At 64.9% G+C, this 57,249-nt stretch carries 49 protein-coding genes (2 of these 49 cut by a window edge); 28 read left to right on the top strand and 21 right to left on the bottom strand.

What is annotated here, in order from left to right:
• The 5 genes from murJ to IVA91_RS06110 all read left to right on the top strand — a co-directional run.
• Positions 1–489: the end of a murein biosynthesis integral membrane protein MurJ gene (murJ, locus tag IVA91_RS06135; protein WP_247458462.1), read on the top strand. 1,041 nt of this gene lie to the left of the window's left edge; only the last 489 of its 1,530 coding nucleotides appear in the window; its start codon lies beyond the left edge, outside the window; its stop codon occupies positions 487–489.
• A gap of 832 nt (positions 490–1,321) precedes the next feature.
• The gene (locus tag IVA91_RS06125) at positions 1,322–1,798 is read left to right on the top strand and encodes a GNAT family N-acetyltransferase (protein WP_247458461.1); all 477 of its coding nucleotides are present in this window, start codon (positions 1,322–1,324) and stop codon (positions 1,796–1,798) included.
• Between the two features lie 236 nt (positions 1,799–2,034).
• Positions 2,035–4,344, top strand: a complete 2,310-nt coding sequence (locus IVA91_RS06120) for a xanthine dehydrogenase family protein molybdopterin-binding subunit (protein ID WP_247458460.1) — start codon at positions 2,035–2,037, stop codon at positions 4,342–4,344.
• 87 nt (positions 4,345–4,431) lie between these two features.
• Positions 4,432–4,878 (top strand): cytochrome c, encoded by a 447-nt coding sequence (locus IVA91_RS06115; protein ID WP_247458459.1) that lies wholly within the window; start codon positions 4,432–4,434, stop codon positions 4,876–4,878.
• Positions 4,879–5,134: 256 nt separating this feature from the next.
• Positions 5,135–6,418: a cystathionine gamma-synthase family protein gene (locus tag IVA91_RS06110; RefSeq protein ID WP_247458458.1), complete on the top strand. Its 1,284-nt coding sequence runs from the start codon at positions 5,135–5,137 to the stop codon at positions 6,416–6,418.
• A gap of 72 nt (positions 6,419–6,490) precedes the next feature.
• On the opposite strand, the gene IVA91_RS06105 is transcribed toward IVA91_RS06110, so the two are convergent.
• Complete coding sequence (locus IVA91_RS06105) at positions 6,491–6,907, bottom strand: CHRD domain-containing protein (RefSeq protein ID WP_247278726.1); 417 nt, start codon at positions 6,905–6,907, stop codon at positions 6,491–6,493.
• 154 nt (positions 6,908–7,061) lie between these two features.
• On the opposite strand from IVA91_RS06105, the gene IVA91_RS06100 reads away from it, so the two are divergent.
• Positions 7,062–7,988, top strand: coding sequence for a cytochrome c (locus IVA91_RS06100; protein ID WP_247458457.1), 927 nt, complete (start codon positions 7,062–7,064; stop codon positions 7,986–7,988).
• Between the two features lie 147 nt (positions 7,989–8,135).
• Here IVA91_RS06100 and IVA91_RS06095 read toward each other — a convergent pair whose 3' ends face one another.
• Positions 8,136–8,381, bottom strand: a complete 246-nt coding sequence (locus IVA91_RS06095; protein ID WP_061878884.1) for an Lrp/AsnC family transcriptional regulator — start codon at positions 8,379–8,381, stop codon at positions 8,136–8,138.
• A 447-nt stretch (positions 8,382–8,828) separates the two neighbouring features.
• Here IVA91_RS06095 and thiD point away from each other — a divergent pair, with 447 nt between their 5' ends.
• From thiD to IVA91_RS06075, 4 genes are all read left to right on the top strand, one after another.
• Positions 8,829–9,629, top strand: a complete 801-nt coding sequence (gene thiD / locus IVA91_RS06090) for a bifunctional hydroxymethylpyrimidine kinase/phosphomethylpyrimidine kinase (RefSeq protein ID WP_247458466.1) — start codon at positions 8,829–8,831, stop codon at positions 9,627–9,629.
• A 214-nt stretch (positions 9,630–9,843) separates the two neighbouring features.
• Positions 9,844–10,656, top strand: coding sequence for a UDP-2,3-diacylglucosamine diphosphatase (locus tag IVA91_RS06085; RefSeq protein WP_247458456.1), 813 nt, complete (start codon positions 9,844–9,846; stop codon positions 10,654–10,656).
• A complete protein-coding gene (locus IVA91_RS06080) occupies positions 10,656–11,699 on the top strand; it encodes a glycosyltransferase family 1 protein (protein WP_247458455.1) in 1,044 nt (347 codons plus the stop codon). Before IVA91_RS06085 ends, IVA91_RS06080 begins: the two co-directional genes overlap by 1 nt.
• 64 nt (positions 11,700–11,763) lie before the next feature.
• Positions 11,764–12,747 (top strand): threonine/serine dehydratase, encoded by a 984-nt coding sequence (locus IVA91_RS06075; protein ID WP_247458454.1) that lies wholly within the window; start codon positions 11,764–11,766, stop codon positions 12,745–12,747.
• Positions 12,748–13,026: 279 nt separating this feature from the next.
• Here IVA91_RS06075 and IVA91_RS06070 read toward each other — a convergent pair whose 3' ends face one another.
• On the bottom strand, positions 13,027–14,787 hold the full coding sequence (locus tag IVA91_RS06070; RefSeq protein ID WP_247458453.1) for a caspase family protein: 1,761 nt from the start codon (positions 14,785–14,787) through the stop codon (positions 13,027–13,029).
• 165 nt (positions 14,788–14,952) lie between these two features.
• Between IVA91_RS06070 and IVA91_RS06065 the strand changes: the two genes are divergently transcribed.
• The 4 genes from IVA91_RS06065 (at position 14,953) to IVA91_RS06045 (ending at position 17,772) form a co-directional block, all read left to right on the top strand.
• The gene (locus IVA91_RS06065) at positions 14,953–15,396 is read left to right on the top strand and encodes an RbsD/FucU domain-containing protein (protein ID WP_247458452.1); all 444 of its coding nucleotides are present in this window, start codon (positions 14,953–14,955) and stop codon (positions 15,394–15,396) included.
• A gap of 83 nt (positions 15,397–15,479) precedes the next feature.
• Positions 15,480–15,839, top strand: a complete 360-nt coding sequence (locus IVA91_RS06060) for a hypothetical protein (protein ID WP_247458451.1) — start codon at positions 15,480–15,482, stop codon at positions 15,837–15,839.
• Positions 15,840–16,661: 822 nt separating this feature from the next.
• Positions 16,662–17,129, top strand: a complete 468-nt coding sequence (locus IVA91_RS06055; protein WP_247458450.1) for a phasin family protein — start codon at positions 16,662–16,664, stop codon at positions 17,127–17,129.
• Positions 17,130–17,574: 445 nt separating this feature from the next.
• A complete protein-coding gene (locus IVA91_RS06045) occupies positions 17,575–17,772 on the top strand; it encodes a hypothetical protein (RefSeq protein WP_247278715.1) in 198 nt (65 codons plus the stop codon).
• A 134-nt stretch (positions 17,773–17,906) separates the two neighbouring features.
• On the opposite strand, the gene IVA91_RS06040 is transcribed toward IVA91_RS06045, so the two are convergent.
• Positions 17,907–18,683 carry a Crp/Fnr family transcriptional regulator gene (locus tag IVA91_RS06040; protein WP_247278714.1) on the bottom strand — a complete coding sequence of 259 codons (777 nt, stop codon included), beginning with the start codon at positions 18,681–18,683 and terminating at the stop codon, positions 17,907–17,909.
• Between the two features lie 709 nt (positions 18,684–19,392).
• On the bottom strand, positions 19,393–20,814 hold the full coding sequence (locus tag IVA91_RS06035; RefSeq protein WP_247458449.1) for a hypothetical protein: 1,422 nt from the start codon (positions 20,812–20,814) through the stop codon (positions 19,393–19,395).
• 75 nt (positions 20,815–20,889) lie between these two features.
• Between IVA91_RS06035 and IVA91_RS06030 the strand changes: the two genes are divergently transcribed.
• Positions 20,890–22,086: a major facilitator superfamily domain-containing protein 6 gene (locus tag IVA91_RS06030; protein WP_247458448.1), complete on the top strand. Its 1,197-nt coding sequence runs from the start codon at positions 20,890–20,892 to the stop codon at positions 22,084–22,086.
• Here the strand turns inward: IVA91_RS06030 and dgcA are convergent.
• Positions 22,056–23,051 (bottom strand): N-acetyl-D-Glu racemase DgcA, encoded by a 996-nt coding sequence (gene dgcA, locus IVA91_RS06025; protein WP_247458447.1) that lies wholly within the window; start codon positions 23,049–23,051, stop codon positions 22,056–22,058. The two genes, IVA91_RS06030 and dgcA, sit on opposite strands and share 31 nt — an antisense overlap.
• 134 nt (positions 23,052–23,185) lie before the next feature.
• Here dgcA and IVA91_RS06020 point away from each other — a divergent pair, with 134 nt between their 5' ends.
• The 3 genes from IVA91_RS06020 to IVA91_RS06010 are packed head-to-tail and all read left to right on the top strand — an operon-like array spanning position 23,186 to position 25,975.
• A complete protein-coding gene (locus tag IVA91_RS06020) occupies positions 23,186–24,319 on the top strand; it encodes an ABC transporter permease (protein ID WP_247458446.1) in 1,134 nt (377 codons plus the stop codon).
• Between the two features lie 2 nt (positions 24,320–24,321).
• A complete protein-coding gene (locus tag IVA91_RS06015) occupies positions 24,322–25,092 on the top strand; it encodes an ABC transporter ATP-binding protein (RefSeq protein WP_247421949.1) in 771 nt (256 codons plus the stop codon).
• 16 nt (positions 25,093–25,108) lie between these two features.
• A complete protein-coding gene (locus IVA91_RS06010; RefSeq protein WP_247458445.1) occupies positions 25,109–25,975 on the top strand; it encodes an MlaD family protein in 867 nt (288 codons plus the stop codon).
• 285 nt (positions 25,976–26,260) lie between these two features.
• Here IVA91_RS06010 and IVA91_RS06005 read toward each other — a convergent pair whose 3' ends face one another.
• Positions 26,261–31,969, bottom strand: a complete 5,709-nt coding sequence (locus IVA91_RS06005; protein WP_247458444.1) for an apolipoprotein A1/A4/E family protein — start codon at positions 31,967–31,969, stop codon at positions 26,261–26,263.
• A 415-nt stretch (positions 31,970–32,384) separates the two neighbouring features.
• On the opposite strand from IVA91_RS06005, the gene IVA91_RS06000 reads away from it, so the two are divergent.
• Together IVA91_RS06000 and IVA91_RS05995 are read left to right on the top strand one after the other, a co-directional pair.
• Positions 32,385–32,729 carry an Hpt domain-containing protein gene (locus IVA91_RS06000; protein WP_247458443.1) on the top strand — a complete coding sequence of 115 codons (345 nt, stop codon included), beginning with the start codon at positions 32,385–32,387 and terminating at the stop codon, positions 32,727–32,729.
• Positions 32,730–32,897: 168 nt separating this feature from the next.
• A complete protein-coding gene (locus IVA91_RS05995) occupies positions 32,898–33,218 on the top strand; it encodes a 2Fe-2S iron-sulfur cluster-binding protein (RefSeq protein ID WP_247278705.1) in 321 nt (106 codons plus the stop codon).
• A 17-nt stretch (positions 33,219–33,235) separates the two neighbouring features.
• Here the strand turns inward: IVA91_RS05995 and IVA91_RS05990 are convergent, their stop codons facing one another.
• Positions 33,236–33,703: a thioesterase family protein gene (locus IVA91_RS05990; protein WP_247458442.1), complete on the bottom strand. Its 468-nt coding sequence runs from the start codon at positions 33,701–33,703 to the stop codon at positions 33,236–33,238.
• Positions 33,704–33,888: 185 nt separating this feature from the next.
• Here IVA91_RS05990 and IVA91_RS05985 point away from each other — a divergent pair, with 185 nt between their 5' ends.
• From IVA91_RS05985 to IVA91_RS05975, 3 genes are all read left to right on the top strand, one after another.
• Positions 33,889–34,917 carry an NAD(P)/FAD-dependent oxidoreductase gene (locus IVA91_RS05985; RefSeq protein WP_247421934.1) on the top strand — a complete coding sequence of 343 codons (1,029 nt, stop codon included), beginning with the start codon at positions 33,889–33,891 and terminating at the stop codon, positions 34,915–34,917.
• 119 nt (positions 34,918–35,036) lie between these two features.
• Positions 35,037–35,633, top strand: coding sequence for a DUF2147 domain-containing protein (locus IVA91_RS05980; RefSeq protein WP_247458441.1), 597 nt, complete (start codon positions 35,037–35,039; stop codon positions 35,631–35,633).
• 292 nt (positions 35,634–35,925) lie between these two features.
• Positions 35,926–36,282 carry a hypothetical protein gene (locus tag IVA91_RS05975; RefSeq protein ID WP_247458440.1) on the top strand — a complete coding sequence of 119 codons (357 nt, stop codon included), beginning with the start codon at positions 35,926–35,928 and terminating at the stop codon, positions 36,280–36,282.
• 90 nt (positions 36,283–36,372) lie between these two features.
• Here the strand turns inward: IVA91_RS05975 and garD are convergent, their stop codons facing one another.
• The 8 genes from garD to IVA91_RS05935 form a co-directional block, all read right to left on the bottom strand.
• Entirely contained in the window at positions 36,373–37,914 is a 1,542-nt protein-coding gene (gene garD, locus IVA91_RS05970) for a galactarate dehydratase (RefSeq protein ID WP_247458439.1), read from the bottom strand.
• A gap of 93 nt (positions 37,915–38,007) precedes the next feature.
• Positions 38,008–39,456 carry an aldehyde dehydrogenase family protein gene (locus tag IVA91_RS05965; RefSeq protein WP_247300152.1) on the bottom strand — a complete coding sequence of 483 codons (1,449 nt, stop codon included), beginning with the start codon at positions 39,454–39,456 and terminating at the stop codon, positions 38,008–38,010.
• A gap of 79 nt (positions 39,457–39,535) precedes the next feature.
• Positions 39,536–40,879 (bottom strand): glucarate dehydratase, encoded by a 1,344-nt coding sequence (gudD, locus tag IVA91_RS05960; protein WP_247458438.1) that lies wholly within the window; start codon positions 40,877–40,879, stop codon positions 39,536–39,538.
• A gap of 26 nt (positions 40,880–40,905) precedes the next feature.
• Positions 40,906–41,850 (bottom strand): 5-dehydro-4-deoxyglucarate dehydratase, encoded by a 945-nt coding sequence (gene kdgD, locus IVA91_RS05955; RefSeq protein WP_247458437.1) that lies wholly within the window; start codon positions 41,848–41,850, stop codon positions 40,906–40,908.
• A gap of 123 nt (positions 41,851–41,973) precedes the next feature.
• A complete protein-coding gene (locus IVA91_RS05950) occupies positions 41,974–42,879 on the bottom strand; it encodes a LysR substrate-binding domain-containing protein (RefSeq protein ID WP_247421924.1) in 906 nt (301 codons plus the stop codon).
• 126 nt (positions 42,880–43,005) lie between these two features.
• The gene (locus IVA91_RS05945) at positions 43,006–44,358 is read right to left on the bottom strand and encodes an MFS transporter (protein ID WP_247458436.1); all 1,353 of its coding nucleotides are present in this window, start codon (positions 44,356–44,358) and stop codon (positions 43,006–43,008) included.
• Between the two features lie 448 nt (positions 44,359–44,806).
• Entirely contained in the window at positions 44,807–46,759 is a 1,953-nt protein-coding gene (locus IVA91_RS05940) for a hypothetical protein (protein ID WP_247458435.1), read from the bottom strand.
• 79 nt (positions 46,760–46,838) lie between these two features.
• Positions 46,839–47,921 (bottom strand): YbhN family protein, encoded by a 1,083-nt coding sequence (locus tag IVA91_RS05935; protein WP_247421917.1) that lies wholly within the window; start codon positions 47,919–47,921, stop codon positions 46,839–46,841.
• Positions 47,922–48,349: 428 nt separating this feature from the next.
• Between IVA91_RS05935 and IVA91_RS05930 the strand changes: the two genes are divergently transcribed.
• From IVA91_RS05930 to IVA91_RS05920, 3 genes are all read left to right on the top strand, one after another.
• Positions 48,350–48,856 carry a ferritin-like domain-containing protein gene (locus tag IVA91_RS05930; protein WP_247278692.1) on the top strand — a complete coding sequence of 169 codons (507 nt, stop codon included), beginning with the start codon at positions 48,350–48,352 and terminating at the stop codon, positions 48,854–48,856.
• Positions 48,857–49,067: 211 nt separating this feature from the next.
• Entirely contained in the window at positions 49,068–50,477 is a 1,410-nt protein-coding gene (locus tag IVA91_RS05925; protein WP_247458434.1) for an MFS transporter, read from the top strand.
• 112 nt (positions 50,478–50,589) lie between these two features.
• Positions 50,590–52,989: an EAL domain-containing protein gene (locus IVA91_RS05920; RefSeq protein WP_247458433.1), complete on the top strand. Its 2,400-nt coding sequence runs from the start codon at positions 50,590–50,592 to the stop codon at positions 52,987–52,989.
• Positions 52,990–52,993: 4 nt separating this feature from the next.
• Here the strand turns inward: IVA91_RS05920 and IVA91_RS05915 are convergent, their stop codons facing one another.
• Positions 52,994–53,428 carry a hypothetical protein gene (locus IVA91_RS05915; protein ID WP_247458432.1) on the bottom strand — a complete coding sequence of 145 codons (435 nt, stop codon included), beginning with the start codon at positions 53,426–53,428 and terminating at the stop codon, positions 52,994–52,996.
• 77 nt (positions 53,429–53,505) lie between these two features.
• On the opposite strand from IVA91_RS05915, the gene IVA91_RS05910 reads away from it, so the two are divergent.
• Complete coding sequence (locus IVA91_RS05910; protein ID WP_247458431.1) at positions 53,506–54,087, top strand: hypothetical protein; 582 nt, start codon at positions 53,506–53,508, stop codon at positions 54,085–54,087.
• A gap of 8 nt (positions 54,088–54,095) precedes the next feature.
• Here IVA91_RS05910 and IVA91_RS05905 read toward each other — a convergent pair whose 3' ends face one another.
• Positions 54,096–55,439 (bottom strand): PLP-dependent aminotransferase family protein, encoded by a 1,344-nt coding sequence (locus IVA91_RS05905; RefSeq protein ID WP_247458430.1) that lies wholly within the window; start codon positions 55,437–55,439, stop codon positions 54,096–54,098.
• Between the two features lie 182 nt (positions 55,440–55,621).
• Between IVA91_RS05905 and IVA91_RS05900 the strand changes: the two genes are divergently transcribed.
• The gene (locus tag IVA91_RS05900) at positions 55,622–55,858 is read left to right on the top strand and encodes a DUF1127 domain-containing protein (RefSeq protein WP_247300137.1); all 237 of its coding nucleotides are present in this window, start codon (positions 55,622–55,624) and stop codon (positions 55,856–55,858) included.
• A 482-nt stretch (positions 55,859–56,340) separates the two neighbouring features.
• Here IVA91_RS05900 and IVA91_RS05895 read toward each other — a convergent pair whose 3' ends face one another.
• From IVA91_RS05895 to IVA91_RS05885, 3 genes are all read right to left on the bottom strand, one after another.
• Positions 56,341–56,706: a hypothetical protein gene (locus tag IVA91_RS05895; RefSeq protein WP_247458429.1), complete on the bottom strand. Its 366-nt coding sequence runs from the start codon at positions 56,704–56,706 to the stop codon at positions 56,341–56,343.
• A 15-nt stretch (positions 56,707–56,721) separates the two neighbouring features.
• A complete protein-coding gene (locus IVA91_RS05890) occupies positions 56,722–56,862 on the bottom strand; it encodes a hypothetical protein (protein ID WP_247458428.1) in 141 nt (46 codons plus the stop codon).
• Between the two features lie 90 nt (positions 56,863–56,952).
• Positions 56,953–57,249, bottom strand: the 3' portion of a protein-coding gene (locus tag IVA91_RS05885; RefSeq protein ID WP_247278684.1) for a universal stress protein. Its footprint extends 129 nt past the window's final position; the window shows 297 of its 426 coding nt (coding positions 130–426); its start codon lies off the right edge, out of view; the stop codon is at positions 56,953–56,955.

Raw genomic sequence — 57,249 nt, 5'->3', positions numbered from 1 at the left:
GGTGCAACGCTCGCCGCCTACGCGATCGGCCTGATCCCCTTCGTGCTGATCCGCAGCGCGGTCGCGACTTTCTATGCGCGCAAGGATACGGCAACGCCGGTCCGGGCGTCGCTGACCGGCATCGCGGTCAATGTCGCCCTGAAGGTTGTCCTGATGGGATCGCTCGCCCAGATTGGTCTCGCGCTCGCGACAGCCGTCGGTGTCTGGACCAATTTGCTGCTGGTGCTGTTCTTCGCCGTGCGGCGAGGCTTTCTCGTGCTGGACCGCGCCTGGCTATTGTCGGTCGCCAAATTCCTGCTAACCGGCCTCATCCTGGCCGCTGCCTTCTGGCTGATCGCGCGCTTCAGCGCGACGACTTTTCCCTCCACGCAGGCGTTCCGGGACGAATTGACGCTGGTCTTGTTGGCCGTCGGGGGCACAATCGTCTACGCGGTCGCGATCCTCATCCTGTTCGGTCGCAGTTGGTTGGTCGCGCTGGTGCGAAGCTAGGCGTCTTCCGATAAGTTTGTCCTGTCCGCTCTACCCGCGGATGAGGACCTGCGTTAAACGTGAGCGCATTTCGCGGGCCAAACGGCGACATTCCCTTTTGGGTCTGATACGCTAGTCACCAACGGAGCCATCGATACAAGAACATGAGTGGCATCAAGCAAGGATGGCTGCAACAAGGTTGCGAGCGCGTCGAAGACGAATTCGCTTGAGCGAAGGGCTCGCCTTGAGAGTGCAACCAGCCTTCGCACATCTCTTGATTTTGCGCGATTGCCGTGGTATTGGCACTCCATGATCAAATGCTCGCGCACCATCAACCGCAACCACATGACCCGCTTCGGCTGGGCCGTGGAAGGAGTCGTGCGCTAGGATTTCGACGACGACATCTTCTCCACCAGGCCCCGCCGGTATCGGACGGGGCCTTTTGTTTGGCCACGCTCCCTGCCGGTACAACAGCAGGAGCATGCGATGCCACCACAAGCGACGAACATCACGTCCGAGACGGAGGGCGATGCCGCACGGCTCCCCTTCGACCTCGCCATCGTCCTTCGCCTGCTCAGGCGATATTGGCGTTCACTTCAGGCGTGGCGGCCGCCCTCGCGGGTGGACCTTGCACGACCTGAGCGACAGGGAGCTGATGGATATCGGCCTGACGCGTAGCGAGATCGACTGCATCGCGCCCGAACGCGCCATCGAGAGGTTGAGAGACAGCACGAGAACTCTGTGGGGCCGTGGTGCGATGTGACAGGCCACAAATCCCTGTCGATACCGTCCTTCGCATTCATGAAAGAAAGATGGCGCTGCGAGCGCTCAGCTGAAGGTCGAAATCCGACGATTGACGGTCGATGATCTGAATCTCTTTCGCGAAATTCGCGCGGAGGCACTTCAGAAGCACCCGCAAACGTTTGGATCGCCCGAAGAGGGCGAAGGCGGTGACGCCATGGTGGCGGCTTATCGCAATTGGCTCAGCGGTACTGTCCTCGGTGCTTTTGGATGCGGGAGCTTGATCGGAATCGCGGGCTTTTATGTCTCAGCGGACAAAAGATCACAGCACAGAGGCCACATCTTCACGGTCTACGTGAAGCAAAATAGTCGAGGTAGCGGTGTCGGGGATCGGCTCATCAAAGAGCTTCTTGCCCATGCCGAGGCCCGTGTCGAACAGGTGCATCTTGCCGTGGTGTCGACCGAAATCGCTGCAATCAAGACCTACAAGCGCAACGGGTTCGAGATCTACGGCACAGATCCCCGTGTCGTTCGCATAGGAGACGCCATGTATGACTATTACCTTATGATAAAGAGATTCAGTCATTAACGTCGGTTTTTGGCGCGGCCTATCGGGGTGGATGGGGTCGGGCGCGTTGAGGAGGTCAGCAGAATATCGACCTCCAGGGGAAACGTGCGAGCTCCGGCCTTTGGCGCAGTCCCGCCATGACGGGCAGGCGGTGCCTTTTTCCGTCCTGCGCCAATGTGCGTGGCTAAACCCGTTTGCCTTGCCAGTTTTTCCACGGCAATATGCCGGCAAAACAACCATGAGAACGGGAAGATAAAATGGCGGCTCCCATCAAGTTCGGCGTTGGCCAAAGCGTGCTGCGCAAAGAGGATGACGCACTCATCCGCGGCAAGGGCCGCTACACCGACGATTACGCGCCGCAGGCCGCGCTCCGCTGCTTGATGCTGCGCTCGCCGCATGCGCATGCCAAATACACGATCGACGTGAGCCGCGCCCGCGGCTTGCCGGGCGTCGCGCTCATCCTGACCGCAGATGACGTTGCGGATCTCGGCAATCTGCCCTGCCTGTTCAACCTCGAGACGGATCCCTTCACCGGCCCGCCTTACCCGATCCTGGCCAAGGATGAGGTGCGCCATGTCGGCGATGCCGTCGCCTTCGTCGTCGCCGAGACCATCGACCAGGCCCGCGACGCGATCGAGGCGATCGAGGTCAAATGGAGCCCGCTGCCGGCGGTGACCGGTGTCGTGAACGCCGTGAAGCCCGGAGCCCCGCAGGTTTGGCCGGACAAGCCCGGCAACGTGCTGTTCGACGTCTCGATCGGCGACAAGAAAGCGACCGAAGCCGCCTTCGCCAAGGCGCATGCAGTCGCCGAAATCTCCATCGTCAATCCGCGCGTGGTCGCGAGCTTCATGGAGACGCGCGCGGCCGTGTGCGAATACGACGCCAAGCGCGACCATCTGACGCTCACCGTCGGCAGCCAGGGCAGCCATCGCCTGCGCGACATCCTCTGCCAGAACGTGCTGAATATCCCCACCGACAAGATGCGGGTGATCTGCCCCGACGTCGGCGGCGGCTTCGGCACAAAACTGTTTCCCTATCGGGAATACGCCCTGATGGCAGTCGCCGCGCGACAGCTGAAGAAGGCGGTGAAGTGGGCGGCCGACCGCACCGAGCATTTCATGGGCGACGCGCAGGGCCGCGACAACGTCACCACCGCGAAGATGGCGCTGGCCGAGGACGGCAAGTTCCTCGCGATGGATTGCGACCTGATGGGCGACATGGGCGCGTATCTGTCGACCTTCGGGCCCTACATCCCGCATGGCGGGGCCGGCATGCTGCCTGGCCTCTACGACATCCAGGCCTTCCACTGCCGGGTGCGCACCATCTTCACCCACAGCGTGCCGGTCGATGCCTATCGCGGCGCCGGGCGGCCGGAGGCGGCCTATGTCATCGAACGCCTCGTCGACGCCTGCGCGCGAAAGCTTGACATGACGCCGGACGCCATCCGCCGCAAGAATTTCATCCCGCCGAAAGCGCTGCCCTACAAGACCGCGACCGGCAAGATCTACGATTCCGGCGACTTCGCCGCGCATCTCAAGCGCGCGATGGAGATCGCGGAATGGAAGGAGTTCGGAAAGCGCGCCAAAGCGGCCAAGAAGCAGGGGCTGATCCGCGGCATCGGCCTTGCCAGCTATGTCGAGATCTGTGGCGTGATGGGCGAAGAGACCGCCAATGTCCGTCTCGATCCCAATGGCGACGTCACCGTCCTGATCGGCACGCAATCGAGCGGGCAGGGCCATCAGACGGCCTATGCGCAGATTGTCGCCGAACAGTTCGGCCTGCCGCCGGAGCGTGTGCACATCCGCCAGGGCGACACCGACGAGATCGCGACAGGTCTCGGCACCGGCGGTTCAGCCTCGATACCCACCGGTGGCGTCTGCGTGGAGCGTGCTGCGGGCGAGCTGGGCAAGAAGCTGAAGGAGTTCGCAGCGCAGGCGCTGGAAGCGAGCGCGGGCGATCTCGAGATTACCGACGGCGTGATCCGGATCGCCGGCACCGACCGCTCGATCTCCTTCGCCGACCTCGCCAAGCGGCCCGGCGCCGATCCGTCGAAGCTGAACGGCAGCGCGACCTTCGCCAGCACCGACGGCACCTATCCCAACGGCACGCATCTGGCGGAGGTCGAGATCGATCCGGCCACCGGCATCATCAAAATCGTCAACTATGCGATCGTCGATGATTTCGGCAAGACGCTCAATCCGCTGCTCTTGGCAGGGCAGGTGCATGGCGGCGCCATGCAGGGCATCGGCCAGGCCTTGATGGAGCAGGTGGTCTATGGCGCGGGCGACGGCCAGCTCATCACCGCGACCTTCATGGACTACGCGGTGCCGCGCGCGGCGGACGGGCCGGCCTTCGTGTTCGAGACCAACAACGTCCCCTGCAAGACCAACCCGCTGGGGGTCAAGGGGGCCGGCGAGGCCGGCGCGATCGGCTCTTGTCCCGCCGTCGTCAACGCCATCGTCGATGCGCTCTGGCGCGAATACAAGATCGACCATATCGACATGCCGGCAACGCCCGAGCGGGTGTGGATCGCGATCAACGAGCACCACCGGCGCCACAGCCTGTGATTCACGCGATGGAATGAACCCTGCCGACCGGTGTTGGCCTCAGGAGGGTCGGCACGATCCTGCATCATGGAAAAAGGGACTTTGCGAATGAAGCGAGCGTTGGTTGTCGGGGGCGCGTTCCTGTTCGGTATGGGCGCGGTTTGGGCGCAGCAGGACTCCGCCAAGGAAGTCCAAACCCTCATGAAGGGCAACGGCAAGAACGCCGGCGCGATGTCGGCGATGGTCAAGGGCGAGAAGCCCTATGATCAGGCTACGGTGAACAGCGCGCTGGCGCAGTTCGAGGATACCGCCAAGAAGCTGCCGAACCTGTTTCCGGCCAGCGCCAAGGGTGTGAAGCTCGATGGCGACTACAGCATCTCGCCGAAGGTCTGGGAGGACAAGGCCGGCTTCGACGCGAAGGTCGCGAGCTTTGCCAAGCTCGTCGGCGAGGCCAAGGCCAAGATCAAGGACCTCGACTCGCTCAAGGCGACGATGCCTGCAATCGGCAAGGAATGCGGCGGCTGCCACGAGACCTACCGCGTGAAGAACGGCTGACGCCAACATCATCCGGGGTACCGCGAATCGAAAAAGGGCGGTTGGCAAGCAGCCGCCTTTTTTTGCGTTGGCGCACGGCCCAGCGCGAAATCCCGTCCGCAAGGCCTGACGGATCGCCGTGAGAGCGGTTATCTTTGCTCCAGCCGCGGCGGCATTGATGTGAGCTGTTGCATGCTGGCGCATCTCGCGCCTGACTGCCTCATGACATCAGGGTTCCAACGCCCGGCGAGGAACTGAAGCAACAGCGAGACAAGCCATGGCAAAACCGTTCCCGTCGAAGACGCACATCGGCAACCATATGCTGCATCCGGAAACCTTGATGCTGACCTATGGCTATGATCCGCAACTATCGGAAGGCGCCATCAAGCCGCCGGTGTTCCTGACCTCGACCTTCGTCTTCAAGACGGCCGATGACGGCCAGGACTTCTTCGATTTCGTCGCCGGCCGGCGCGAGCCGCCGGAAGGGATGGGCGCGGGCCTGGTCTATTCGCGCTTCAATCATCCCAACAGCGAGATTGTCGAGGACCGGCTCTCGATCTACGAACGCACCGAGAGCTGCGCCCTGTTCTCATCCGGCATGGCGGCCATCGCGACGACGATCCTTGCCTTCGTCCGCCCAGGCGACGTCATTCTGCACTCGCAGCCGCTCTATGGTGGGACGGAAACCCTGCTGACGAATACGCTTGCGCGTCTGTCGATCGGCGCCGTCGGCTTCGCCGATGGCGTTGACGAAGCTGCGGTCAGCGAGGCCTCGGCGGAGGCCATGCGCAAGGGCCGGGTGTCGATGATTCTGATCGAAACTCCCGCCAATCCGACCAACGGGCTGGTGGACATTGCGATGATGCGCCGTGTCGCTGAGGCCGTCGGGAAGAGCCAGGGGCACACACCGATCATCGCCTGCGACAATACGCTGCTCGGACCGGTGTTTCAGCGGCCGATCGAGCATGGCGCGGACATTTCCTTGTACTCGCTGACGAAATATGTCGGCGGTCATTCCGACCTGATCGCGGGCGCCGCGCTCGGCTCCAAAGCAATCATGAAGGGCATCAAGGCGCTGCGCGGCGCCATCGGCACCCAGCTCGATCCGCATTCCTGCTGGATGATCAACCGGTCGCTGGAGACGCTGAGCCTGCGCATGGAAAAGGCCGACGCGAATGCGCGCCTCGTGGCCGACTTTTTGCGCGATCACGCCAAGGTGGCGAAGGTCCATTATCTCGGTCACCACGAGGATACGTCGCCCGCCGGACGCGTGTTCGCACAGCAGTGCTCGGGGGCCGGCTCCACGTTCTCGTTCGACATCGTGGGCGGCAAGGACGCGGCCGTCAAATTTCTCGACGCGCTCCAGATCTTCAAGCTCGCGGTGAGCCTCGGCGGAACGGAATCGCTTGCCAGCCTGCCCGCGACGATGACCCATTCCGGCGTTCCCGCCGACATCCGCCGGAAAATCGGTGTCCTCGATTCCACGATCCGGCTGTCGATCGGCATCGAACATCCGTCGGACCTGATCGCAGATCTCACGCAGGCACTGAACGCGGCTTGAGCGTGGCGAGAATCGAACAGGCCGGGCGCCCCTCCTGCGCCCGGCCCTTCCGCGACGACGCAGCGTTTGCGCTTACTTCGTCACTTGGCCGCGGATCTCGCCGCCGGGGTTCGCCGCCGTGTGGATGTTGATGTAGTACTTGCCGCCGAGCAGATCGGCGGCCTGCGCCTCGGTGAGCGTCGCTTCGCCTTTGACCGGGCTCGATGTCGCATTCGGGATCGCGACCGCAACGCCGGCGTTCTTGCCCGCTTCGGCCGGGCCATGAAAATGAGCGGCTGTGGCAGGGCCAGAGAGCCCGGAATAGGTGACAGTCCAGGACAATTTCTTGCTGGCGGCATCGTAGTCCAGATCGGCCGTTCCGGTGCCGCTGCTGGTCGTTGCCGGCACCTCGGACTTGGCATCGAGCGTTGCTTTCAGCTTTTCGGCGCTGGCCGGCCCTGCGAAAGCAGCGGCCGCGAGCACTGACACGGCGATGACGGTCTTGTTCATAACATTCTCCCTGCTGAACCCGTTTGGGCTGCTAAACTTCCAACAGCCGATGTTTCAGTTTATTCCCGTCTCCAGCCGGGGCAGGCTAAATTCTTCGTGGCTGGAGCCGCGCGCAGATCGGTCGTAGGTTCGCCGCCAGAACGAATGGACGTGCATGTTGCAACGAACAATTCTCGTGGCGCTGCTTGCCGCGCTTGCCGCAGGTGGCGTCTATTGGTGGCTCAGCGCGCCCGTAGTGGCAGCCGCGAGCACCACGCCGCCGCACGCGCCTGATCTTGCCAATGGCGAGGTGATGTTCAACGCCGGCGGCTGCGCGTCCTGCCATGCCGTTCCCAATCAGCCTGATCGTCTCAGGCTCGGTGGCGGCGTCGCGATCAAGTCGCCGTTCGGAACGTTTCACGCGCCGAACATCTCGCCCGATCCGAATGACGGCATCGGCAAATGGAACGACGCGGATTTCGTCAACGCGGTGATGCACGGGGTCTCGCCGGCCGGGCAGCACTATTTTCCGGCGTTTCCGTATACGTCCTATCGGCACGCCAGACGTGAGGATGTGCTCGACCTCTTTGCCTATCTGAAAACGCTACCGCCTGTTGCGGGCAAGGTGCGCGACCATGATGTCAGTTTTCCCTTCAACATCCGGCGCAATGTCGGCATCTGGAAATTCTTATTTCTGGACGGCAAGCCCTTCGTCGCCGACGGCGCGAAGTCGCCGGCATGGAATCGCGGCGCCTATCTCGTGAACAGTTTGGGCCATTGCGCCGAATGCCACAGCCCGCGCAACGCGCTTGGCGGCATCATCGCGAGCGAGCGGTTTGCCGGCGGGCCCAATCCGGAAGGCGAGGGCTGGGTCCCCAACATCACCCAGAAGCGCCTTGGCGAGTGGAGCGCGAAGGACATCGCCTATTTCCTCAAAACTGGCGAACTGCCCGATGGCGACAGCGTCGGCGGCGCAATGACGCGCGTGATCAAGAACACCTCGCAACTGCCGGACGCGGATCTCGCGGCAATGGCGGAGTACGTCAAATCGCTGCCGCCGGTGGACGGCCCGATGCCGCCCAAGCGCAAGCAGGGCAGCTAGTGCGTGATGAAGGTTAGCTCGATCCTGAGACTGTAACCCCTCACGCGGATCGCATCTATCGATGCGATCCGACCTCTCCCTCCGGGAGAGGTGAACCGTTGGCTCGCACGATATAAACCAAACTTATCCCGCATCGATGACGCAGCGTTAGCCGGTGCCGAACGCCTTGAAGGTGATGATGGTGAGGGTGTCCTGGATGCCTGGCAGCACTTGCACCTTCTCGTTGACGAAATGGCCGATGTCGGTGTCCTTGTCGACGTAGAACTTCACCAGGAGGTCGTATTGACCGGCCGTGGAGTAGATCTCAGAGGCGATCTCGGCTTCCGCGAGCGCATTGGCGACCACATAGGACTGGCCGAGCTTGCATTTGATCTGGACGAAAAAGGGAACCATCGCGGTCACTCCGAAAGCACATCTAGCCGGCTAATAGGCCAAAATCGACCGGATTTAGCAAGCGAACTTGCCGCCCCCGATGCGGGTCCGGCGCTCAGAAGGTGACGGCCGCCGCGGCGAATGCATCCCTGAGCCGCTGCGCGAGCTCGATCTTGCGATACGGCTTGGTCAGCACGATCGCTTGCGCATGCGCGCGGCCCGGATTCAAGCTGGGCGCGATCCGCAAAGGCCATGATCATGCCGAAGCCCGAGCTCGTCCTGATCTCGACATTTGCGATTTGCGCGCAAGGCTCCCGCCAAATGGCTTTTCGGGTCCGGGCGGGCCTTAGCTGGAGCACGGCTGTGTAGCGAATCGGCGTGGCTTGCCGCTGGTCGCGCTTGCTGGTGTTCCACGGTCGCGCTAGGACAGGCCATGGCGGTGTCCGGATCAAGCAGATGTCTCCCGCGATGACGACGCCCGTGGCGCTCACCATCGCCGGCTCCGATTCGAGCGGGGGCGCCGGCATCCAGGCGGACCTGAAGACTTTTGCCGCGCTCGGCGTCTATGGCGCCTCCGCCATCACGGCGTTGACGGCGCAGAACACGCGCGGCGTCACGGGTATTCACGCGGTGCCGGCCGAGTTCGTCACCGCGCAGATCGATGCGGTGTTTTCCGATCTGGACGTCGGCGCTGTAAAAATCGGCATGGTGGCCCAGGCCGCCAGCATTGAGGCGATCGCGGCCGCGCTGTCGCGCTGGGCGCCCCGGCACGTGGTGCTCGATCCCGTGATGGTGGCAACATCCGGCGACCGGCTGCTGGCCTCCGAGGCCGTCAAGGCGTTGCGCGCGAGACTGATACCGCTGGCGTCGGTGATCACGCCGAACCTGCCCGAGGCCGCCGCGCTGCTCGATGCACCGGTCGCGGCCAACGAGGCCGAGATCGAAAGCCAGGGGCGCTGCCTTCTGGCGCTCGGCTGCCGCGCGGTCCTGATCAAGGGAGGACACGGCGAGGGCGCGGAGAGCGTCGACTATCTGGTTGATGCCGGCAACGCCATCGCGCTCGCGGCGCCCCGCCTTGCCACCAAGAACACCCATGGTACCGGCTGCTCGCTGTCCTCGGCCGTCGCGGCGGGTCTCGCCAGAGGCGAGGAGCTCGCGCAGGCGGTCCGCAGCGCCAAGGCCTGGATCAGCGCTGCGATTGGCGCCGCCGACCGCTTCAGCGTCGGCCACGGCCACGGGCCGATCCATCATTTCCATAAGTTCTACTGACGACCGCTCGCTCAAGCGGGAGAGGGAGCGCCTGCCCTCCGGGCTTCCAGTGCGAATCTGATCTTGGACGAGGCGCTGCGCGCCATGTCGCCTGATTGTCGCATGCGACTGATATTCGCAGGGCAGGCGAGGCAAGGCGTGATTCGTATCGGAACGTGCCTCAAGAGTTCAATCGGTCATCCCCCTGTCACGGGACATTGTTACAGGCTGGCGCATGGGAAGTTACGATGTGAGTGACGAGAGCCCGGAGCGGCGCTTTCGCACGTTGTTCATCTCCGACGTCCATCTCGGAGCCCGCGGTTCTCAAGCCGATCTTCTGCTGGACTTCCTGCGCTACCACGATGCCGACACCATCTATCTCGTCGGCGACATCGTCGACGGCTGGGCGCTGAAATCGAGCTGGCACTGGCCGCAATCCCATAACGACCTCGTCCAGAAGCTGCTGCGCAAGGCGCGCAAGGGCGCCAAGGTCATCTACATTCCCGGCAATCACGACGAGTTCCTGCGCAACTATTACGGCACGCATTTCGGCGGCATCGACGTGGTCGAGAACACCGTTCATACCGGCGTCGACGGCAAGCGCTATCTCGTCATTCACGGCGACATCTTCGACCTCGTGGTGCAGAACGCGCGCTGGCTCGCTCATCTCGGTGACAAGGCCTACGATTTCGCGATCCAGATGAACCGCCTCGTCAACTTCTTCCGCCGCTTGTTCGGCGTGCCCTATTGGTCGCTGTCGCAATGGGCCAAGCAGAAGGTCAAGAACGCCGTCAACTATATCGGCGCGTTCGAACAGGCGCTCGCCGCCGAAGCGCGACGTCACGACGCGGACGGCGTGATCTGCGGCCACATCCATTACGCTGTGATCCGCGACGAGGCCGGCATTCGCTACATGAATTGCGGCGACTGGGTCGAGAGCTGCACCGCGCTGGTCGAGCACGACGACGGCCGTTTCGAGATCATCACCTGGGCGGATCATTTGCAGAAGCCGGCAACCGTCCCGCAGGTCGCGGCAAGAGCTGCCTGATGCGCATCCTGGTCGCGACCGACGCCTGGCACCCGCAAGTCAACGGTGTGGTTCGGATGCTGACCAAGCTGGCCGACGCCGCAGAGGGGCTCGGCGTCGCGTTCACGTTCCTGACGCCGCAATCGTTCCGCACCTTTGCGATGCCGAGCTATCGCGACGTGCGCCTCGCCATGCCGCGCCCGGCGCGAATTGCAAAGCTGATCGAAGAAGCACGCCCGGACAGCATCCACATCGCGACGGAGGGGCCGATCGGCCTGATGGTCCGCCGCTATTGCCGCCAGCGCAAGCTGCCGTTCACGACCAGCTTCCATACCCGCTTTCCAGAATATGTCCGAGCTCGCGTGCCGGTGCCGGGCTCGCTGATCTGGCGCGCGCTGCGCCGCTTCCATGCGCCCAGCCGCGCCGTGATGGCGGCGACGCCTGCGCTCGCGCGCGAGCTCGCCGAGCGCGGCTTCGACAATGTCGTGCTGTGGCCGCGCGGCGTCGACACCCATTTGTTCCATCCCCGCGCGATCGACCTCTGTCTGCCGGCGCCGGTGTTCCTCTCGGTCGGCCGGGTCGCGGTGGAGAAGAACCTCGAGGCCTTTCTCGACCTCGACCTGCCCGGCACCAAGGTGATCGTCGGTGACGGTCCGGCGCGTGCCTCGCTCGAAGAGGCCTATCCCGATGCGATCTTCCTCGGCGAGAAGCACGGCGAGGCGCTGGCGGAAATCTATGCTGCGGCCGACGTCTTCGTGTTCCCGAGCAAGACCGACACGTTCGGCCTGGTCCTGCTGGAGGCTCTCGCGAGTGGCCTGCCGGTGGCGGCCTTTCCGGTGAAGGGGCCCCGCGACGTGATCGGCCATGCGCCGGTCGGCGCGCTCGATCACGATCTGCGCAACGCCTGCTTTGCCGCGCTCGACATCTCCAGGCAGGACTGCGTCGCGTTCGCCGCCAATTACACCTGGGAGGGGTCGGCCCGGGCCTTCGTGGCCAGCATCGAGGCGCTGGGCGCGGTGCTGCCCTGCCGGAACGGGGCGGAACAGCCGCGCTTCGTGGCCTAATCGACCAAAAATCCTCGCGGGGAGGTGTCTTGCTCGCGGCTCCCAGGCCGCGATAAGGTCTGATATGACCGAACAGCTCCTCCCGGTCGGCCCCGCCGACATCGACGCCGCAGCGCGCGTGATCGCGCCTTACGCCATCCGCACCCCGCTGTTGTCTTTCCCCGTGCTCAACGAGCGCGTCGGCGCAAAGGTCTTCCTGAAGCCGGAGATGCTCCAGCGCACCGGCTCGTTCAAGTTCCGCGGTGCCTTCAACAAGGTATTCTCGATCCCGCAGGACAAGCGCGCCGGCGGCATCGTCGCATTCTCCTCCGGCAACCACGCCCAGGGCGTGGCCGCCGCGGCGAAGATCCTCGACATGCAGGCGACCATCGTGATGCCAGCGGATGCGCCGCTGTCCAAGCGCGAGCGCACCAAATCCTACGGCGCCGAGGTCGTGCTGTACGATCGCGACCGCGACGACCGCGAGGCGATCTCGCGCGGCATTGCCGAGAAGCGCGGTGCGACGCTGGTCAAGCCGTATGACGATCCCTTCGTGATTGCGGGGCAGGGCACCGCCGGCCGCGAGATCGCCGAGGACATGGCGGGCCTCGGCCTTGCCCCCGACGTCGTGGTGGCACCGGCTTCCGGCGGCGGCCTGATCGCGGGCGTCGCGACGGCCGTGAAGGCGCGCTATCCGCTGGCCGAAATCGTGGTCGCGGAGCCCGAGGCGTTCGACGATCACGGCATTTCGCTGACCGCGGGTCATCGCGAGCCGCATCCGCCGGCAGGCCGCACCATCTGCGATGCGCTGATGGCCCTGATGCCCGGCGAGATGACGTTTGCGATCAACAGCAAGCTGCTCGCGCGCGGTGTCACCGCGTCGGATACCGAAGTCGGTGCTGCCGTGGCGTTTGCCTATCGCGAGCTCAAGCTCGTGGTGGAGCCGGGCGGCGCCGTGGGCCTTGCCGCGCTGCTGGCGGGACGTCTCGACGTCGCCGGCAAGAACGTCGTCATCGTGCTCTCCGGCGGCAATGTCGATGCGGATCTGTTCGCCGAGCTGGTGGCTTAATGGATTCCGGGCTTGCGCCTCTAGGCGCATGCCGGAATGACGATGTGCAAGAGCTGACGTGAAGAAGGGGCAGAGCGTTGCCGCTCTACCCGTTTTGCATTTGTGGCTTGGCGGATTCAGCTGGCCCCTTGCTCGGTGCAACCTCTCCCGCTTGCGGGGGAGGTCGGCGCGAAGCGCCGGGTGGGGGCTCTTTCCTTTTGCGAGGGCCTCGACTGTGGAAGCACCCTCTCCCCAAACCTCCCCCGCAAGCGGGGGAGGGCGCGCACCTTCTCCGCGCGGTCAGTGCATGAAGCTCCGGCGATTGTTACCGCCCATGCTCGGCGCCTCGTTCATCGACTGGCGAAAGTTGTTGCCGCTGTTGACCATGCGGGTCGGCATCGTGTTGAGCTGCGGACGATTGTTCGCCACGTTGTTCTGGACCTGCACCTTGTTCAGCGGATTGTTGTTGAGCTTCACGATACCGGTGTTGCCATTGTTGATGCGGATCGGGTGGTTCGGGGTCTGAACGTTGACCGGCTTCGGCTCGACGTTCGGGCCGCCCTTGCCGACATTGACCGGCATGCTCACGATCTTGCCGGGTTTGCCGTTGGCGTTGCCGCCATTCGGCATGGTGTTGGTCGGCGCAGGCAGGGTGACGATCTTGCCCGGGGTCTGCGATGGCGTGCCGTTCTGCTGGTTCGGCTGGTTGTTGCCTGCCGGCAGGTTGACGATGTGGCCGCCATTGCCGAGCTTGCCGATCACATTGCCGTCGAGCGGCTTCTGCACGACCGGCAGATTGCCGTTCACATGCGCGCCGCCATTGCCCTGCTGCATCAGCGGCATGTATTTGGGCTGACCAACATCGCCGATCTTGAGCGTCGGGGCGATGTTCTGCGGCGCCAGGAATTTGGTCGCCTGCATCAACGGGATCTCCTTCGGCTGCGCCTGCAGCTTCAGCGCGACTTGCGCATAGGGGCTGTTGCTGAAGCTGTCATGGAAGCTCTTGTAGCCAACAGGCGAATTCGCAAGCACAGCCTTGTGCCAGGCCTGCGAGATCAGGAGATTGTTGAGCAGCCAGCGGACGTGGTCGCAAAGCGGGTCGTGCGGGTACATCTGGATGAACTCCTGATAATATTCCGGCCGGCCCTCGGACACGACGTAATCATAAGCCTGGCGGGTCGAGCGGCTCGGCAGGTTGGAGGCCATCTGCACCACCGGCGCTTTCACTGGCGCGCGGTTGGCGGCAACGGCGGTGTCGCCGAAGAAGGTGAAATCCGAGGTCAGCGACGAGCTTTCCCACGGGATCTGCGCGCCGCTGGTGGTCTGGTTCACTTGCAGGCGCACGCGCTTGAACAGCTGCTCGATTGGCACGTTGGGCTCGCGCGCGACGTTCAGGAAGGCCTGCGTGTAGGGGCTGTGGCCGTTGGTGCCGTCGAGCGCTTCGGCCCCCGGCGCGGTCGAGTAGCCGACGATCGAGCCGTTCGGCGCATCGACGATGGCAAGGCCGCGGCCGGCGTCGTTGACCTGGGGGAAGGGGTTGTTGCGGCAGGCATCGAGGATGACGATGCGCATGCGGCTCGGGATCGTCTCCAGCGTCGACATCACATCGACCAGGCGCACCGAATTGTTAACGAGCTCGGTCGGGCTCGACACGTTGGCGTCGACGGGAACGAGATAGTTTTCGCCGGCGAGCTGCACGCCGTGACCGGCGTAGTAGACCATCGCCACCGTGTTCGGACCGCGCGAAGCGACCTTGGCGGAAAAGTCCTGGACGACGCGCAGCATGTCGTTCTGGGTCAAGTCGGTCGCGGCGACCACTTCGAAGCCGGCCGAGTTCAAGAACTGCGCCATCGATTGCGCGTCATCGTCGGGGTTCGCAAGGTGCGGCGCGTTCTGGTAGTTCGCATTACCGATCACCAGCGCCACCCGCTGCTCCGGGCCTTGCAGCGCAGTGGGAGCCGGTGCAACCGGGGCGACTTGCGCGGAAGCGGGCCCGCAGGCGAAGCCGAACAGGCTTCCCAGGAGACCCGCAATCATCAGGAAATGCTTTAGGCGGAACATGGCGTGCTCCTTTGGCACTCATCTCGATGCGAGATTGGTTGCGAAGGAGCCTGACCGCGTTCGAGTTTGACGTCCGTGATCACGATCACGATGGTAGGCTCCGTGATCTGAATCACGTTTGGAACCTGCTATGATTGGCCATCGCTTGGGAGGACAGTCCGTCACATGCTGAAATCGATCGATCCGATCCTGACGCCGGACCTGCTCTGGCTGCTCGCCTCGATGGGCCACGGCGACGATCTCGTGGTCGTCGACGCCAACCATCCCGCAACCCGCATTGCCGCGGCGACCTCGTCGCAGCGCCTGATCCAGTTGCCGGGCATGCGCATGGAGACGGCCGTCCGCGCAATCATGACGCTCTATCCGCTCGACGATTTCGATCCCGATCCGGTGCGCGTGATGATGCCGGTGGACGATTCCGATCGAGTCCCGGACGTGCAGCGCGCCGTGTTGGCGGAGATCGAACGCGCGGCCGGCGGCCCCGTTGCTCCCGGCAAACTCTCACGGACGCATTTCTATCGCGCGGCGGCGGCGGGCTTCGGCGTCGTGCAGGTGGGCGACAGCCGAGCTTATGGCTGCTTCCTGATCCGCAAGGGCGTGATCAGCTAAGGAATCATTCTGCGCAACGTCGCGCAGAACTCTGCACCCGAATTTGAATGGCCTCCGCGCAACCGACCGACTATGGTCGATTCATGTCTCGCCTTGTGTGTCTATCTGTTGCTGTCATCCTGTCGCTGCTCCCTGCCGTCGCGCCGGCTGCGTCAATTCAAAAGCGGCCCAAGCCGGTCTGGCAAGGCTACGGCTTCCTGCCGGGCTATCGGCAGCCGCTCAGCAACAGCATCCCGCTCTACAAGCAGAAGGACGCAATGCGTCGCCTGTCGCGCGCCGACCGGCGCCACTGGTACATCGACCCGGTACCTCAGTATTACCGTTGGGATGGCGAGTGGCACTATTTCGGCCGCCCCGGCTTCGGGGGCGGCCGCTACAATGGCGGCAGTTTCGGGCCGTGCTGGACGCGAACGCCGATTGGCCCGATCTGGAATTGCGGGTGATTGCTCGCGCGGCGCTCTCGCGCCCCGGAGGCAGCGCAGCGCTCCTTCAGCGAAGCGCTGCAGAGCCGGGGCACCGCGGCCGATGCAGATGGGACCGCAACGGCGCTTTGGCGCTCCTGTCGCTATCCGAAGGCAAGCGGCGTGCCCTTTTGCCATGGGGATGTCCTTTATACATTCCGCAATTCTTTGGCGCGCAGCCCCTCCGCGTGGCGCATGGACTACTGTTCACAGTCGGCTGCGTGTGGATGGCCTTTGCCTTTGGCGGCGAGAGCAGCTCGACCCGAATCTCAGAGCCGCACCCCGATGGCCTGCGCGTTATGAAAAGGTCGGGTCGCGCCAAGGCCGGGGCGCGTCGTAGCGAGACACGTGCTCGAGGGTAGAATGGCGCGCCGCTAGTTCCTTCGCCACGGCGATTTGCATTACGGCGACAGTGCTTCAACTGGACTACGTCGGAGAGCTGGCCGGTTTTGGCGGCGATAGCATACTCCGAAATGGCGCGGCGCCCCGCCACCGACGCAGGAACGATTCAGAGCGCGCTCGCGCGGAGTGCCTCACACCCCTGACGAGGCTCCCACCGCACAGCACAATTGCTGTAGATATGACGACTGCGTGTCTTGACATCTGAGAGAAAAATTTCACCGAGAGTCGCACATCGAACCGACAGCGTCCGCTTGCTTCGCGCATGATGGCATCTCAGGGCCGGGGTTAAGAGCTCCTTTGAATCTGATCGAACACGGAAGCGGGGACATGTCCTCGCCTCCAGTCCCATGAGGCAAGTCAACCTCTCGGGAAATGATGCCGCTTGAGAACGAGGATGGTGCCGTGAGTGAAAGCGAAGTGAAAGTTGGACTGAACGGGACGAATGGTGACGCAATTCCGTTGTTCGGGTTCCCGAATATCCCATTGCCTAGCGCGATCGGCGGTTTCGCCGAGCAGGGGGTCGCCAGCGCACAGCAAGGCTGCGAGAAGATCAAGGTCGCGTCGGCGGAGATGGCGGAAGCGCTGTGTGAGACGTATTCGAGCAATGCCAAGGGCGCAACCGACTACGCGGCCAAGCTGATCGAAATGTCGAACGCCAATACGGTGTCCGCGATCGACTTCTTCGCGCAGGCCCTGGGTAGCAAGTCAGTCCCGGATGTTTTCACCTTGTCCGTTGCGCAAGCGCGCAAGACCTTCGACACCGCGTCCGCCCAGAACAAGGAATTGTGGGGGCTTGGGGAGAAGCTTGCGAAAGAAACCGGCGAGCCGATCAAGAAGTACTTCGCCAAGGTCCTGCATCCGCCCAGCTAAAAAGCTCTCGTCCAGGAGTCCTTCAGGAGGGAAACCGGCCCGTCGGAACAAGCCTCGCCACGAACATGCCCCCACATGCTCGACCGATAATGGCCAGGTGCGCGATGCCCCCCAAGTAGCCGCACCAATAAGAGGCGCAATCTGACGGGCCGGCCTTTGTTTCGGAATGCAAGCTGACGTGCAAAGGGAGGTCACATGGGAATGGTCATGATCAAATGCCCGCGAAGCGGCCGCGCTATCCCCACCGGCATCAAGGCCGATCGCGAGAGTTTTTTGCGCAGCATTGTGTTTTTCAGGCGCACCCATTGTCCGATCTGTCAGGCCGATCACGCCTGGTTTGCACAGGAAGGCTGGGTGGATGAGCCGAGCGCTCGCGCAGCGCCGCAGCCGTGGCACACGGCCTGACCGTCCCCACAGCGCGTGGATCGTAATCTGGAGGGACACGATGGCGCGGGCGCAAACAACCAATGCACGCTCCGTCTTCTTGATGCAGGCCAGAGAATTTCTTGACGAAGCACGACGACTGAAGCCGGGCCCCGCGCGCAACGAACTGCGCGAGGTGGCGGCGGTGCTGCGCGAGCTTGCGAAAATCGAGGCGCAATGCAAATCTGCAGGGGACAGTGATCGACCCGAGAGAACGTGATCAGGTTCGACGCACCGTCCTTCTCTCTCCGGCCAACTGGCTTTTAGTTCACCAGCGCCCTCCTGACTTCCCCGGAAGGACGAGGAGGGCAATCGTGCAAGGTTGCGGCGTGTCTCGACCCAATTGAAAGCAGCTTACCCTGCGCCGCCGGGTTCGCTGGTCAGGATTCGCCGATCTCGCGAAAGGGCCGTTTCGCGTGATCGGCCCATCCCCATCGAGAACACCTCCTCGATTTCGCGCCGCATGGTGTCGTGGCACTCGCAGGCGGCCGCCGCCAGTCGGGACCGGTCGATTTCGATCTGGCCTCTTCGATCAGAGATGATCGCAGCGGACGCGCGCAGATTGCGCATCAAGAGCGTCACCGTCGTTCGTCGGACACCGAGTATTTGCGACAGCTCCTGCTGGGTGAGCGGAAGGACGTCTTGGTCGACGCAGTCGCGCAACTGAAGCAGCCAACGCGACATGCGGGCTTCGACCGGATGCAGCGCATGGCAGGCCGAGCCGAGCTGAAACTGTATGAGCATCGCTCTAACGTGGCTCTGGATTGCGTGGCGGATCGCAGGGCTCCGGGCAAAAGCGGCGTGAAATCGCGACGCGGAAATCCGAGAGGCGGTGCCCGCCACCCGAACGATGGCGGTAATGGCCGAAGGCGACGGCCCCAGCACCGAAAGACTGCCTACGACCCCGTCACGCCCGATCACTGCGGTTGCGACCGTCCGGCCATCCGCCATGTCGACCATCAGCGAGATGGCGCCGGCATGAGGAAAGAAGACGTAATCGACCTGCTCGCCCGCTCGCGAGAGCACCGCGTTGTGATCGAGGACGACCGTCTCCAGCTCGGGGGCCAGCAGATCGAAGTCTGATCGCGGAAGTGTTGCAAGAAGGCGGTTACCAAATCCGCCGGGAGCCATTACCACAGCGAAGCCGCGGTAACGCTTGCACCGCTTCCTCCATTCGAAGCGGCGCCGAACAGCGATCTCAACATTTGTTTAAGTCTGCTTTCTCTACGCGCACTGATATCCAATTCATTTTCCAGAAGCCTTCGCTCTCAACAACAATCTCAACGCTCAACCGCGCAACCACGATTTCGATGCAAGTGCACCGCGGGCAGCAATGCAATTGCAAAATGCGCATGGGTAAAACCCTACGGCCGGACGGGGCTCCAGAGTTCCAAGTGCTTCGTTTACTGTTGCGCATTGAGCAATCCCAGTTTCGCTCGACATGGAACAGATCAACTTATCGAATGTGTCTGCGAACTGCTGTAAACGCACTCACGATCTGGATAGTCACAAGCTCAATCTCCTTGCACCAGGAGATGGCATCGCGCTTCCGCCAAGATCTGCACTGACCTCGCAAGCCGAGAGAGCATCAACAGCGTAACGGTTTGTCGCGGAGCTACCTACGCTTTGACCGATGTGGACGCGTTGATTGCGGCTTGTTCCAAGTACGGCCGTGGCAGCCTGACGCGACGCTTGCGCGCAATCGGCAGACGACATCGTACAAAATCGCGAAGTTGGCGCCCATGTAGCAGCGGGGAACGTGGCTTCTGGGTCCCGGCTCTGCGCATTAAACGCAAAGGGCGTTGCTGCTTATCGGGGACACGGAGTGGGGTGGTGAGGTTTACGAGAAGAACGCGATCTTCTCGGCCTGGGTCATGCGGCGGATGGGTGCGAGCGGGTCGTTCGCCGGCGCGCGGGGCTTCTGCAAGATGCCGCTGGCGAGGATGGTGGCGCCGAGCGAGGGCTCCGGCAAGGACGCGGACAGGGGCGAGGGCATCGGCAGCGGCGCGCTTGGCGCTGCGGCGAATGTTGCCGTGGCCGCCATGGCCGGGGCCTGCTGCTCCATCACTTCGGCAGCAGCTTCCGCGATGGCGTCGGTGAGGCGCGCGAGCGAGTCCATCGCGATCGGCGCGTCTGCGGGCTCTTCATCGACTGCTGCGACCGGCTCTGGCGCGATCGGCTCCGGCAACTCCGCCGCAACGGGAGCTGCGACCTCCGCAGCTGCCGGCTCCGGAGCGACCGCTTCATTCTCCACCGGCTCGATGATCTCGTCGAAGTCAGAGTCGGGCGCGGCCATCTCCAGCGCGATGGCGTCGAGGATGGCTTCGTCCTCGGCTTCCGCGGCGGCATCGAGCGCGAACGCGTCGGTCGCTTCCGTCAAGGCGGCCGGTTCAGTGGCCGGCTCTTCAAACGAGGCGCCTTCAAGCTCGGCATCATCAGGCACGACATTGTCGAGCGCAGCGCTTTCGGGAGCGATCTGGCTTTCGGCGACGATCTCCGGCGCGACTGCGGTGTCCATGGCCCGCTCGGCAACTGCCGACGTCTCAGTGACGCCAGGTGCTTCGACCTCAGGAGTGGCTGCGATGTCCTGGGGCGCCTCCGTAGAAGCCACGGGGGCTTCGCTGGCCATCGCGCCAGGTGCGACTTCGGCAGGCGGCAGGTCTGCCGCAGACGACGGCGCCTCCTGCCTCGGAGCCGGCTCGTAAGGCGCCGCTTGGGGCGTTGCGCCGCCGTCGAGTTGCTCGAGCCGATCCCTCAGCAGATCGAAGGCCGCCTTGAGCTCGACGCGGGGGTCGATGGTCGAAATCTGTCCGCAAGCCGCCTCGATCGAGGCGAGCTGCGAATCAATGAGGTCGCAGATTCGCCCGTCGGCGCCGATCTCGCGCCAGCGCCAGGAGATCTCCTTGATGATACGCACGCCGCGCGGGATCGGCGCGAGGCTCGCCTCGATCGCGGCGGGATCGAACGCCGCGATCGCAATCGTCTCGGCCTCACGGATGGCGCGGCGGATCTCGACCAGCGCCTCGGGCAGGCGGTCCTCGATGACGGGTTGTCGCTGTGCCGCAAGGGTTTCTTCGATCTTCGCAACCGCATCGAGCACCATGCGGGTGTCGGCATTGCGGTTGCGCTTGGCATATTCGCCGAGGAACCAGCGGCCGCGCGCGGTCTCCATGAAGGCTTCGCGGATCGCGTCGTAATCCTGCTCGTTCGGCTCGGCCGCGCGGGCAGACATGGGCGAAAGGGCGAATGCTTCGTTGGCCATGACAATCTCGTCGCGCAAATCACCGCGCGTTACTGTAACGATCACCACGATATCGACCGAATCGCAATTGGTTTGATGGCAGGCGAATCACAAATCCCCATGGCGGAAGCCAAGAAGCGGCGATTCGCCGTGAGCCTCGCCCTGTTCTATTCGGCCGTCTTCGCGGTCTCGGGCACGCATCTGCCGTTCTTCCCGGTGTGGCTGAAGGCGATCGGCGTCGACGCGGCCTGGATCGGCCTTATCAACGCGCTGCCGGCGGTCACGCGCTTCACCACGCTGCCGCAAGTGACCGCCTTTGCCGAAAAGCGGCAGGCTATTCGCGCCGCCATGATGGTGTCGGTGCTGGCGACGGCGATCGGCTTTACCGCGGTCGGCTTGCAGCAGCAGCCGCTGGCCCTGTTCCTAATCTATGCGCTGACCTGCATGATGTGGACGCCGACGATGCCGCTGACCGATGCCTACGCGCTGCGCGGTGTCGCGCGTTACGGGCTCGATTACGGGCCGTTGCGGCTGTGGGGCTCGGCGGCGTTCGCCGCAGGCTCGCTCGCCTGCGGCTATCTCGTCGACAGCATCGCGCCGCGTGATCTGATCTGGGTCATCGTCGCATGGGCCGTCGTTGCGGTTCTCGCCAGCCTGCTGCTTCAGCCACTCGATGAGGTCAGGCGCAGGACCGCCGAGACGCATGCCGGCAAGGCCTTGCTGCGCGATGGCGGCTTTTGGGCGATCATCGCCTCGGCGGCGCTGATCCAGGGCAGCCACGTCGCCTATTACACCTTCTCGGCCATCAATTGGCAGCTCCAGGGTCTCGGCGGGCTGACGATCGCGGCCCTGTGGACGCTGGGTGTGATCGCGGAGATCGTCGTGTTCGCCCTTTCGCCGCGCTTCTCGCTGCATCCGTCCACGATGATGGCGATCGGGGGGCTCGGCGCCGTGGTGCGCTGGATCGTCACCGCCAACCAGCCGCCGCTGGCGCTGCTCGCGATCGTGCAACTCGGCCATGGTCTCACCTTCGGCATGACGATCGTCGGCACCATGAATCTCCTGATGCAGGGCGTGCCGCCGCACCAGATCGCGCGGGGACAGGGCTACTACGCCGCATGCAACGGTCTATTGGGCGCAACGACCTCGATCGCGTCAGGCGCGATCTACGCCCGCATCGGCGACGGCCTGTACTACGTCATGGCCGCGATGGCCGCTGCCGGTGCGCTGGTGATCTGGTCGGCGCGGCACCGGCTCAAGCCTCATCCCCAGAGCGAAGCGTCCGGCGGGTAAACCAGGCTGCCGTCATAACGCAGGCCGTGATCGCGATCGCGCGCCAGCAGCAGCGGGCCGTCGAGATCGACGAAGCGCGCCTGCGGCGTCACCAGCATCGCAGGCGCCATCGACAGCGAGGTCGCGACCATGCAGCCGATCATGATCTCGAAGCCGAGCGACCGCGCGGCATCGGCCATGGCCAGCGCCTCGGTGAGGCCGCCGGTCTTGTCGAGCTTGATGTTCACGGCGTCGTAGCGCGCACGCAGGGACTCGAGCGACGAGCGGTCGTGCACGCTCTCGTCGGCGCAGACCGCGACCGGACGCTTGATCCGTGCCAGCGCCTCGTCCTTGCCAGCGGGCAGCGGCTGCTCCACGAGCGTGACGCCGACGTCGGCGCAGGCGGCAAGATTGTGCTCCAGATTGGCCTCGCTCCAAGCCTCGTTGGCGTCGACGATCAGCTCGGATTCGGGGGCGGCCTTGCGCACCGCCGCGATCCGCGCCGGATCGTCTTCGCCGCCCAGCTTGATCTTGAGCAGCGGCCGGTGTGCGGCCTTGGCGGTTGCCGCGGCCATGCTCTCGGGCGTGCCGAGGGAGATGGTGTAGGCGGTCGTACGCTCGCCGGGCTCCGGGCGGCCCAGCAGGTTCCAGGCGCGCAGGCCGGCCACCTTGGCCTCGAGGTCAATCAGGGCGCAATCCAGCGCGTTACGAGCCGCCCCAGGCGGCATTGCCGCCTGGAGCGCCTGCCGCGTCAGCCCGCCCGCCACGGCCTGCTGCATGGCCTGAATGGCGCCGAGCGCCGCCTCCGGAGTCTCGCCGTAGCGGGGGTAGGGCACGCACTCGCCGCGGCCGGTCAGCCCGTCCTGGTTGACCTCCGCCACGACGGTCACGGCCTCGGTCTTGGCCCCCCGGCTGATGGTAAAGCTGCCGGCAATCGGAAAGCGCTCGATTCGTGCCGCCAGGGAGACAAGTTTGCTGGAAGTCATTTTGAACTCTGGCGAAATCTGAACCTGCTGGTTACCTCTAGCAACTAATAGTGGCCAGTTGGGGATACCTTCTCTAGGTAAGGGCGCGTGCGCAACCTTCTGTTTTCCTCCGTCCCGGCAGGGGAGCGGACATCTTGAGCGGCGATCCGAAGCTGGAACGGGTTGCCAAGGGCAATGCGCTTGCACTCTGCGCCACCGGGACATGGACCGCGAGCTTCGCGCCGGTCCTGGAGCGGCTGGTGGCCGATGCCGAGAAGCTCGCCGGCAGCCCCCAAAGCATTTTCATCGACGTCTCCGAGGTCGCCAAGCTCGACACGTTCGGCGCCTGGCTGATCGAGCGGCTGCGCCGCAGCCTGACGAAAGGACCTGTCGAGGCCCAGATCGCGGGGCTCTCCGCCAATTATTCGAGCCTGGTGGACGAGGTGCGGCGGGTCAGGGCGACGCCCGTGGTCGACGGCAGCACGATCACCATCATCGGCATGCTGGAGCAGATCGGCCGGTCGGTCGCCGGCGTTGCCGGTACGATGGCCGGCCTCGTCGACATGCTCGGCGCGGTGCTGGCGGCAGGCTTTCGCGTCCTGATCCACCCGCGCTCGTTCCGCCTGACCTCGACCGTGCACCACATGGAGCAGGTCTGCTGGCGCGCGGTGCCGATCATCGTGCTGATCACATTCCTGATCGGCTGCATCATCGCCCAACAAGGCATCTTCCATTTCCGCAGGTTCGGCGCCGATATCTTCGTCGTCGACATGCTCGGCGTGCTGGTACTGCGCGAGATCGGCGTGCTGCTGGTCGCGATCATGGTCGCCGGCCGCTCGGGCAGCGCCTACACTGCCGAGCTCGGCTCGATGAAGATGCGCGAGGAGATCGACGCGCTGCGCACCATGGGGTTCGACCCGATCGAGGTGCTGGTGCTGCCGCGCATGATGGCGCTCGTGATTGCGCTGCCGATCCTCGCTTTTCTCGGCGCGATGGCCGCGCTCTATGGCGGCGGGCTCGTCGCCTGGCTTTATGGCGGTGTCCAGCCGGAGGCCTTCTTGTTGCGGCTGCGCGACGCCATTTCGATCGATCATTTCATCGTCGGTATCGTCAAGGCACCCGTGATGGCCGCGGTGATCGGCATCGTCGCCTGCGTCGAAGGGCTCGCCGTGCAGGGCAGCGCGGAATCGCTCGGACAGCACACGACCGCGTCGGTGGTGAAGGGCATCTTCTTCGTCATCGTCATGGACGGCATCTTCGCCATCTTCTTCGCCTCGATCGGGATGTGACGATGGCAGGCGAAATTCAAAATCCCATTATCCGCGTCCGCGACGTCACCGTGCAGTTCGGCGCAACGCGCGTGCTCGACGGCCTCAACCTCGACGTCAAGCGCGGCGAGATTCTGGGCTTCGTCGGTCCCTCGGGCGCCGGCAAATCGGTGCTGACGCGCACCATCATCGGCCTCGTGCCGAAGGTCGCAGGCTCGATCGAGGTGTTCGGCGTCGACCTCGATTCCTCCAGCACGTCGCAACGGCGAAATGTCGAGCGGCGGTGGGGCGTGCTGTTTCAGCAGGGCGCGCTGTTCTCCTCGCTCACGGTGCGGCAGAACATCCAGTTTCCGATGCGCGAATATTTGCGCGTGTCGCAGCGGCTGATGGACGAGATCACCATGGCCAAGCTGACCATGGTCGGTCTCAAGCCGGAAGTTGCCGAGCGCTTCCCGTCCGAGCTCTCCGGCGGCATGATCAAGCGCGTGGCGCTCGCCCGTGCGCTGTCGCTGGATCCGGATCTCGTCTTCCTGGACGAGCCGACCTCGGGCCTCGATCCGATCGGCGCCGGCGATTTCGACGAGCTGGTCAGGACGCTCCAGCGCACTTTGGGGCTGACCGTTTTCATGGTAACGCACGACCTCGATAGCCTTTACACAGCATGTGACCGCATCGCCGTTTTAGGGAACGGTAAGATCATTGCGGCAGGGTCGATCGCTGACATGCAGGCCTCGCAGCATCCCTGGCTGAGACAATATTTCCATGGCAAGCGCGCCCGCGCGGTGATGGGCTGAGGTGCCGGAGTAGCTGATGGAAACGCGCGCAAATTACGTGCTGATCGGATCGTTCACGCTGGCGGTGATCGCTGCTGCGATCGGCTTCGTGCTGTGGTTTCAGTCGCTGCACACCACCAAGCAGCGCAGCCCCCTGCGCGTCGTGTTCGAGGGCCCCGCGGCGGGCTTGCGCAACGGCGGCAGCGTCAATTTCAACGGAATTCGGGTCGGTGAGGTGGTCTCGGTGAAGCTGGACAACCCGCGGCGGGTTGTCGCACTCGCCATGATCGAGAACAACGCCCCGATCCGCAAGGACACGCTGGTCGGGCTCGAATTCCAGGGCCTCACCGGTGTAGCCGCAATCTCGCTCAAGGGCGGCGACGAGGCCGCGGCCCCGCCGCCGCTCGACCAGGACGGCATCCCGACGCTGACGGCGGACCCCAACAAGCTCCAGGACGTCACCGAGGCGATCCGCGGCACGCTCCAGAACATCAACAAGATCGTCGCCGACAATCAGGAATCGGTGAGGAACTCGCTGAAGAATTTGGAGACCTTCACCAACTCGCTCGCCCGCAACTCCGAGAAGATCGATGGCGTGATGGCCAAGGTCGACGGCGTGATGCTCAAGGCCGACAATCTCATGCTCGGCCTCAACACGCTGGCCGGCGGCAAGGACGGCGGCGAGCTGTTCCAGGCGGTGAAGTCGATCCGCGAACTGGCCGAGGATTTCGACAAGCGCTCCGGCGCGCTGATGAGCGATGGCCGCCGCACTCTCGGCGACATCAGCCGCGCCGTGAACAACTTCGACCGCAACCCGACCCGCGTCCTGTTCGGCGCCAGCAACTCATCGCAACCCGCCCCGCCGCCCGAGCCGCCAAAGCCGGCGGCAGCGCCCCGGCGATAATCGCGAGTACAGCAATCTCGCCCTCGTCATTGAGCTCGACAGCAATGACGAAGAGTGTACCTGCTGCAGCGCAATCACTCTCGTGTCCCGGACGCGCTGCAACGCCCTTAGCGTTGCCGCGCAGAGCCGGGACCCAGAAGGCAACACGGTACAAGCCGCGACATGGGCCCCGGCTCTGCAGCGCACCGCTGAAGGGACGTTCGCTGCGTCCGGGGCACGAGCAAACCAAAACGGAGGCCGTGAGGCCTCCGTTTTCATTCGCTAATCGATATCGCTACGAGCCGCTCACCCCAGCCGTCCCGCCGCGTGGGCCAGCAGCGTGTAGACCAGCCCCGTCTCCGAGGTCAGGTGGCTGCGCAGCTCCTGCGGGCCGCGGCCGTCGCGGGCGACTTCGTCGAGCAGGCGCTCGAACTCCGCGATGTAGCGGTCGACCGTGCCCTTGAAGTTGCGGTCGGCGCGATACTTGCGGGCGACCTCGTCGAAGGCCTTCTGGCCGGCGGGCGTGTAGAGGCGCTTGGTGAAGGCCTTGTTCTCGCCGCGCTGGTAGCGGTCCCACATCTCGGCGGCGAGGTTGCGGTCCATCAGCCGGCCGATGTCGAGCGACAACGATTCCAGCGGATTGCCACCACCTTGCAGCGCCTGCGGCTGCGGAGCGGGTGCCGCGCGGCCGCGGGGAGCCTCACGGCCGGCCGAGGCGGCTGGACCCGTGTCGGCGCGGTTGAGCAGGTCCGACAGCCAGCCGTCGCGGCCTTGGTCGTTGCCGGCAGGCGCGACCGACGGCGCTTCGGTGCGGCGCGCAGCCGGCATGCCGAGATCCGGCGGCGGCAGCGTCGAGGCACTGCCGGTGTCGCGCATGCGGGTCTCGGTGGCGCGGCCTGCGACTGCGGCCAGCACCGCCGGCTCTTCCTGGCGCTGCACGCTGCCGCGGCTCGTCGTGGTGACGTCGAGGCCGCGGCCATGCTGGGCTACGATGCGGTTGAGCTCGGCGAGCGCCTCGATCTGATCGACGATCACCTTGCGCATTTGCGCGGTGCTTTCGGCGGCCTCCTGCGGCATCTCGAGCACGCCGCGGCGCAGCTCGTTACGGGTGGATTCGAGCTCGTTGTGCATCTCGAGTGCCATCTGCTTCATGCTTGCGACCAGATTGCTGAAGCGCTCGGTCGACTGCTTGAACATCGCATCCGCCTCGTCGGTGGTCTGGCGGTAGATGTCGTGCATGGCTTCGATGGTCTGGCGGTGCTCCTCTTCGGACGCCGCGCGCACCGCCTCGAACTGGCGGGTGATTGCGGCAGAGCCTGCGCCGGCGGTCTCGGCGACGACGCGGGCGATGTCGCGGGCACGCTCTTCGGCTGCGGCCAGCGATTCATCGAGCAGGCCGGTGAAGCGCGACAGGCGCTGGTCGAGATCGGCCGTACGCAGGTCGATTGTGGTGACGAGCGATTCCAGCGCCTGCTTGCGCTCGGCGAGCGAGGCGGTGGTGTTCTTGTTACTCTGCTCGACGACCTGCGCGGCCTCGACAAGCGCCTTGCCATGCTTGTCGAATTGGGTCGACAGCTCGCCGAGGTCCTGGAGCGCCTTCGTGGTCTTGCTGTTGAAGACGTTGAGCTGGTCTTCCAGGTTCTGCGTCGCGGCGCCGTTGCGCGAGGTGACGTCGTTCATCGCCGAGACGAAGTCGGCGACGCGCGTCACCAGCGCCCGCTCGAGCGAGTTGAGGTTGTCGTGCGCACCGGTCAGCACCTCCTGAAGCAGGATGTTGCCTTCGCGCAGCCGCTCGAACAGCGCCACCGTGTCGGTGCGTAGGATCTTGCTGGTCTCCTGCATCTCGGTCACGGCCGCGATCGAGACCTGGCGCGACTGGTCGATCGCCGAGCGCGAGGCCTGCTCGAGGTCCTTGAGCGACTTGCCGACCGCGCCGGTGGCGATCTCGCTCGCCGTATTGATGGCGCGGGCGACTTCCGAGCCGTTGCCCATCATAGTCTGCGAGAAGGCCTGGCCGCGCGTCTCGATCGACTTCAGCGCGTCGGAGGTGACGCGGTCAATGTCGAGCGTGAGCTGGTTGGTCTGGGAGCCGATCGCGTCGACCAGGGCGCCGCGCTTGGCGTCAATCATGTTCGATAGACGGTCGGCCTGCTGCTGCACATAGGTGACGATCTCGTCGGTCTTACCGGTCATGGCCTGGCCGAAGCTGCTGCTGGCGGCGAGCACCGAGCGCTCGACGTCGGCCGAACTCGACTTGACCCGCGAGCTGGCCTCGTTAGAGGCGGATATCAGCGCGTTCTGGGCGCTGAGCGCGCTGGTCTGGATGTCGTTGGTCGCGTTCGCGGCGGCTGCGCTCAGTGTACGCTCGATCTCGGTCGAGATCGTGCGGATCTGGCTCGCGGCATCCGCCGAGGTCGAGGTCAGCGAGGTCTGCGCCTCACGCGCGCTGTTGAGGATCGTCGAGGCGGTGTCGGCGCCGACCGCGGTCAGCGTGCGCTCGATATCCGTGGTCAGCGACTTGATCTGGCTCGCCGCGTCGGTCGAGGCGGAGATCAGCGTGCCCTGGGCCTCGCGGATACCGCTGGTGAGCGCTTCGATGGTGGCGCCGCCAGCGGTTGCCAGCGCGCGCTGCATCTCGGCCGCGAGCGAACGCACCTGGCTGGTCTGCTCGGCCGAGACCGTGAGCAGGGTGCTCTGGGCGTCGCGGGCGCTGGTGGTGATCGTCTCGGCGGTCGACTGGCCGACCTGCGAGAGCGAACGATGCACTTCGGCCGCGAGCGACTTGACCTGGCTCGCCGCATCCGAGGACGCCGTGACCAGCGTGCTCTGGGCCTCGCGGGCGCCGCTCATGATGGTCTCGGCGGTCGAGGTGCCCGCCATCGAGAGCGAGCGCTGCACATCGGAAGACAGCGCCTTGATCTGGTTGGCGGTCTCGGTCGAAGCCGCGATCAGCGCGCCCTGCGCATCGCGGGCGCCGGCGACGATCGACTCCGCTGTGGTGGTGCCGGCCAGCGACAGCGAACGCTGCACGTCGGCGGTGAGCGTCTTGACATGGTTGGCCGCATCCGAAGAGGCGGTGACGAGCGTGGTCTGCACCTCGCGGGCGCCGGCCAGGATCGAGGCCGCGGTCGCCGAGCCCGCTGCGGACAGCGTGCGTTCGACGTCGGCCGCGAGCCCCTTGATCTGGTTGGAGGCATCGCCCGATGCGGCGACCAGGGTCGACTGCGCCTCGCGGGCGCTGGTCAGGATCGAGTTCGCAGCACCGGTGCCGACGGCGGTCAGCGCGCGCTCGACCTCGGACGAGGTCATCTTGAGCTGGGCGTTGACGTCGGAGGAGACCGTCAGCAGCGACTGCTGAGCGGTGCGCGCGCCGGTCTGGATGGTCTCGCTGGTGTTGACGACGAGGTTGGTGAGCGAACGTTCGGCGTCCTCGACGTGCGAGCGGATCGCGGTCGAGATCATCTCGGCGCGGGACATCATGTCCTCGCTGGCCTGGCGTCCGCTGCTCTCGATGCGGCCGGCGACCGCCTCGACGCGCGAGCCGAGCAGGTCCTCGAACTGCGCCACGCGCACGTCGATGTCGCTCGCGACCGAGCCGACCTTGGTCTCGATGGCGTGGTGGATCTCCTGGAACCGCGCCGTGACCGTGTCGGACAGATGCGCGGTGCGGCCGTCGATGACCTCGGTGACGCCGGTGATGCGGCGGTCGACGGCCTCGATCGCCTGCGCGGTGCCGTCCGTGAGGGTCGAGGTCAGCAGCGTGAGGCGCGTGTCGATCGACTGCACGGCTTGCGAGGCGCCGTTCGTCACCGCGGAGGTCAGGTAAGTGAGGCGGGAGTCGATGGATTCGAGCGCCTGCGACGCGCCGCCCGTCAGCGTCGTCGTGAGATGCGTTAGCCTCGTGTCGATCAACTGGATGGTCTGCGATGCGCCGTCGGTCAGAGAGGTGGTGAGGTGGTTAAGGCGCGCGTCAATGGTTTCGATGGCCTCCGATGCGCCGCCGGTCAGCGACGTCGTGAGGTAGGTGAGGCGGGTATCGATTGACTGGATCGCCTGCGCGGCGCCCTCGCTCAGCGACGTTGCCAGAGTATTGATGCGTCCGTCGATGGTTTCGGTCATGGACCTGGCGCGGGTGTCGAACGACTGTTCGAGCGCGGCGACGCGGCCGACGAGCTGCTGGTCGAAGGTCCTGATGTGGCCTTCGATCGTGCCGTCGAGGCTGGCGATCTTGCCGTCGAGCGAGGCGTCGAGGTTGCTGACGCGTTCCCCGACCGTGGTCTCGAATTGCACCAACCGCTGGTCGAGCACGGCCGTGATCTGGCCGCCGTTCGACGTGAAGCGGGTGTCGAAATTGTCGACATAGGTCTTCAACGTCTCGGCGATGTCCTGCGTGCGCTGGCCCATGCGCTCGACGATCTCGCCGCCGAAGGTCTTCACGGTGCGGTCGAACTCGGAGATGTGGCGCGTGATCAGCGCGCCGAGCGTGCCGGAGTCGCGGGCGAACTTCTCGACCAGCTCGGTGCCCTGGTTCCTGACGAGCTCGTCGAAGGCGCTCATCTGGAGCGACAGCGAGTCGTGCGCGGTCTCGGTCTGGCTGATGACCTTGGCGACCAGGCTGTTGACGGTGGCGTCCAGCGCCTCGCTCGCCTTGTCGCCGCTCGTCATGATCTGGCCGGCGAGCCGGTTGCCGGCGTCGTCGATCTTGGCGGAGATGTCGTTGGAACGCAGCTCGAGCTCGAGCAGCAGCGAGTCCGACGAATTCTTCAGGGAATCATGCACCTGCTCGGTGCGCTCGGAGATGCCGTCGACGATCGCGGCGGAGCGCTGCTCGAACTCGCCGGTGATGCGGTCGATGCGCTCGTTCAGCATCTCGTGGACGCGGTCGGCGAGATCGACGAACTCGTCGTGGACGTGGCCGGTCTTGAAGTTGAGGCTGGTGGTCAGCCGCTCGCTGGCGTCGAGCACGGCGCGCGTGGTCTCGTTGCTGGCCTCCTCGAGGCGATCGAGCAGGTCGCCGCCGCGCTCACCGAGCGCCAGGATCATGTTGTCGCCGGCATTGCTCAGCGCCTGGGTGATGTGGGCGCCGCGCTCTTCCAGCGCGCCGGTGATGGACTTGGCGACCTCGTCGACGCGCGAGGCGATCGCGTCCGAGATCAGCGCGATGTCGTGGCGCAGATCGATCTGCACCCCGGAGATGGCGCTGCGGACCTGCTCGGCCTGGCCGACCAGGTTGTCGCGCTGATGCGCGATGTCCTGGAGCAGGGCGCGGATGCGCACCTCGTTGTCGGAATAGGCCCGCTCGAGCGCCGCGACCTCGTTGGCGACCAGCGTCTCAAGCTCGCCGGCGCGCGCGATGGCGCGCTCGATGCCGTCGCCCATCGCTGCGACCTCACGGCGGATGGCCTGGCCGACGGTGACCATGGAATCGGAGGCCGAGCCTTCCGGCTCGGAGAAGCGGATCGCGACCTGCGCCATCGCCTGCGCGATCATGCGCATTTCCTGGCCTCGCCAAACGAGGCTCGCCAGGAAGTAGAACAGCATGATGGGCGCGAAGAACATCGCGATCAGGCCGGCAATGACGAGCACGCCGCCGCTCTGGCCCATGGCGGCCTGGATCGAGGGCAGGAAGCCGAATGTCAGCGCGGCGCAGGCGGCGAGCCAGACGCCGGCGAAGATGGTGGCGAAGGTGTAGACGCTGCGGGCAGGGCGGCCCCTCTGAAGCGCCTGGAGCAACTGGCCGATGGTCTCACGGTCGTCATTGGCGGCGCGGCGCGAGGTGCGCGGCTCCTCGATCGGGTCGAACGCGGTTGCTCGTTCGTTGGCGGCGGGGCGCGGCTCGAAGCTCGGCTCGTCGAAGTCCGGAGGCGCGGGCGGCCCCACCGGAGGCACCGTCTCGTTGCGCATCGCGGCGTTGCGGCTGGTATCCGCAGCGGTGTCACTGATGTTCAGGGCTTCCTGGATCGCAGAAAGCGCAACTTCTGTGGGGTCTTTGGCCTTTTTCGGAGTGTTCGCCATGTTCAGTCCGAGCCCTCGTTACTTGTACGCGTCCCCCCGCGAGCCCTGCGCGATACGCAAGCCCACAGACCGGATCATGCCGCTTGCGCGGATCTCCGAGCCGTCCCCACCCGGACGGCTTGTCCGCCAATTTCTGCAACATCCTATTGGCAGAGCGTCGCGAATGAAATGCCTGCGATTAAGACAATGTTAATCATCGTTAACAGGATCGCGCCGTAACGCCTTAGCACTAAATGCAATTCTCCACCGAACTTCGCCAATTGCGGCAACTTCTCGTCAACAAATCGGCGGAATTGCGTAAAACGGCCCAAGCATTTCGTTAACCATTTTCATGCTTGGGTAGGAGGAACCTGACCGCCGGACCGGCGGGACGATCGCGCGCTGCCGGGGCCTGGGTCTGCAACGGATGGACTGGATGCCCTCGCCCCCGCTTGCACCCATCGACAGTCCGCTCGACCTCGATCACCTCGCCCGCATGACGCTCGGCGATGCCGAGCTGGAACGGGAAGTGCTGGCGATGTTCGCCGAGCAGGCGGTCCGCCTAGTTGCGGCGATGACGGCGCTGCCGGCCGAGGCGGGCGCACTGGCCCACAAACTCAAGGGCTCGGCACGCGGGATCGGCGCCTTTGCCGTGGCTGATGCCGCAGGCAGCCTGGAGACTGCGATCCGGACCGGCCATGGTCGGCCCCACGCCCTTGCTGCCTTGAAAGAGGCGGTAACCGAGGCTCGCGCCGCGATCGAGGCGATGCTGAAGCCTTAAGGCGCGGACTGTCAGAACCGGTTCTACTCTTTTGTTTTGACGCGTGTTCTTCCCGCGAAGCGGGATTCACCTCGCGCCGAAAACGCTATGGCGCCGGGCTGACCGACCCGTTATAGGACAGGCCGGGACCCCTCCTTCATTCCAAGCACCGCGGCAGCACGAGCACACATGGCCAAGATTCACTTTGTCGACCACAAGGGCGAAACCCGCACGGTGGAAATCGAGAACGGCGCAACCGTGATGGAAGCCGCCATCCGCAACAGCATTCCGGGCATCGAGGCCGAATGCGGCGGCGCTTGTGCCTGCGCGACCTGCCATGTCTATGTCGACGAAGCCTGGCGCGAGAAGGTCGGCAACCCGACGCCGATGGAAGAGGACATGCTCGACTTCGGCTTCGACGTGCGCCCAAACTCGCGCCTGTCCTGCCAGATCAAGGTCTCCGACGAACTCGACGGGCTCGTCGTCGCGACGCCGGAACGCCAGGCCTGATCCACTCGATTAGGTAACTATGTCCTCGCCGGCGCGACCTCGATGCCGCGCTTGTGCCAGGGTCTCAGCTTTGCGATCACTTCCGCTGTGAGCCGCGTCGGCCGCCGCGACGCTTCGTCGATCATCACGCCGACCGAATTCGCCGACGCGATGCACTTTCCTTGCGAGAATACGACCTGCTCGAAGGTCACCGACGTTCGTCCGAGCTTGACCACGCCGAGGCCAAGCTCGATCGTGTTCGGCCAGTGCAGCTCGGCGCGGAAATGGATGTCGAGCCGCACCATGATCCAGGCAAGACCCGGCGGCGTCAGCCCATATTCCGGGAGCTTCATCAGCGTGACACGGCCGGTCTCGAAATAGGTGGCGTAGACGGCGTTGTTGACGTGCTGGTTGGGATCGAGATCGCCGAAGCGCACGTTGTCGCTGAGGCGATATGGGTAGTCTTCCAGGCGCGGCGTCGTATCGAGGTGGCTTGGTGCGTTCACCGATTGATCTCCGTCATATCCTTGCTCGTTACAGCCCAGTTAGTTTGACCCGGCAAGTGGGTGCGGCTGCGGGGCGCTCCCGCTTTTATGCCTTCCCTGATCCATCCCCGTTGGCTAGACAGGCAGGGTCACCCTCGGCCCAAGGGGGCGCCGTCCAACCGATAACGACCGATAAAAGAGACGACATGAGCGACGTGATCAAAACCGATGTGCTGATTATTGGCGCCGGCCCGTGCGGTCTGTTCGCCGCCTTCGAGCTTGGCCTTCTCGACATGAAGGCGCATTTCGTCGACATTCTCGACAAGGTCGGCGGCCAATGCGCCGAGCTCTATCCGGAAAAGCCGATTTACGACATTCCCGGCATTCCCCAGGTCTCGGGCCAGGGGCTGACCGAGGCGCTGATGCAGCAGATCAAGCCCTTCCATCCGACCTTCCATCTCGGCGAGATGGTCGAGACCGTGGAGAAGATCGGCGATCCTGCATTCCGCTGCACCACCGATGCCGGCAAGGTGTTCGAATGCAAGGTGGTGGTGATCGCGGCCGGCGGCGGCTCGTTCCAGCCCAAGCGCCCGCCCGTCCCGGGGATCGAGGCCTACGAAGGCACTTCAGTGCACTACGCCGTGCGCAAGATGGAGACGTTTCGTGACAAGAGCGTGCTGATCGTCGGCGGCGGCGATTCCGCGCTGGACTGGACACTCAATCTTCATCCACTTGCCAAGCGCATCACGCTGCTGCACCGGCGCGACGAGTTTCGCGCCGCGCCCCACAGCGTCGAGCAGATGCGCGCGCTGGTCGCAGGCGGCAAGATGGATCTGCGGCTCGGCCAGGTCACGGCGCTCTCCGGCATTGATGGCAAGCTCTCCGGTGCCACCATCAAGGGCAACGACAACACCATGACTGAAATTGCCTGCGACACCATGCTGCCCTTCTTCGGCCTGACCATGAAGCTCGGCCCGGTCGCGAACTGGGGCATTGCGCTGGAGAACAATCTGGTGCCGGTCGAGACATCGGCGTTCGAGACCAACGTATCAGGCATCTTCGCAATCGGCGACATCAACACCTATCCCGGCAAGATCAAGCTGATCTTGTGCGGCTTCCACGAGGGCGCGCTGATGTCGCAAAAGGCCCATCGCTACGTCTATCCGGAGAAGCGGCTGGTGTTCCAGTACACGACCTCGTCCTCCAGTCTGCAAAAGAAGCTCGGTGTCAACTGAGCGGTTGGGGCCGGAAGGCCATGCCCCATGTTTCTGGTGCTGGAGCCGTTCGCGAAATCGCCGTAGTCTGTGGCCATCCAGTCCTGGCTAGCAAGTGATTGGCATAGCAAGGTGATCTAATGCAGAATCTTCTTTCCAGCTCTCGGCTGCTCCCCTTCTTCGCGCTCGCGTTGTCGCTTCTTGCGGTGACACCGTCTGCGGCACAGACCGCCGAGCCTACGGCGGCGGGGCTCTGGCAGAAGGTCGAAGACGGCAAGACGGTCGGATGGTTTCTCTTCATCGACCGCAACGGCGTCTTCGAAGGCGTGATCGCGAAGACCTTCCCGCGGCCCGGCGACGATCCGAACGAGGTCTGTTCCAAGTGCACGGACGACCGCAAGAACGCGCCGGTGCTCGGCATCTCCTTCGTCCGCAACATGAAGCGCGAAGGCTTGAAGTACGAAGGCGGCAACGTGCTCAATCCGCGCGACGGCCAGATTTGGAAGGCCAACATGAAGATCAGTCCAGACGGCCAGACCCTGACGCTACGCGGCTATCTTGGCATCGCGCTGCTCGGCAAGGACGAGACCTGGACGCGGCTGCCGGATGCCAACATCGCGCAGATTGATCCCGCCATCGTGGCAAAATATCTCCCTGCGCAGGCCGCCGCCGCGAAGCCGGCGGCACCTGCGGCGAAGAAGGGCGGCGCGATGGTGGCGCCGGCGCCCAAGCAGTAAGGGCGCTTCACGCTGGGTATCATCCCGGCTGCTTTCCCATTCACTGGCATCATCGGCCCGCCACCGGGTCTCGCCTTCGGCGAGCCCGATGACGGTGCGCATCCGCCGCAACGCGTCGATCCTTCCGCCCTCCGCCAGTAGTTCCCCGGAATGCGCGCTGGCGCTGGAATTGCATAGCCTCCGCAAAGCTGTTCGGGGGTTAGTCGCTGTCCTTCACGCCGTTCGCCGAGCCGCGAAGGGCGAACGGCAGGCGTTGTCCCTCGCGGCGATGATTTCGATCCGCGGAGACGACATGAGATCTGCAATATCGCGTGCGGCCCCGCTGCTGGGTCTGATGACGCTGCTGGCCACATCGGCGCTGGCGCGCGACGACGGGCGCTACGCCAACTCGCCGCTAAAACCCTGGTTCGAAAGCCTGCACAGCGAGTTCGGACAATGCTGCACCGACGCCGACGGCTACGTCATCGCCGACGTCGATTGGGAGTCCGATCGCGGCCGCTACCGCGTGCGCATCGACAACGAATGGGTCGTGGTGCCCGACGGCGCGGTGATCACCGTGCCGAACAAGATCGGCCGCACCATGGTGTGGAAACACTATATCGACGGCCATCCGCGCGTGCGCTGCTTCATGCCGGGCAGCATGACGTGAACGCGGTAAGTCTTCGATGGGTAGCGGCGGTGAAAGGAAGACGAAACGCTTCAGGGTTCAGTTTCAAGATCGTTTCGTGGATCGCTTTCTTCAGGTCACCGGCGCCGGATTGAACAGCGTGAGATCGTTGTGGATGCCCCAGCGGTCCGACCACGGTTTTGTCCGGCCGCTGGCGACGTCGAGGATCAGGCGGAACAGGTCCCAGCCGGTTTCCTCGATGGTTTTTTCGCCGGTGGCGATGCGGCCGGCGTCGAAGTCGATCAGGTCCTTCCAGCGCCGCGCGAGTTCGCTGCGGGTTGCGACCTTGATGACGGGCGCAGCCGCCAGGCCGTAGGGCGTGCCGCGGCCGGTGGTGAACACCTGCAGCGTCATGCCGGAGGCGAGCTGGAGCGTGCCGCAGATGAAGTCGGAGGCAGGAGTTGCCGCGAACAGCATGCCTTTCTGACTCGCCTTCTCGCCGGGCGAAAGCACGCCGGTGATGGCGGACGATCCGGACTTGACGATCGAGCCCAGCGACTTCTCGACGATGTTGGCAAGGCCGCCCTTCTTGTTGCCGGGCGTGGTGTTGGCGCTGCGATCGGCGCCGCCGCGGGCAAGATAAGAATCGTACCAGGCCATCTCGCGCACCAGCGCGCGGCCGACGTCCTCGTTGATGGCGCGTCGCGTGAGCAGCTGGATGGCGTCGCGCACCTCTGTGACTTCCGAGAACATCACGGTGGCACCGGCACGCACCAACAGGTCCGCGGCGAAGCCGACGGCGGGATTGGCGGTGACGCCGGAGAACGCGTCGCTGCCGCCGCATTGCAGGCCGATCACGAGGTCGGAGGCCGGGCAGGTCTCGCGCTCGCGCGTGTTGAGCACCTTCAGCCGCGCCTCGGCCTGGGTCATGATCGCATCGACGATCGCACCAAAGCCATCGAAGGCCTCGTCCTGCATGCGCACGATCGCATCGCTGACGCCTTCCGGCACCAGCCGCTCCGGCGCGAGCTTCTCGCAGCCAAGCCCGACGACCAGAATCTCGCCGCCGAAATTCGGATTGAGCGCGATGTTCTGCAGCGTGCGGATCGGCACCACCGCGTCGGGCGCGGTGATGGCGACGCCACAGCCATAGGCGTGGGTGAGGGGGACGACGTCGTCGACGTTCGGGTACTTCGGCAACAGCTCGGCGCGGATGCGTTTCACCGCATATTCCATCGTGCCCTTGACGCATTGCACGGAGGAGGAGATGCCGAGGATGTTCTTGGTCCCGACCGAGCCGTCGGGATTGCGATAGCCCTCAAAGGTGAAACCTTCGAGCGGCGGCAGCGGCGCGGGCACGGCGGTCGAGATTTCGAGCTTGTCGAGGGAAGGGGCTTCCGGCATGCGGATGCGGGCTTCATCCACCCATTCGCCGGCCAGGATCGGCGACAGCGCGTAGCCGATCACCTCGCCGTAGCGGATGATCGGCGCGTCTTGTGCGATGTCGACCAGCGCGGTCTTGTGCCCCTGCGGCACGAAAGCGCGCAGCGTCAGCCCGCAGGCGAAGCGGGAGCCGACGGGAAGCCCGAAATCATCGACGACGATCGCAACATTGTCGCGCTCGTTGAGCTTGATGTAGCGGGGTTGCTCTTTCGCTGCGACTGACTGGTCCATACGCTTTCCTCAAGAACGGGAGAAGCCGTGCTTTCGCTCACCTCTCCCAAAGGGAGAGGTGGGCACCTACGCTTGCGGCGCGATCCCGGCCTATCAGCCAGGGAAGGTATAAGCCGTCTTCACCGTGGTGTAGAACTCGCGCGCATAGGAGCCCTGCTCGCGGGCGCCGTAGCTCGAGCCCTTCCGGCCGCCGAACGGCACGTGATAGTCGACGCCGGCGGTCGGCAGATTGACCATCACCATCCCGGACTCGCTGTTGCGCTTGTAGTGCGAGGCGTATTTCAGGCTGGTGGTGCAGATGCCCGAAGCGAGGCCGAACTCGGTGTCGTTGGAGATCGCCAGCGCCTCTTCGTAGTTCTTGGCGCGGATCACGGCGGCGACGGGTCCGAAGATTTCCTCGCGCGCGATGCGCATATTGTTGTTGGCTTCGGTGAACAGCGCCGGCTGGAGGTAGTGGCCGGGCGTCTCGCGCTTGAGCAACTCGCCGCCCCACGCAAGCTTGGCGCCCTCGTCCTGGCCGATCTTGATGTAGCGCAGGTCCTGATCGAGTTGGCTCTGGTCGACGACGGGGCCGATATGCACGCCGGCCTTGAGCGCGTCGTCCACCGACAGGCCCTTCAGGCGCTCGGCCATCGCGGCGACGAAGCGGTCGTGGATGCCTTCGGTGACGATCAGACGGGAGGAAGCAGTGCAGCGCTGGCCGGTCGAGAAATAGGCGCCGTTGACGGCGACCTCGACGGCGGTCTTGAGGTCGGCATCGTCGAGCACGACCAGCGGGTTCTTGCCGCCCATCTCGAGCTGGAACTTCTTCATCGGATTCGACAGCACGCAGGCCTGCGCGATCTTGCGGCCGGTCTGAACCGAACCGGTGAAGGAAATCGCGGCGACGTCCGGGTGTTCGAGCAGGGTCTGGCCGACCACCGAGCCCGAGCCGACGACAAGGTTGAATACGCCGGCGGGAATGCCGGAGCGGGTGATGATCTCGGACAGCGCGTGCGCCGAGCCCGGCACCAGCTCGGCCGGCTTGAACACCACGGTGTTGCCGTAGCAGAGCGCCGGCGCGATCTTCCAGGCGGGGATCGCGATCGGGAAATTCCAGGGCGTGATCATGCCGACGACGCCCATCGGCTCGCGGGTGAGCTCGACGTCGAGGCCGGGACGCACCGAGGCGCCCTTCTCGCCGATCAGGCGCAGCGCTTCGCCGGCGAAGAACGCAAAAATCTGGCCGGCGCGGGCGACTTCGCCGATGCCTTCCGGCAGCGTCTTGCCTTCCTCGCGCGCGAGCAGGCGGCCGAGCTCTTCCTTGCGGGCCAGGATTTCCAGAGAGATCTTGTTCAGCGCGTCATAGCGCTCCTGCGGCGTCGAACGCGCCCAGGCGGGGAAGGCGGCCTTGGCGGCGGCGATCGCCTTTTCGGTCTGCGCCTTGTCGGCCTTGGCATATTCGCCGACGAGATCGTTGGTGTTGGAGGGGTTGATATTCCTGGTGACGCCGGAGCCGTCGACCCATTCGCCGCCGATGAAGTTCTTCAGGATCGCAGTCATGTATTCCTCCAAGTCATTTAGGGGCATGATCCCTCTCGGAAAACCGGTACCCACTTTTCCGGGATCATGCCTGAGTTTCTTAGCGAACGAGGCAGGGACGCTTGTCGTCGAAGGTCCAGCCGGGGATCAGGTCCTGCATGGCAATAGCGTCATCCCGGGCGCCAAGTCCATGCTGCTTGTAGAGGTCATGCGCGGCGTCGATGGCGGCCCTGTCGATTTCGATACCCAGACCAGGTCTGTCGGGGACGGCAATCTTGCCGCCCTTGATCTGGAGCGGCTCCTTGGTGAGCGCCTGGCCGTCCTGCCAGATCCAGTGGGTGTCGATCGCGGTGACCTTGCCGGGTGCGGCAGCGCCGACATGGGTGAACATGGCGAGCGAAATGTCGAAATGGTTGTTGGAGTGCGAGCCCCAGGTCAGACCATTGTCGCGGCAGGTCTGGGCGACGCGCACCGAGCCTTGCATGGTCCAAAAATGGGGATCGGCCAGCGGAATATCCACCGAGCCGAGGCGCAGCGCATGGGAAAGCTGCCGCCAATCGGTCGCGATCATGTTGGTCGCGGTCGGCAAGCCCGTGGCATGGCGGAACTCGGCCATGATCTCGCGGCCGGAAAAGCCGGCCTCGGCGCCGCAGGGGTCCTCGGCGTAAGCGAGGATGCCGTGCATGTCCTTGCAAAGCCGGACAGCCTGATCGAGCGACCAGGCGCCGTTGGGATCGAGCGTGACGCGCGCGCTCGGGTAGCGTTTTGCGATGGCGGTGACCGCCTCGATCTCCTGCTCGCCGGGGAGCACGCCGCCCTTGAGCTTGAAATCGGCGAAGCCGTAATGGTCGTGGGTGGCCTCGGCGAGCCGCACCACGCTCTCCGGCGTCATCGCCTCCTGGTGGCGGAGGTTGAACCATTCCGCCTTGCCGGTCTCGCCTTCCACATAGGGCAGGCGGGATTTGCGCCGGTCGCCGACGAAGAAGAGGTAGCCGAGCATCTCGACGCTCTTGCGCTGCTGGCCTTCGCCGAGCAGCGCCGCGACGGGCAGGCCCAGATGCTGGCCGAGCAAATCGAGCAGCGCGGATTCGATCGCCGTGACCGCGTGAATCATGACGCGCAGGTCGAACGTCTGCTTGCCGCGGCCGCCGGCGTCGCGGTCGGCGAAAGCGGTGCGGACGTCGGCGAGGATGTTGTTCATGGCGCCGACGGTCTTGCCGATCACCAGATCGCGGGCGTCCTGGAGCGTTTGCCAGATCTTCTGCCCGCCGGGCACCTCACCGACGCCGGTATGACCTGAATTGTCGGTGAGGATGACGATGTTGCGGGTGAAGAACGGCGCATGTGCGCCGCTCAAATTCAGGAGCATGCTGTCGCGGCCCGCGACCGGGATCACCTGCATCGCCGTGACGACCGGTGCGCCAGAGATCTCCGTCTGGACCATCGCACGCTCCTCTCTATTATCGTTCGTTATTCTGCTGCCTGTTGTGTCGATCGGATGGCGGGCAGATTCTTTACTAGCGCGGTCAGTTCCGCCACCTCCTGCTCGGCGAGATCGGTCAGCGGCGGACGGACCGGGCCGGAGTCGCGGCCGATCACCTTCATGCCGGCCTTGATGATCGAGACTGCATAGCCCTTCTTGCGGTTGCGGATCGCGATCAGCGGCAGGATGAAGTTCTTCAGGCCGGCGTGGATCGTCTGGTGGTCGCGCTTGCGCACGGCCGCGTAGAAGCTGGTGGCGAATTCCGGCACGAAGTTGAACACTGCCGAGGAATAGGTCGTCACGCCCATGTCGAGATAGGGCAGCGCGAAGGTCTCCGCGGTCGGCAGGCCGCCGATATAGGTCAGGCGGTCGCCGAGCTTGGTGTAGACGCGGGTCATCAGCTCGATGTCGCCAATGCCGTCCTTGTAGCCGACGAGGTTCGGGCAGCGCTCGGCAAGGCGAGCCAGCGTGTCGGGCTGGAGAATGGCGTTGTCGCGGTTGTAGACGATGACGCCGATCTTCACGGCGGCGCAGACTGCCTCGACGTGGGCGGCGAGACCCTCCTGCTCGGCATGCGTGAGATAGGGCGGCAGCAGCAACAGGCCGTCGGCGCCGGCCTTCTCGGCACCAACGGCGATTTCGCAGGCGATCGCGGTGCCGTAGCCGGTGCCGGCGAGCACGGGCACGCGGCCCTTGGTCTCCTCGACGGCGATCTTGACGATTTGCGGAACCTCGGTCGGCGTCAGCGAGAAGAACTCACCGGTGCCGCCGGCGGCGAACAGGCCGGCGACGTCATAGCCGCACAGCCAGTCCATATTGGTGCGATAGGTCGCCTCGTCGAAGGAGTAGTCAGCCCTGAACGGCGTGACGGGGAAGGACAGGAGGCCAGATCCGATCTTCTGGGCCATTTCCTGCGGGGTCATCTTGCTCATGGGCGCGGCTCCCTTCGTGCGTGTTGTGGAGGACGCAAGCCTGCGCGTCCATGCGCCGGTGTTTAGGAGACCGTTCGATGCGCGTCCAAGCCAAAGCCTATATCGACTGATGCAGATTGAGCATCAATCCTCTGTCACCTCCGCGGAGGACAATTCACCGGCGATTTTGACGAGGGCCGAGAGCAACGGATTCTCGTCGTCGCGGCGCCAGACCATGAAGAGCTCGACCGGAAGGCGGGTGCGCAGCTTCAGCGGCCGCAGCCGCACGTCGGAGATCTTCAGGCTCGCCGCCGCCGCCGGCACGATGGCGAGGCCGAGGCCGGCGCGCACCATGGCGAGGATCGAATGGATCTGGCTGAGATGCTGGACATAGCGCGGCAGCACGTCGGCGCGCGTGAACAGCGCCACCAGCAGGTCGTGGAAGTAGCGGCTCTCGTAAGGCGAATACATCACGAAGGGCTGGTCGTCGAAATCCTTGATGGTGACGCTGTCGGCGTTCGCCAGCGGATGCTTCTTCGGGATCGCGGCGAGCAGGGGCTCCGCGACGACGCGGCGGCTGGCAAGCTCTGGACGCGCGATCGGCGGCCTCAGCAGGCCGGCATCGATCTGGCCCGAGGTCAGCGCCTCGAACTGGTCGCCGGACACCATCTCCTTCAGCGAGAAGTCCACTTCAGGCAGCTTTGCGCGGCAGGCGGCGACGAGCTCAGGCAGGAAGCCGTAGGCCGCGGCGGCCGTGAAGCCGATCTTCAGCGAGCCGGTCTTGCCGAGCGCGATGCGGCGGGCGACCTGCGAGGCGCTTTCCGCAAGCTTGAGGATGCGCCGCGCCTCCGGCAGGAAGCTGCGCCCCGCGGGCGTCAGGCGCACCGAGCGGCTGGTACGCTCCAGAAGCGGCGCATCGATGATGTGCTCGAGCACCTGGATCTGCCGCGACAAAGGCGGCTGGGTCATGTTCAGCCGCGCGGCGGCGCGGCCGAAATGCAATTCCTCCGCCACCGTGACGAAACAGCGGAGCTGGTTGAGGTCGAACATCGATACATGCCTTAGATGGATAAGGCGTTTCCCCGCCACTTCTAGCATCGATCACCCCCAAAACAAAGACGGCGGCTGATTAAGCCGCCGTTGAGTTGCCTGGTCCGCTCCGATTGCTCGGAGCTCTCAGGAGGAACGTTTGAGCACCACCCGCTCGATCTTGCCGACGATCACGAGATAGGCGAACGCCGCCACCAGCGCGTTGAGACCAACGAACACCAGGGCGCCGTTGAACGAACCGGTTGCGGCCAGGATGTAGCCGATCACGATCGGGGTGGTGATCGAGGAGAGATTGCCGAACGTATTGAACAGGCCGCCGGAGACGCCGCCGGCGTCCTTCGGCGAGGTGTCGGAGACGACCGCCCAGCCGAGCGCGCCGATGCCCTTGCCGAAGAAGGCGAGCGCCATGAAGCCGACCACGAACGCCTGTCCGTCGACATAATTGCAGGCGATGATCGACATCGACAGCAGCATGCCGCCGACAATCGGGATCTTGCGCGCCAAGGTGAGCGAGCCCGTCTTGCGCAGGATGGCGTCGGAGATGATGCCGCCGAGCACGCCGCCGATGAAGCCGCACAGCGCCGGGAGAGTGGCGACGAAGCCGGCTTGCAGGATCGAGAGCCCACGCTCCTTGACGAGGTAGACCGGAAACCAGGTCAGGAAGAAATAGGTCAGCGTATTGATGCAATACTGGCCGAGATAGACGCCGAGCATCATGCGGTTGGAGAGCAACTGGCGGATGTGGTCCCACCCGGAGCCGGATTGAGGCGCGCGCTCCTGCTTCAGATCGTCCTTGGGCGCGTCGAGATCGACCAGCGCGCCGCCCTCCTTGATGTAGTCGAACTCGGCATCGTTGATCGAAGGATGCTCCTTCGGGCCGTAGATGGTCTTGATCCAGATGAGGCCCATGACGATGCCGAGCGCGCCCATCACGAAGAACACGAAGCGCCAGCCGTAGGCGTGCGCGATCCAGCCCATCAGCGGCGCGAAGATCACGGTCGCGAAATACTGCCCCGAATTGAAGAACGCCGACGCGGTGCCGCGCTCGTTGCCCGGAAACCAGGCCGCGACGATGCGCGCATTGGCGGGGAAGGAGGGCGCTTCGGCGATACCGACCAGGAAGCGTAACGCGAACAGCACGACGATCGCGGTGCCGGCGCTGAAAAAGCCGACCCAGCCCTGCATCATCGTGAAGATCGACCAGACGATGATGCTGAAGGCATAGACGAGGCGCGAGCCGTAGCGGTCGAGCAGCCAGCCGCCCGGCACCTGCGCGATCACATAGGACCAGCCGAACGCCGAGAAGATGTAGCCCATCGCAACCGGATCGAGATGCAGCTCCTTGGAGAGTGCGGGGCCCGCGATCGACAGCGTGGCGCGGTCGGCATAATTGACGGTGGTGACCAGGATCAACATGGTCACGATGAACAGCCTGACGCGAGACCTCCTCACGTCCGCTGCGGACACCACTGCGCTCATCACGCGCCTCCTTAGAACTCGAACATTTCCTCAAGGCGACTCCTAGAGGCGCGCGCGGCAAAGTGTCCAAGTTCAAGGGGGTATCGATCGATGCCGTTTTTGGATTGATGGAACGGCAGATAAGGCGAACGATGCGACGTGACGAGAACGCGCGAGCGCAGTTTGGCTACGGCGCACTACACGAGGCAACCCGCGGTCATTCCCCGCGAAGGCGGACATCCAGTACGCCGCGGCTTCTCGGTTCAATCACAACCGCCTCGGAGTACTGGATCGCCTGCCCGCGCGGGCGACGACACCGAGAGTGTGGGCCAAGCTGCGAGCCAACGGGTCCGCGCGAAGCGCGGCCCGATGACAGGCTCCGCGAAGCAATCCAGAATCTTGCCGAGGAGGGACTCTGGAGTGCTTCGCTGCGCCCGCAATGACAGGGAGGAGAGAGCTCGTCGTCGTCCTACTGCCGCGCGCTCGGAAGTAGCTGCGGCAGAAATCCGCGCGTCACGCTTGGCGGCACTGCATCCAGCCCGAGCACGGCGCTCGCGGCAGGCAGTGCGGCATCGGCCATCGCGGCGTGGCCTTCGGCGCTTGGATGCACGGCGCCGCCATAGACGGCGGAGAGCACGCCCCAGGTGGCGTCGTGGATGTCGGTCGGCTGGCTCGCGGCCGGCAATCCTTGCGGATAGGTCATCGCAGCAAAATAGCTATCGTTGGCGTCGCGGATCCAGCGGGCACGGGGCAGGTAGGCGCGATATTCCGAGGCGCCGCGACCGCACAGCATCGGCTGACTCGCCGCCGTCACGATGTCGGGATTGAAGCTCTGGCCGTTCTCGGCAAAGCAGGTGCGGTCGAATTCGGGATCGTTGCCGGAATGGGCGCAGAAGCCGTGATCGGCGAACGCGGCCTGGTGCGCATCGACGAAGGTCATGCGGTCGGCTTCGGGATCGCGGCAGAGCGCGCCCCGGGTACAGGTGGCGAGCCCCTTCAGCTGCGGCAGGAATTCGGTGTCGACGAAGGTGGAGACCCGGGCGAGGCGCTGCGGATCGGCATTGAAGGATGGATGGATGTCGAAGCCGCCACGGCCGCCGCGGCAGGGCACGCCGCCGTCGGCGAGCGCCGGGTTGGCGTAGGAGACATAGACCACATGTGAGAGGTCGCCGCCGACCAGCGGCTTCAGCGCCTCGCGCAGCTTGACGAAATTCTGCGGCAGCTCGCGCGCCAGCGCATCGCGGGAATCGTCGACGCTCGCCATCACGCCGGAGCGGCGGAACAGTGCGCGCTCGGTCGCGGTGTCGACGATGACGTCGGCGACGAGGCCGGAAAAATAGACGTCGTTGGCGCCCACCGAGAGCAGCACGAGATCGAGCGTGCGGTCGGGCTGGCGTTTCTTCGCCGCGGTGAGCGCTTCGCGCAGCTCGGCGACCTGCGCGTTCACGCTGGTGTTGCAGACGCCGGTCTTGCCGGGCGGGCATTCGCGGGCGCGCTGCGAGCCGAGCAGTCCGTCGCCGATGCCGGCGCCGGTGCAGGCGAGCGGCAGGAAGGTCACGGCGATGTGGGTGTAGCGCACCGCGAGCGCCAGCGCGGTGCGGGCCTGATAGCTGTAGAGCGAGCGGTGACAGGGCGCGTTGAACCAGAGCGCACTGTAGCGTTGCCAGTTGGCGAGCGTGTCCGGCGCCTCGCAGGCGCGGCCGCCTTTGAAGCCGGCGCGGCTCGGCCGATAGTACTGCGCGCCGGCGGTGCCGAGATAGGAGCGGAAGCAGAAACCTTCGTCCGACAGCGCCAGCGGCCGGTCCGGATTGCCTTCGCCCGAGGCGATACTGTCCCCGAGGCCGGCAACGAAAATGTCGCGAACCTGGATCTCAGCCTGGACCCGCTGGGTCGGATCGGAGCCGGAGGAGACGTCGACGGTCGCGACCGTCTGCTTGCCGTAACGGACGCGCAAATTGACCGGCTCGGCGCAATCGAAGGTCGACGCTTGCGGCCCGTCGCCGTCATCGAACGACCAGGCGCAGGTGGCGCCGACCGGCACTGCGCCGAGGAGGCGCACAGTGACGGGATGATCGATCGGGGTGATGTAGTTCTCCTTGACGTTGTCGCGGGTGCAGGGCTGGTTGACCCGGCCCTGGAGGTCGATGCAGAGCCGGTTGACCATGTTGCGGGCCCAGCCGCGGCCCTCGCTCTGGAGCTCCAGCGACTGCTCGGCGGCCAGGATGCTGCGGTTGCGCGCATTCTCGACATGGAGCAGGAAATCGCGCTCTTCGCGGAACAGGCGGAAGCGGTTGCGCACCTCCCAGCTGATCTGCATGGCGCCGGCGTCCTGAGCGGCAGCGCGCTCGAGCGGCAAAGCGGTCAGAATCCCGGCAAGCAGCAGGGCGCCTGCGGAGAGGGTGCGAAAGAAGGGTGGGATCATGGCCCGCGTGTTCAACGGCAAAGTTGAGGCGGAAATAAGAGGGGATAGCTGCCCCGCCCGCAACCTTTGTCTGAGTGGCCTACCGCTTGCCGGCCTGCCGCAGCGCACGCTCGCGCTCCATCGCGGCCACCTGCTTGGGCAGGTTGGCCTGGGTGCAGGCCTCCGCCAGCCGCCGCCGCTCCTGCCACGGCGCGACCACGTTCATCCAGAGCTCGCGCGTGCCCATGATGGAGATGGCGAGGCCGAACGGGATCACGAAATAGAGGATGCGGAACACCAGCAGCGTCGCCAGAAGCTCCTCGCGGCCGAATTCGGGGAGCGCCACCAGCATGGCGGCATCGAATACGCCGATCGAGCCCGGCGCATGGCTGGCAAAGCCGAGCAGCGTTGCCAGGATGAACACAACGGCGAGCGACATGAAGTCGATCGGTGGATTGGCCGGCATCAGCAGGTACATCGCCGTAGCGCAGAAGCCGAGATCGATCACGCCGATCAGGATCTGCACCAGCGTCAGGGGCGCCGAGGGCAGCACCACCTTCCAGCCCTTCTGGCCGAGCTCGCGCCGCTTCTCACCCATGCAGAGCCAGACCAGATAAGCGCCGATCGAGGCGAGGCCGCCGAGCGCGATCAACCGGTTGATCGACGACGGCAGCTGATCCATCGACGACGCCGCACCCGGATGGATGGCCATGCCGATCGAGAGCACGAAGATGTTACCGAGCCAGAAGGTCAGGCCCGACAGGAAGCAGATTTTGGCGACGTCGATCGCGTTCAGCCCGTAATCCGAATAGATCCGGAAGCGGATCGCTCCGCCGGTGAAGACGGTAGCGCCGATGTTGTGGCCGATCGAATAGGACGTGAAGCTGGAGAGCGCCGCGATGCGATAAGGCACGTGCTTCTTGCCGATCGTTCGCAGCGCGAAAAAGTCGTAGAAGGTCAGCGTGCAGAACGCAAAGAAGACGCAGATCGCCGCCAGCCCGATATTCCCGCGAGGAATCTCGGTCAACGCCGTCAAGATAACTCCGGTATCGATGCCCTTGAGGGTCCGCACCAGCGTGGTGATTGCGAAGGCAATGATGAAGACGCTCGCGGCAATGCCGAGCCGTCGCCAGCCAATCCATCTATTGAAGCCGCGTTTCAGCGCGGGCAGCAGTCCGTGCATTCATCCTCCCGGCGGGGGGCAAGACCGATCCGGCCAGGCATTGGCCAGTGCGGGTACGATGACGGCCAAAGGGCAGGCGTCGATCGCTTGGCATGATCCAGCTCATTTAAGGCAAAAACAGCGGCTTGTGCAGCCCTTGACAACAATAGGTTCTGCGTTGGACCAGCCACTTTTGTCATATGTGGTTCACATCCGACGCGCGTTAAGCATATGAGTCGTGACGTGCGGTTCGGAAAGCGCATTCGTGTTTAAGGAGGATGGTTTCAAATCCTGGCGCCGTCGGCATTGTTCCAGCGCAAGCGGCGGGTGTTTTGGAACGTCGGTGCCGCGTGCTCGTTAGGCCCCATCAGCAACCGGACATGGCGGAACAGGCGGCCTTTCTTGCAGGCCGATGCCCGTCGTGTTCCCGAACCGAGAGGACCGGAACGATGGGACTGTTCACAAAAGACATCAAAACCATGAACGACCTGTTCGTGCACCAGCTCCAGGATGTCTATTACGCCGAGCAGCAGCTCACCAAGGCGCTGCCGAAAATGGCCAGCAAGGCCACCGATCCGCAGCTGAAACAGGGCTTTTTGACGCACCTTGAAGAAACCAAGCAGCACGTGGCGCGTCTCGAGGAAGTGTTCAAGATGCACGGCGTCGCCGTGAAGGCGATCGACTGCCCGGCGATCGACGGCATCATCGAGGAAGCCGACGAGACGGCGGGCGAAGTTGCCGACAAGGCCGTGCTCGACGCGGCGCTGATCAATGCGGCCCAAGCCGCTGAGCATTACGAGATCGCCCGCTACGGCAGCCTGATCGCCTGGGCCAAGCAGCTCGGCCGCAATGATTGCGCGGCGGTGCTCGCCAAGACGCTTGAGGAGGAGAAGGCGACCGACAAGAAGCTGACGACGCTCGCCGAGAGCAAGGTGAATCTGCGCGCGGCAAGCTGAGGCAAGACGGAGCTAAGACGACGACGCCGCGCGATGGTCCGCGCGGCGTCTTATTTCCGGCGTCATCCCAGTGCGCCACTGCGCACAAGACGGGCGATGCACTTTATGGGTGGCGGCCGGGCACAGCCACATCCATCATTCGGCCATTGTCGAAACATGACGGCACGCCGGATGGGTATATTTCGCATGGGGCTGCAAGCGAGGTGGCAGCATGCGAGCAAACATTATCAAACACCGAACCTTAGACAACGCGAGTGCTGCGCCGCGGGCCCGCTCGCATCTTGCAACCTCCCTCACCCTTGCCGCCATGAGCCTCGGCTATGGCGTGGTGCAGCTCGACGTGACCATCGTCAACACCGCGCTCGATGCAATGGGCAGGGCGCTCGGCGGCGGGGTCGCCGAGCTGCAATGGGTGGTCAGCGCCTACACCATCGCGTTTGCCGCCTTCATCCTCACGGCCGGTGCGCTGGGTGACCGGATCGGCGCCAAGCGCGTCTTCATGGCGGGGTTCGCCATCTTCACCGCGGCCTCGCTCGCCTGTGCGCTGTCGCCCAATGCGGTCGTGCTGATCGCAGCACGGCTGGTTCAGGGCCTTGCGGCGGCGATCCTGGTGCCGAATTCTCTTGCCCTGCTCAATCATGCCTATGCGGACGACCGCGAGCGCGGCCGCGCCGTCGCGGTCTGGGCCGCCGGAGCAAGCCTTGCACTCACCGCCGGCCCCCTTGTCGGGGGCGCGTTGATCACGCTGGTCGGCTGGCGCGCGATCTTCCTGGTCAATCTGCCGATCGGGCTCGCGGGCCTGTGGCTGAGCTGGCGTTATGCCAGCGAGGCCACGCGGGCGCGCTCGCGCGAGATCGATCTGCCTGGCCAGCTGGCCGCGATCGGTGCGCTGGGCGCGCTTGCCGGAGCAATCATCGAAGGCGGGGCGCTCGGCTGGGACCATCCGGCCGTGATCGCAGCCTTTGTCGGAGCCATCATTCTCGCCGTGCTCTTTGTCTGGCGTGAGAGCCGGGCGGCGCAGCCGATGCTGCCGCTGTCATTGTTCGGCCAGCGGCTGTTCACGCTGACCTCGTTCGTGGGACTGCTGGTGAACATCGCGATCTACGGCCTGATCTTCGTGCTCAGCCTGTATTTCCAGAGGATCAACGGGCTGTCGGCATGGTGGACCGGGCTTGCCTTCGTGCCGATGATGGCGGCGGTTCTGCCGGTCAATCTGCTGGCGCCGCGCCTGGCCGAGCGCATCGGCCCGTGCCCGACCATCGTCCTCGGCGCCTGCATCTCGGCAATCGGCTGTCTCGGCCTGCTCTGGATCGAAGCCGGGACCAGCTATTGGGCGATCTGCGCGCAGACGATCGCGATCAGCGGCGGGCTCGGCCTACTGGTGCCGCCGCTGACGTCAACGCTGCTCGGCAGCGTCGAGAAGGCGCGTTCCGGCATCGCGGCCGGCGTCCTGAACGCGACGCGGCAGACCGGCAGTGTGCTCGGCGTTGCTCTGTTCGGTTCGCTGGTGGCGTCTGACCGTGCGTTCATGACCGGACTGCATCTGTCGCTGGTCATTTCGGCGGCGGTCTTGCTGATCGCCGCCGCCGTTATCGGCGTCGGCGCGCCGGCGCGAGGATGAACAATGCGAGCGAACGCACACATCTCCCATTCACCATTCCCGGAGCAGGTTTGGAGCCAGTTACCAATCTTCCATCTCTGTCGGCTCAAGTGCCGGTCGATAGGGGCCGGCGATGTATCAAGTTCTCTTCTGTCTCACCGACGAGCACGATTGGCGACTGGTCGCGCTTGGCGCTGCGGTGTGTCTGCTCGCCAGCGCGGCGGCAATCAGCCTGTTTCAACGCGCACGCGCGACGCAGGGGCCCGGGCGTCTGGTCTGGATCGCCCTGGATGCCGTCGTCAGCGGATGCGGTATCTGGGCGACGCATTTCATCGCGATGCTCGCCTACGGGCCGGGCGGTGCCGGCGCCTACAACATCCCGGTAACGCTCCTCTCTTTGATCCTTGCGATCTCCGTGACCTTCGTGGGGCTGAGCATCGCGGTATCGTCCTCGCGCCCGGTGTGGATCGCCCTCGGCGGCGCGATTGTCGGCTCTGGTGTCGCGGCGATGCACTACACCGGCATGGCGGCGCTGGAGATTCCGGCGCGCGTGGCCTGGATCGGAAGCACGGTTGCCGCCTCGGTGCTGTTCGGAATCGTCTTTGCGGGCTTCGCATTGTTCATCGCCGCGCGGCGCGACGACCTCTCCCATGCGCTCAGCGCGACTGCGCTGCTGACGCTTGCCATCGTCGCGCATCATTTCACCGCGATGGGCGCGGTGCTGCTGACGCCGGACCCGACCCGCGCGATCAGCGGGCTCTCCATCCCGCCGGCCTCGCTGTCCTTCCTCACCGCCAGCGCTGCGGTTGCGATCATCGCGATTGCGCTCGTGGCCGCGCTGCTCGATCGCCGCGCCAAGGGCGAACTGGGGCGCCAGCAGATCGTGCTGGACAGCGCACTCGAGAACATGTCGCAAGGACTGTGCATGTTCGACGCGAACGGCAAGATCATCCTGTTCAACGAGCGCTATGCCGCGATGCTCCGTCGCACCGACATCCTGCTCACGGGCCGCCTTTTGGTCGACGTACTTAGGGAAGAGCAGGCGAAGGGCCAGTGGCAGGGCGACGCGGATGAATTCTTCGCCCGCCTTGTCGCCGACGCGCGGGAGGGGCGCACCACGACCGACGTCGTCAACCGGTTCGGCCGCTCCATCCGGGTGGTCAACCAGCCGATGCAGGGCGGCGGCTGGGTCGCCACTTTCGAGGACATCACCGAATGGCTGGAGGCGCAGGCCAAGATCTCGCACATGGCGCGCCATGATGCGCTGACCAGCCTGCCGAACCGCGTGCTGTTCCACGAACAACTCGAGCATGGGCTGCGCCGGACCAATTCGGGTGACCAGCTCGCGGTGCTTTGTCTCGATCTCGATCACTTCAAGGACATCAACGACTCGCTCGGCCACCCCATCGGCGATGCGCTGCTAAAGGAAGTCGGCCGCAGGCTGAAGGCCACCGTCGGCGAGCACGACACCGTGGCGCGGCTCGGCGGCGACGAGTTTGCGGTGGTCCAGATCGGACGTTCCGAGGAAACCGCTGCGAGATCGCTTGCCGGGCGCTTGGTCGAGGTGATCTCGGCGCCTTACGAGATCGACGACCATCAGATCGTGATCGGCGTCTCGATCGGCATCTCGCTGTCGCCGCAGGATGGCAGCCATCCGGACGAGCTCCTGAAGAACGCAGACCTCGCGCTCTACCGCGCCAAGGCGGACGGCCGCGGCACCTATCGCTTCTTCGAGACCGGCATGGATGCGCGCGCGCAGGCGCGGCGCCTCCTGGAAATGGATCTGCGCGCGGCGCTGCAACGCGACGAGTTCATGGCGTATTATCAGCCGATCCGTGACGTCGCGAGCGGCCGCGTCGTCGCCTTCGAGGCGCTGCTGCGCTGGAACCACCCGCAGCGCGGGCTGATCGCGCCCATCAGCTTCATCCCGCTGGCCGAGGAGACCGGGCTCATCGTTCAGCTCGGCGAGTTCGTGCTGCGCTCCGCCTGCACCGACGCGGCGACCTGGCCCGACGATGTCGACGTCGCCGTCAACTTGTCGCCGGTGCAGTTCAAGAGCCCGAACCTGATCGCATCGGTGACCGAGGCGCTGGCCCTCTCGGGACTTGATGCGCGCCGCCTCGAGCTCGAGATCACCGAATCGGTGCTGCTCCAGAACAGCGAGGCGACGCTGACGACCCTGCACGAGCTACGCGCGATGGGCGTGCGGATCTCGCTCGACGATTTCGGCACCGGCTATTCGTCGCTGAGCTATTTGCGCAGCTTCCCGTTCGACAAGATCAAGATCGATCGCTCGTTCGTGTCGGAGCTGGCGACGCGCGAGGATTCCATGGCGATCATCCGCGCTGTGACCGGCCTCGGCCGCAGCCTCGGTATCGTTACCACGGCGGAAGGCGTCGAGAACGACGCGCAGCTCGAGCTGCTCCGGCGTGAAGGCTGTACCCAGGCACAAGGCTATCTGTTCAGCAAGCCGCGGCCTGCTTCCGATATCGCGATCATGCTGGACCGGCCGAGGCTACGCGCGTCGGCGTGATGGCCTAGCCGCGGCGCAACGCAAAATGCGCGCCGCAAAATGCCATCACAGCGCCGAGGCACAGCGCAGCGAGCCCGGCCAGGACACCCGAGACCGTTGGGATAGGGCTCGGTGCCGAGGCCGCCTGGCCCGCGCCCGCGAGCAGCAGCACGCCGACCGCGATCAGGAATTGGCGCATCCGTTGCGGGATCTGGCCGGAGACGGCGCTCTGCATCAATGATGCCGTGAAATAGCCGCCGGAAAAGCCGACGGTGGCGATCAGCCACCAGGCGATCGCCGCGCCGGCCGGGATGAACTCATGCGTGTCGGCGCGCCAGAGACCGCCGAGGTCGAGCCCGTAGCGCGCGCCCAGCATATGCACCGCGAGCGCGAGCAGCACGCCGGAGATCACGGCAGCGCCGAGAATCAGGCGGCGCGGAAAAAAGGTCGTCTCAGCCATGCCCCGCTTGTAGGATGGGCGAGGGCGTTCGCGCAAGCGGAGCGCTGACGGGATCGCGCGGACGGATCGATGTCGAGATGCAGGTTTCGGATGCTGACGCAGTCACGAGCTATGCCTATAAGGCCTCGCTGATCGGTTCGGCCCACCGTTTCGAGCTGACGGATGAGGGCCTGTCCTGGCACATCGCCGGGCGCTCCGCGCTGTGGCGCTATGACGAGATCAGCGCGATCCGGCTGTCGTTCCGCCCAGTGTCGATGCAGCAGCACCGCTTTCGCGCCGACGTCAGCCACGCCGATGGTGGGCGCATCGCGATCCTGTCGACGAGCTGGCAAACGGCTGCGCTGATGGCGCCGCAGGACAGCGGGTTTCGCCAGTTCATCGTCGCGCTGCATGCACGCATGGCCAAGGCCGGCAGCCGGGCGACGCTGAGCGCGGGCCTCGGCCGCATGACCTATGCGGCGGCGCTGGTCTTCCTTGCGGTGCTGACGGTGGCGATGGCGGTGCTGTTGATCCGCGCGCTGATGATCGGCGAGTTCGCCGGCGCGCTGTTCATTCTCGGCTTTGCCGCGCTGTTCGCCTGGCAGGTCGGCGGCTTCGTCCGGCGCAACCGGCCGCGGAGCTACAGCTTCGATCAACTACCCCGGTCCTTGCTGCCATAGATAGATCGCTACTCCGTCGAGTCAAAATCCTCTTCCTTGGTGCCGAGCAGCGAAACGATCGTGCGCAGGCCGGAATCGAGCTGCTCGGGCGAGGGCGGCGCGAGCGCGAGCCGCACCGCATTCGGTGCATGACCATGAGCAATCGCGAAGGTCGAGGACGGCGTCAGCGCGATGCCGCGCCGGGCTGCCGCGGCGACGAAGGTCTGCGAACGCCAATGCGGTGGCAGCGTCAGCCAAAGATGATAGGCGCGCGGATCGGCGGCGAGCTGGTAGCCGGCCAAGAGCCTCGCTGCGGTCTGCTGGCGGCGTGCGGCGTCGATGCGCTTCAGCCTTGTCAGCTCGGCGACGGTGCCGTCGGCCATCAGCCGCTGCCCGGACGCCAGCGCGTGGCCGGAGGCGATCCAGCCGCCGGTGCGGATCGCGCTCATCACGCTCTCGCGCAGATGCGGCGGCGCGACCAGGATGCCGAGCGCAAGGCCGGGCGCGACCTTCTTGGACAGGCTGTCGAGCACGATACAGCGGTCGGGCCCGAGCGCTGCGAGCGGCGTGTCGTCGGCGAGGAAGCCGTAGACGGCGTCCTCGATGATGGTGAGATCGAGCTTCTCGGCGATGCGCATGATATCGGCGCGCCGCGTTGCGTTCATGGTAACGCCGAGCGGGTTCTGGATGATGGGCTGGAGATACAGCGCCGACAGGTGGGCTTCGCGATTCGCTTTCTGGATGGCGTCGGGCCGCGCGCCGTGCTCGTCCATCGGGATCGGGACCAGCGTCACGCCGAGCCGCGCGGCGATGCTCTTCACGTAAGGATAAGTCAGCGCCTCGACACCGCAGCGGCCCCCGGTGGGGACGAGCGCTGCGAGCGCGGCCGCGAGTGACTGCTTGCCGTTGGCGGTAAAGAAAATCTGCTCGGCCTGCGGCGCGAAATCCTTGCGTGCGAGGTAGGCGGCGGCCGCAACGCGCGCGCTCTTGGTGCCGGTGCTGGTCGAGACGCGCAGCGCGGATTCGAGCGCGTCGACGCGCTCGAGCCCTGCAAGGCTCTTGGCGATCATCGCCCATTGCTGCGGCAGCAGCGGATAATTGACCTCGAAATTGATGCGCGCGTCCACGGGCTCCCTGATCGTCTCGACTTCGCGCCTGACATCGCCGGAGATGAAGGTACCGCGGCCGACCTCACCGACGACGAGCCCGCGACGGAGCAATTCGGTGTAAACCCGGCTCGCGGTCGAGACCGCGATGCCGCGGTCATAGGCAAAATTGCGCTGCGGCGGCAGCCGGTCGCCAGGCCTTAACGTGCCGTTAGTGATATCGGCCGCAATCGCATCGGCGAGCTTCACGTACTCGAACTTGGACATTATTGCACCGAGAGCAATGTTTTACTTGCTCCGATCAGTGTACTGAAGCATTTAAGTTCCATCAAGTTCCGCGAGCCGAGGAGAGCGAGAGCAATCCCACGGCAAATGAGGTGCAAGCGCTCGAAGCGTCTGCGCCAACGGCATCGGCTTCGCCGCGCGGGACAGCATGCCGGAGAAGAACAATGACCACGATCTCGCAAACTGCCGAGCGGAGTTTACGCCCCTCCTCATCACGCGGATTTTTCAGCACGCTCGTCGCCGCCACCTATGCGCTGTTCGACCGCCTCGAGCGCCGCTCCGCCGTCAAGACGCTGAACCAACTCGACGACCGCGCCCTGCGCGATATCGGCATCACGCGCAGCCAGATCGAGGACGCCGTCTACGGGCAGTTCAAGGCCGAGCTGACGCGGTATTTGTGAGACGATGACAATGGCGAAGGGTGGGTGACGGCGTTCGCCCTTCGCGTGTCCCGGACGCGCTGCGTCGCAAGGGCTCCTCGCGATGACGATCAAGAGGCGGCGGCCTGATTCTCCAGGTGAAGCCGTCATTCCCCGCCACCGGGTCTCGCCTTCGGCGAGCCCAATGACAGGCCACGGCGGGGAATCAGTACGCCGCGGCGTCTCTGTTCAATCACTGCCGTCTCGGCGTACCGGATCGCCCGGTCCCGGCTACGCTAAAGCTTCGCCGGGCTCTTCGGTGTTGGGCCGGCGAAGCGTTAGCGAAGACGGCAAGCCGGGCCATGACAGCGAGTGTGTGGTGGCAGACACACCTTCGCATCCTCGCGGCTTGTTCGCCCGAGCTTTGCTTCGGTGCCTTGCCCTCATAATTGAAAGAGGGCAGGGAAGACCGGGAGCCGGTTGGCTCCCATGGACCGCCATGCCAAGAGCAGGTTGCGTGTGCTTCATGCATAGCGGAAAATAGGGCAACCCGAGACATCCCGGCCTTCCCTGCGCGGACGGTTAGAACGGCTTATGTCGCGCTCTTGTGTCTGGGAAATCTGCCAGAATGTGCAAACGGGCGGTTCTCGCAAAACCGCCCGTTGCTGGATCTGAGCCCGGTCGCGCTCAAAGGCCGTGAGGTCGTCCTCGGGCCGGTCGGATTTGCGGTGTGGTCTCGACCAGGCGCCCCGTTCACGTCGATGCCGGATATCGAGACGTTGCATATGTGCGATGAGACCGCCGGTGAGCTGGGCGACGCGTGCTGCCGCTTGTTTGACGAAGAACATGACCGTCGTGGCGCGGCTCAGCATACCTACCAGGAACAGCACCGAGAAAATGTCGACTTAAGCGAGGAAGTCGCCGACCAGCATCAGCTCCGGCGGAATCGGGATTCTGTGATAGTAGGCCAGCACAATGATCGCGACGGGGATGGAGGCGATCAACTTCCGCACCGTCAGTCTGTCCAGCAGCGCGGCCAGCCGCACGACCAGCACCTCCCATAGTGCGTCGCCGACCGCAAGCGGGACCTCCTAGGTCCATCTCCGCCACCATTGCTTCACGACATTGCTCCGAGCTCAGTGCCTGACCACCAGCACCGAGCATTTGGCGTAGCGCACGACGTGCCCGGCGTTGGAGCCGAGGAAATAGGTGCGCATCGCCGGCCGGTGCGAGGTCATCACGATCAGGTCGGCTTTCATGTGCACCGCTTCCTCCAGGATCTCGTGGTAGATGCCGCCCTGGCGCACCACGCTGGAGATGCGGGAGGGTTCGATCCCGGACTCCCGCGCGACGATGGCGAGCGCTTCTTCCGAGGTCTGGCGCTGCTGCTCGTCGAAATCGGCCGGCACGTATTCGGCCAGCATCACCGGCGT

The sequence above is a fragment of the Bradyrhizobium sp. 153 genome (assembly GCF_023073835.1).
Lineage (GTDB): Bacteria > Pseudomonadota > Alphaproteobacteria > Rhizobiales > Xanthobacteraceae > Bradyrhizobium.
The sequence above is the reverse complement of the archived record's forward strand: the minus strand, read 5'-3'. Positions and strand labels throughout refer to the sequence as shown.

Coding starts and splice junctions, on each gene's coding strand:
- IVA91_RS06120 (WP_247458460.1), top strand. CDS start 2,035: ATGGCGGCTCCCATCAAGTTCGGCGTTGGCCAAAGCGTGCTGCGCAAA.
- IVA91_RS06115 (WP_247458459.1), top strand. CDS start 4,432: ATGAAGCGAGCGTTGGTTGTCGGGGGCGCGTTCCTGTTCGGTATGGGC.
- IVA91_RS06110 (WP_247458458.1), top strand. CDS start 5,135: ATGGCAAAACCGTTCCCGTCGAAGACGCACATCGGCAACCATATGCTG.
- IVA91_RS06105 (WP_247278726.1), bottom strand. CDS start 6,907: ATGAACAAGACCGTCATCGCCGTGTCAGTGCTCGCGGCCGCTGCTTTC.
- IVA91_RS06100 (WP_247458457.1), top strand. CDS start 7,062: ATGTTGCAACGAACAATTCTCGTGGCGCTGCTTGCCGCGCTTGCCGCA.
- IVA91_RS06095 (WP_061878884.1), bottom strand. CDS start 8,381: ATGGTTCCCTTTTTCGTCCAGATCAAATGCAAGCTCGGCCAGTCCTAT.
- thiD (WP_247458466.1), top strand. CDS start 8,829: ATGACGACGCCCGTGGCGCTCACCATCGCCGGCTCCGATTCGAGCGGG.
- IVA91_RS06085 (WP_247458456.1), top strand. CDS start 9,844: ATGGGAAGTTACGATGTGAGTGACGAGAGCCCGGAGCGGCGCTTTCGC.
- IVA91_RS06080 (WP_247458455.1), top strand. CDS start 10,656: ATGCGCATCCTGGTCGCGACCGACGCCTGGCACCCGCAAGTCAACGGT.
- IVA91_RS06075 (WP_247458454.1), top strand. CDS start 11,764: ATGACCGAACAGCTCCTCCCGGTCGGCCCCGCCGACATCGACGCCGCA.
- IVA91_RS06070 (WP_247458453.1), bottom strand. CDS start 14,787: ATGTTCCGCCTAAAGCATTTCCTGATGATTGCGGGTCTCCTGGGAAGC.
- IVA91_RS06065 (WP_247458452.1), top strand. CDS start 14,953: ATGCTGAAATCGATCGATCCGATCCTGACGCCGGACCTGCTCTGGCTG.
- IVA91_RS06060 (WP_247458451.1), top strand. CDS start 15,480: ATGTCTCGCCTTGTGTGTCTATCTGTTGCTGTCATCCTGTCGCTGCTC.
- IVA91_RS06045 (WP_247278715.1), top strand. CDS start 17,575: ATGGCGCGGGCGCAAACAACCAATGCACGCTCCGTCTTCTTGATGCAG.
- IVA91_RS06040 (WP_247278714.1), bottom strand. CDS start 18,683: ATGGCTCCCGGCGGATTTGGTAACCGCCTTCTTGCAACACTTCCGCGA.
- IVA91_RS06035 (WP_247458449.1), bottom strand. CDS start 20,814: ATGGCCAACGAAGCATTCGCCCTTTCGCCCATGTCTGCCCGCGCGGCC.
- IVA91_RS06030 (WP_247458448.1), top strand. CDS start 20,890: ATGGCAGGCGAATCACAAATCCCCATGGCGGAAGCCAAGAAGCGGCGA.
- dgcA (WP_247458447.1), bottom strand. CDS start 23,051: ATGACTTCCAGCAAACTTGTCTCCCTGGCGGCACGAATCGAGCGCTTT.
- IVA91_RS06015 (WP_247421949.1), top strand. CDS start 24,322: ATGGCAGGCGAAATTCAAAATCCCATTATCCGCGTCCGCGACGTCACC.
- IVA91_RS06010 (WP_247458445.1), top strand. CDS start 25,109: ATGGAAACGCGCGCAAATTACGTGCTGATCGGATCGTTCACGCTGGCG.
- IVA91_RS06005 (WP_247458444.1), bottom strand. CDS start 31,969: ATGGCGAACACTCCGAAAAAGGCCAAAGACCCCACAGAAGTTGCGCTT.
- IVA91_RS06000 (WP_247458443.1), top strand. CDS start 32,385: ATGCCCTCGCCCCCGCTTGCACCCATCGACAGTCCGCTCGACCTCGAT.
- IVA91_RS05995 (WP_247278705.1), top strand. CDS start 32,898: ATGGCCAAGATTCACTTTGTCGACCACAAGGGCGAAACCCGCACGGTG.
- IVA91_RS05985 (WP_247421934.1), top strand. CDS start 33,889: ATGAGCGACGTGATCAAAACCGATGTGCTGATTATTGGCGCCGGCCCG.
- IVA91_RS05980 (WP_247458441.1), top strand. CDS start 35,037: ATGCAGAATCTTCTTTCCAGCTCTCGGCTGCTCCCCTTCTTCGCGCTC.
- IVA91_RS05975 (WP_247458440.1), top strand. CDS start 35,926: ATGAGATCTGCAATATCGCGTGCGGCCCCGCTGCTGGGTCTGATGACG.
- garD (WP_247458439.1), bottom strand. CDS start 37,914: ATGGACCAGTCAGTCGCAGCGAAAGAGCAACCCCGCTACATCAAGCTC.
- IVA91_RS05965 (WP_247300152.1), bottom strand. CDS start 39,456: ATGACTGCGATCCTGAAGAACTTCATCGGCGGCGAATGGGTCGACGGC.
- gudD (WP_247458438.1), bottom strand. CDS start 40,879: ATGGTCCAGACGGAGATCTCTGGCGCACCGGTCGTCACGGCGATGCAG.
- kdgD (WP_247458437.1), bottom strand. CDS start 41,850: ATGAGCAAGATGACCCCGCAGGAAATGGCCCAGAAGATCGGATCTGGC.
- IVA91_RS05950 (WP_247421924.1), bottom strand. CDS start 42,879: ATGTTCGACCTCAACCAGCTCCGCTGTTTCGTCACGGTGGCGGAGGAA.
- IVA91_RS05945 (WP_247458436.1), bottom strand. CDS start 44,358: ATGAGCGCAGTGGTGTCCGCAGCGGACGTGAGGAGGTCTCGCGTCAGG.
- IVA91_RS05940 (WP_247458435.1), bottom strand. CDS start 46,759: ATGATCCCACCCTTCTTTCGCACCCTCTCCGCAGGCGCCCTGCTGCTT.
- IVA91_RS05935 (WP_247421917.1), bottom strand. CDS start 47,921: ATGCACGGACTGCTGCCCGCGCTGAAACGCGGCTTCAATAGATGGATT.
- IVA91_RS05930 (WP_247278692.1), top strand. CDS start 48,350: ATGGGACTGTTCACAAAAGACATCAAAACCATGAACGACCTGTTCGTG.
- IVA91_RS05925 (WP_247458434.1), top strand. CDS start 49,068: ATGCGAGCAAACATTATCAAACACCGAACCTTAGACAACGCGAGTGCT.
- IVA91_RS05920 (WP_247458433.1), top strand. CDS start 50,590: ATGTATCAAGTTCTCTTCTGTCTCACCGACGAGCACGATTGGCGACTG.
- IVA91_RS05915 (WP_247458432.1), bottom strand. CDS start 53,428: ATGGCTGAGACGACCTTTTTTCCGCGCCGCCTGATTCTCGGCGCTGCC.
- IVA91_RS05910 (WP_247458431.1), top strand. CDS start 53,506: ATGCAGGTTTCGGATGCTGACGCAGTCACGAGCTATGCCTATAAGGCC.
- IVA91_RS05905 (WP_247458430.1), bottom strand. CDS start 55,439: ATGTCCAAGTTCGAGTACGTGAAGCTCGCCGATGCGATTGCGGCCGAT.
- IVA91_RS05900 (WP_247300137.1), top strand. CDS start 55,622: ATGACCACGATCTCGCAAACTGCCGAGCGGAGTTTACGCCCCTCCTCA.